54 protein-coding genes and 3 tRNA genes (2 of these 57 running past the window's edge) are annotated in these 57,671 nt (G+C 49.4%); 35 read left to right on the top strand and 22 right to left on the bottom strand.

The annotated features are described in order from the left end of the window. Positions 1–777: the 5' portion of an HAAAP family serine/threonine permease gene (locus AB3Y96_RS10710; RefSeq protein WP_072307207.1), read on the bottom strand. Its footprint begins 507 nt before the window's first position; the window shows 777 of its 1,284 coding nt (coding positions 1–777); its start codon is at positions 775–777; its stop codon lies off the left edge, out of view. A gap of 812 nt (positions 778–1,589) precedes the next feature. Further along, the gene (locus AB3Y96_RS10705; RefSeq protein ID WP_072307205.1) at positions 1,590–2,240 is read right to left on the bottom strand and encodes a transglycosylase SLT domain-containing protein; all 651 of its coding nucleotides are present in this window, start codon (positions 2,238–2,240) and stop codon (positions 1,590–1,592) included. 169 nt (positions 2,241–2,409) lie between these two features. Between AB3Y96_RS10705 and ghoS the strand changes: the two genes are divergently transcribed. After that, entirely contained in the window at positions 2,410–2,730 is a 321-nt protein-coding gene (gene ghoS / locus AB3Y96_RS10700; RefSeq protein WP_072307204.1) for a type V toxin-antitoxin system endoribonuclease antitoxin GhoS, read from the top strand. 301 nt (positions 2,731–3,031) lie between these two features. Further along, complete coding sequence (locus tag AB3Y96_RS10695; protein WP_072307203.1) at positions 3,032–3,904, top strand: fructosamine kinase family protein; 873 nt, start codon at positions 3,032–3,034, stop codon at positions 3,902–3,904. Positions 3,905–3,976: 72 nt separating this feature from the next. On the opposite strand, the gene AB3Y96_RS10690 is transcribed toward AB3Y96_RS10695, so the two are convergent. Beyond that, a complete protein-coding gene (locus tag AB3Y96_RS10690) occupies positions 3,977–4,522 on the bottom strand; it encodes a YniB family protein (protein WP_046459579.1) in 546 nt (181 codons plus the stop codon). A 317-nt stretch (positions 4,523–4,839) separates the two neighbouring features. Here AB3Y96_RS10690 and hxpB point away from each other — a divergent pair, with 317 nt between their 5' ends. The 3 genes from hxpB (at position 4,840) to AB3Y96_RS10675 (ending at position 7,830) form a co-directional block, all read left to right on the top strand. Continuing rightward, complete coding sequence (gene hxpB / locus AB3Y96_RS10685) at positions 4,840–5,502, top strand: hexitol phosphatase HxpB (RefSeq protein ID WP_367299143.1); 663 nt, start codon at positions 4,840–4,842, stop codon at positions 5,500–5,502. A gap of 149 nt (positions 5,503–5,651) precedes the next feature. After that, positions 5,652–6,194 (top strand): metal-dependent hydrolase, encoded by a 543-nt coding sequence (locus AB3Y96_RS10680; RefSeq protein WP_046459581.1) that lies wholly within the window; start codon positions 5,652–5,654, stop codon positions 6,192–6,194. Positions 6,195–6,438: 244 nt separating this feature from the next. Beyond that, entirely contained in the window at positions 6,439–7,830 is a 1,392-nt protein-coding gene (locus AB3Y96_RS10675) for an L-cystine transporter (protein WP_072307201.1), read from the top strand. Between the two features lie 81 nt (positions 7,831–7,911). On the opposite strand, the gene kdgR is transcribed toward AB3Y96_RS10675, so the two are convergent. Then, positions 7,912–8,700 carry a DNA-binding transcriptional regulator KdgR gene (kdgR, locus tag AB3Y96_RS10670; RefSeq protein ID WP_367299142.1) on the bottom strand — a complete coding sequence of 263 codons (789 nt, stop codon included), beginning with the start codon at positions 8,698–8,700 and terminating at the stop codon, positions 7,912–7,914. Between the two features lie 222 nt (positions 8,701–8,922). Between kdgR and AB3Y96_RS10665 the strand changes: the two genes are divergently transcribed. Beyond that, positions 8,923–10,299 (top strand): MFS transporter, encoded by a 1,377-nt coding sequence (locus AB3Y96_RS10665; RefSeq protein WP_072307199.1) that lies wholly within the window; start codon positions 8,923–8,925, stop codon positions 10,297–10,299. Between the two features lie 297 nt (positions 10,300–10,596). On the opposite strand, the gene AB3Y96_RS10660 is transcribed toward AB3Y96_RS10665, so the two are convergent. Further along, complete coding sequence (locus AB3Y96_RS10660; RefSeq protein ID WP_367299141.1) at positions 10,597–10,986, bottom strand: hypothetical protein; 390 nt, start codon at positions 10,984–10,986, stop codon at positions 10,597–10,599. A gap of 303 nt (positions 10,987–11,289) precedes the next feature. Between AB3Y96_RS10660 and AB3Y96_RS10655 the strand changes: the two genes are divergently transcribed. Beyond that, positions 11,290–12,969 (top strand): YadA-like family protein, encoded by a 1,680-nt coding sequence (locus AB3Y96_RS10655; protein ID WP_367299140.1) that lies wholly within the window; start codon positions 11,290–11,292, stop codon positions 12,967–12,969. Between the two features lie 163 nt (positions 12,970–13,132). Next, positions 13,133–13,549, top strand: a complete 417-nt coding sequence (locus AB3Y96_RS10650; protein ID WP_072307196.1) for a hypothetical protein — start codon at positions 13,133–13,135, stop codon at positions 13,547–13,549. Positions 13,550–13,601: 52 nt separating this feature from the next. Here AB3Y96_RS10650 and AB3Y96_RS10645 read toward each other — a convergent pair whose 3' ends face one another. Continuing rightward, complete coding sequence (locus AB3Y96_RS10645) at positions 13,602–14,252, bottom strand: riboflavin synthase subunit alpha (RefSeq protein ID WP_072307251.1); 651 nt, start codon at positions 14,250–14,252, stop codon at positions 13,602–13,604. Positions 14,253–14,551: 299 nt separating this feature from the next. Between AB3Y96_RS10645 and AB3Y96_RS10640 the strand changes: the two genes are divergently transcribed. The 6 genes from AB3Y96_RS10640 (at position 14,552) to AB3Y96_RS10615 (ending at position 18,869) form a co-directional block, all read left to right on the top strand. Beyond that, complete coding sequence (locus AB3Y96_RS10640; RefSeq protein WP_072307195.1) at positions 14,552–15,922, top strand: MATE family efflux transporter; 1,371 nt, start codon at positions 14,552–14,554, stop codon at positions 15,920–15,922. 179 nt (positions 15,923–16,101) lie between these two features. Next, positions 16,102–16,178 (top strand) — tRNA-Val (locus AB3Y96_RS10635). A gap of 20 nt (positions 16,179–16,198) precedes the next feature. Next, a tRNA-Val gene (locus AB3Y96_RS10630) sits at positions 16,199–16,275 on the top strand. 20 nt (positions 16,276–16,295) lie between these two features. After that, a tRNA-Val gene (locus AB3Y96_RS10625) sits at positions 16,296–16,372 on the top strand. Positions 16,373–16,917: 545 nt separating this feature from the next. Further along, the gene (gene pykF, locus AB3Y96_RS10620; RefSeq protein ID WP_025801234.1) at positions 16,918–18,330 is read left to right on the top strand and encodes a pyruvate kinase PykF; all 1,413 of its coding nucleotides are present in this window, start codon (positions 16,918–16,920) and stop codon (positions 18,328–18,330) included. 302 nt (positions 18,331–18,632) lie between these two features. Continuing rightward, positions 18,633–18,869 carry a major outer membrane lipoprotein gene (locus AB3Y96_RS10615; RefSeq protein ID WP_025801233.1) on the top strand — a complete coding sequence of 79 codons (237 nt, stop codon included), beginning with the start codon at positions 18,633–18,635 and terminating at the stop codon, positions 18,867–18,869. A 213-nt stretch (positions 18,870–19,082) separates the two neighbouring features. Here the strand turns inward: AB3Y96_RS10615 and AB3Y96_RS10610 are convergent, their stop codons facing one another. Then, positions 19,083–20,084: a L,D-transpeptidase family protein gene (locus AB3Y96_RS10610; protein WP_367299139.1), complete on the bottom strand. Its 1,002-nt coding sequence runs from the start codon at positions 20,082–20,084 to the stop codon at positions 19,083–19,085. A 381-nt stretch (positions 20,085–20,465) separates the two neighbouring features. On the opposite strand from AB3Y96_RS10610, the gene AB3Y96_RS10605 reads away from it, so the two are divergent. Then, positions 20,466–21,908: a transporter substrate-binding domain-containing protein gene (locus AB3Y96_RS10605; protein ID WP_367299138.1), complete on the top strand. Its 1,443-nt coding sequence runs from the start codon at positions 20,466–20,468 to the stop codon at positions 21,906–21,908. On the opposite strand, the gene AB3Y96_RS10600 is transcribed toward AB3Y96_RS10605, so the two are convergent. Continuing rightward, positions 21,898–23,514: an ABC transporter substrate-binding protein gene (locus tag AB3Y96_RS10600; protein WP_072307597.1), complete on the bottom strand. Its 1,617-nt coding sequence runs from the start codon at positions 23,512–23,514 to the stop codon at positions 21,898–21,900. The genes AB3Y96_RS10605 and AB3Y96_RS10600 overlap by 11 nt on opposite strands. Before the next feature lie 261 nt (positions 23,515–23,775). Here AB3Y96_RS10600 and mpaA point away from each other — a divergent pair, with 261 nt between their 5' ends. Next, positions 23,776–24,495, top strand: coding sequence for a murein tripeptide amidase MpaA (gene mpaA / locus AB3Y96_RS10595; protein WP_367299137.1), 720 nt, complete (start codon positions 23,776–23,778; stop codon positions 24,493–24,495). An 8-nt stretch (positions 24,496–24,503) separates the two neighbouring features. Here the strand turns inward: mpaA and ycjG are convergent, their stop codons facing one another. Then, complete coding sequence (ycjG, locus tag AB3Y96_RS10590; RefSeq protein ID WP_367299136.1) at positions 24,504–25,481, bottom strand: L-Ala-D/L-Glu epimerase; 978 nt, start codon at positions 25,479–25,481, stop codon at positions 24,504–24,506. 288 nt (positions 25,482–25,769) lie between these two features. On the opposite strand from ycjG, the gene tpx reads away from it, so the two are divergent. Next, positions 25,770–26,273: a thiol peroxidase gene (tpx, locus tag AB3Y96_RS10585; RefSeq protein ID WP_072307594.1), complete on the top strand. Its 504-nt coding sequence runs from the start codon at positions 25,770–25,772 to the stop codon at positions 26,271–26,273. Between the two features lie 70 nt (positions 26,274–26,343). Here the strand turns inward: tpx and tyrR are convergent, their stop codons facing one another. After that, entirely contained in the window at positions 26,344–27,930 is a 1,587-nt protein-coding gene (gene tyrR, locus AB3Y96_RS10580; RefSeq protein WP_072307593.1) for a transcriptional regulator TyrR, read from the bottom strand. A 347-nt stretch (positions 27,931–28,277) separates the two neighbouring features. Here tyrR and AB3Y96_RS10575 point away from each other — a divergent pair, with 347 nt between their 5' ends. Both AB3Y96_RS10575 and sseA read left to right on the top strand, forming a co-directional pair. Beyond that, positions 28,278–28,820 (top strand): N-acetyltransferase, encoded by a 543-nt coding sequence (locus tag AB3Y96_RS10575; protein ID WP_072307592.1) that lies wholly within the window; start codon positions 28,278–28,280, stop codon positions 28,818–28,820. A gap of 60 nt (positions 28,821–28,880) precedes the next feature. Continuing rightward, complete coding sequence (sseA, locus tag AB3Y96_RS10570; RefSeq protein ID WP_367299135.1) at positions 28,881–29,723, top strand: 3-mercaptopyruvate sulfurtransferase; 843 nt, start codon at positions 28,881–28,883, stop codon at positions 29,721–29,723. Between the two features lie 27 nt (positions 29,724–29,750). Here the strand turns inward: sseA and AB3Y96_RS10565 are convergent, their stop codons facing one another. The 9 genes from AB3Y96_RS10565 to pspA form a co-directional block, all read right to left on the bottom strand. Beyond that, entirely contained in the window at positions 29,751–30,461 is a 711-nt protein-coding gene (locus AB3Y96_RS10565; protein ID WP_367299134.1) for a DUF3142 domain-containing protein, read from the bottom strand. Continuing rightward, positions 30,458–31,540, bottom strand: coding sequence for a hypothetical protein (locus AB3Y96_RS10560; RefSeq protein WP_367299133.1), 1,083 nt, complete (start codon positions 31,538–31,540; stop codon positions 30,458–30,460). The genes AB3Y96_RS10565 and AB3Y96_RS10560 overlap by 4 nt, the downstream gene beginning before the upstream one ends. 48 nt (positions 31,541–31,588) lie before the next feature. Continuing rightward, positions 31,589–32,572 (bottom strand): hypothetical protein, encoded by a 984-nt coding sequence (locus tag AB3Y96_RS10555; protein ID WP_367299132.1) that lies wholly within the window; start codon positions 32,570–32,572, stop codon positions 31,589–31,591. A gap of 218 nt (positions 32,573–32,790) precedes the next feature. Then, entirely contained in the window at positions 32,791–33,861 is a 1,071-nt protein-coding gene (locus tag AB3Y96_RS10550; RefSeq protein WP_072307588.1) for a YcjF family protein, read from the bottom strand. After that, complete coding sequence (locus AB3Y96_RS10545) at positions 33,858–35,255, bottom strand: YcjX family protein (RefSeq protein WP_367299131.1); 1,398 nt, start codon at positions 35,253–35,255, stop codon at positions 33,858–33,860. Before AB3Y96_RS10545 ends, AB3Y96_RS10550 begins: the two co-directional genes overlap by 4 nt. A gap of 21 nt (positions 35,256–35,276) precedes the next feature. Beyond that, positions 35,277–35,528, bottom strand: coding sequence for a phage shock protein PspD (locus AB3Y96_RS10540; RefSeq protein ID WP_040045045.1), 252 nt, complete (start codon positions 35,526–35,528; stop codon positions 35,277–35,279). Positions 35,529–35,558: 30 nt separating this feature from the next. Then, the gene (pspC, locus tag AB3Y96_RS10535) at positions 35,559–35,918 is read right to left on the bottom strand and encodes an envelope stress response membrane protein PspC (protein WP_025801220.1); all 360 of its coding nucleotides are present in this window, start codon (positions 35,916–35,918) and stop codon (positions 35,559–35,561) included. Further along, positions 35,919–36,146: an envelope stress response membrane protein PspB gene (gene pspB, locus AB3Y96_RS10530; protein WP_025801219.1), complete on the bottom strand. Its 228-nt coding sequence runs from the start codon at positions 36,144–36,146 to the stop codon at positions 35,919–35,921. It abuts the gene before it with no gap. A 110-nt stretch (positions 36,147–36,256) separates the two neighbouring features. Then, on the bottom strand, positions 36,257–36,922 hold the full coding sequence (pspA, locus tag AB3Y96_RS10525) for a phage shock protein PspA (protein WP_072307586.1): 666 nt from the start codon (positions 36,920–36,922) through the stop codon (positions 36,257–36,259). A 228-nt stretch (positions 36,923–37,150) separates the two neighbouring features. Here pspA and pspF point away from each other — a divergent pair, with 228 nt between their 5' ends. The 9 genes from pspF to AB3Y96_RS10480 all read left to right on the top strand — a co-directional run bounded on the left by pspF (position 37,151) and on the right by AB3Y96_RS10480 (position 48,380). Then, positions 37,151–38,158 carry a phage shock protein operon transcriptional activator gene (gene pspF / locus AB3Y96_RS10520; protein ID WP_072307585.1) on the top strand — a complete coding sequence of 336 codons (1,008 nt, stop codon included), beginning with the start codon at positions 37,151–37,153 and terminating at the stop codon, positions 38,156–38,158. A gap of 417 nt (positions 38,159–38,575) precedes the next feature. Next, positions 38,576–40,297, top strand: coding sequence for an ABC transporter substrate-binding protein SapA (sapA, locus tag AB3Y96_RS10515; protein WP_367299130.1), 1,722 nt, complete (start codon positions 38,576–38,578; stop codon positions 40,295–40,297). Continuing rightward, the gene (gene sapB, locus AB3Y96_RS10510; RefSeq protein WP_072307583.1) at positions 40,294–41,259 is read left to right on the top strand and encodes a putrescine export ABC transporter permease SapB; all 966 of its coding nucleotides are present in this window, start codon (positions 40,294–40,296) and stop codon (positions 41,257–41,259) included. Before sapA ends, sapB begins: the two co-directional genes overlap by 4 nt. Beyond that, positions 41,246–42,136, top strand: coding sequence for a putrescine export ABC transporter permease SapC (gene sapC / locus AB3Y96_RS10505; RefSeq protein WP_367299129.1), 891 nt, complete (start codon positions 41,246–41,248; stop codon positions 42,134–42,136). The genes sapB and sapC overlap by 14 nt, the downstream gene beginning before the upstream one ends. 8 nt (positions 42,137–42,144) lie before the next feature. Beyond that, positions 42,145–43,140 carry a putrescine export ABC transporter ATP-binding protein SapD gene (sapD, locus tag AB3Y96_RS10500; RefSeq protein WP_072307581.1) on the top strand — a complete coding sequence of 332 codons (996 nt, stop codon included), beginning with the start codon at positions 42,145–42,147 and terminating at the stop codon, positions 43,138–43,140. Then, the gene (gene sapF, locus AB3Y96_RS10495) at positions 43,137–43,949 is read left to right on the top strand and encodes a putrescine export ABC transporter ATP-binding protein SapF (protein WP_072307580.1); all 813 of its coding nucleotides are present in this window, start codon (positions 43,137–43,139) and stop codon (positions 43,947–43,949) included. The genes sapD and sapF overlap by 4 nt, the downstream gene beginning before the upstream one ends. Before the next feature lie 260 nt (positions 43,950–44,209). Beyond that, positions 44,210–44,998 (top strand): enoyl-ACP reductase FabI, encoded by a 789-nt coding sequence (gene fabI / locus AB3Y96_RS10490; RefSeq protein ID WP_025801211.1) that lies wholly within the window; start codon positions 44,210–44,212, stop codon positions 44,996–44,998. Between the two features lie 189 nt (positions 44,999–45,187). Then, entirely contained in the window at positions 45,188–46,300 is a 1,113-nt protein-coding gene (locus AB3Y96_RS10485) for a peroxidase (protein ID WP_367299128.1), read from the top strand. Between the two features lie 139 nt (positions 46,301–46,439). Then, complete coding sequence (locus AB3Y96_RS10480; protein ID WP_367299127.1) at positions 46,440–48,380, top strand: exoribonuclease II; 1,941 nt, start codon at positions 46,440–46,442, stop codon at positions 48,378–48,380. A 95-nt stretch (positions 48,381–48,475) separates the two neighbouring features. Here the strand turns inward: AB3Y96_RS10480 and dkgB are convergent, their stop codons facing one another. Further along, positions 48,476–49,276, bottom strand: coding sequence for a 2,5-didehydrogluconate reductase DkgB (dkgB, locus tag AB3Y96_RS10475; protein ID WP_367300307.1), 801 nt, complete (start codon positions 49,274–49,276; stop codon positions 48,476–48,478). Positions 49,277–49,606: 330 nt separating this feature from the next. Between dkgB and AB3Y96_RS10470 the strand changes: the two genes are divergently transcribed. Together AB3Y96_RS10470 and AB3Y96_RS10465 are read left to right on the top strand one after the other, a co-directional pair. Beyond that, positions 49,607–50,194, top strand: coding sequence for an NAD(P)H-dependent oxidoreductase (locus AB3Y96_RS10470; RefSeq protein WP_072307576.1), 588 nt, complete (start codon positions 49,607–49,609; stop codon positions 50,192–50,194). Positions 50,195–50,203: 9 nt separating this feature from the next. Beyond that, complete coding sequence (locus tag AB3Y96_RS10465; protein ID WP_072307575.1) at positions 50,204–50,518, top strand: putative quinol monooxygenase; 315 nt, start codon at positions 50,204–50,206, stop codon at positions 50,516–50,518. A gap of 72 nt (positions 50,519–50,590) precedes the next feature. Here the strand turns inward: AB3Y96_RS10465 and pepT are convergent, their stop codons facing one another. Further along, positions 50,591–51,823, bottom strand: a complete 1,233-nt coding sequence (gene pepT / locus AB3Y96_RS10460; protein ID WP_072307574.1) for a peptidase T — start codon at positions 51,821–51,823, stop codon at positions 50,591–50,593. Between the two features lie 595 nt (positions 51,824–52,418). On the opposite strand from pepT, the gene potA reads away from it, so the two are divergent. The 4 genes from potA (at position 52,419) to cadB (ending at position 56,842) form a co-directional block, all read left to right on the top strand. Next, positions 52,419–53,558 (top strand): spermidine/putrescine ABC transporter ATP-binding protein PotA, encoded by a 1,140-nt coding sequence (gene potA, locus AB3Y96_RS10455; protein WP_072307573.1) that lies wholly within the window; start codon positions 52,419–52,421, stop codon positions 53,556–53,558. After that, positions 53,542–54,402, top strand: a complete 861-nt coding sequence (gene potB / locus AB3Y96_RS10450) for a spermidine/putrescine ABC transporter permease PotB (protein WP_040045056.1) — start codon at positions 53,542–53,544, stop codon at positions 54,400–54,402. The genes potA and potB overlap by 17 nt, the downstream gene beginning before the upstream one ends. Then, positions 54,399–55,178 (top strand): spermidine/putrescine ABC transporter permease PotC, encoded by a 780-nt coding sequence (potC, locus tag AB3Y96_RS10445; RefSeq protein ID WP_061554670.1) that lies wholly within the window; start codon positions 54,399–54,401, stop codon positions 55,176–55,178. The genes potB and potC overlap by 4 nt, the downstream gene beginning before the upstream one ends. A gap of 314 nt (positions 55,179–55,492) precedes the next feature. Then, positions 55,493–56,842, top strand: coding sequence for a cadaverine/lysine antiporter (gene cadB, locus AB3Y96_RS10440; RefSeq protein WP_367299126.1), 1,350 nt, complete (start codon positions 55,493–55,495; stop codon positions 56,840–56,842). A 4-nt stretch (positions 56,843–56,846) separates the two neighbouring features. On the opposite strand, the gene AB3Y96_RS10435 is transcribed toward cadB, so the two are convergent. Next, positions 56,847–57,020 (bottom strand): hypothetical protein, encoded by a 174-nt coding sequence (locus AB3Y96_RS10435; RefSeq protein WP_168780331.1) that lies wholly within the window; start codon positions 57,018–57,020, stop codon positions 56,847–56,849. 45 nt (positions 57,021–57,065) lie between these two features. On the opposite strand from AB3Y96_RS10435, the gene potD reads away from it, so the two are divergent. Further along, positions 57,066–57,671, top strand: partial view of a spermidine/putrescine ABC transporter substrate-binding protein PotD gene (gene potD, locus AB3Y96_RS10430; protein ID WP_040045059.1) — the 5' portion only. 459 nt of this gene lie beyond the right edge of the window; only the first 606 of its 1,065 coding nucleotides appear in the window; it begins with the start codon at positions 57,066–57,068; its stop codon lies beyond the right edge, outside the window.

Here is a 57,671-nt window from a genome sequence, read left to right as displayed (position 1 = left end):
ACAAATCATCATGTAGCTATAGCGCATGATACGCGCACAGCGACGCTCGGCCCCCTCGCCGTACAGTCCCTTTTGGGTGGAAGAGAACGAAGAGATGATCGGTGCATGGCTAAATGAGAACACCATCACCGGAACCGCCAGCCAGAGTGAACGCCATAATTGAGGGTCGCTCACCGACGTTTGCTGCAGGCCGGTGAAAAATGCAGATACGTGCCAATACGGGATCAGATAGAGAGAGATACCCAGCAGGAACACAATCAATGGGAAGACTAAAATCCCCATTGCCGCGACAATCGTCTCTTTACCGGTGCGCAGGATCAAACTCAGCGCCGCTACTACGCCTAAGCTCAACCAGATCCTCGGCGGCGGCGTAACGTGGAACTGGTTTATCAAGAAGCTTTCCAACGCATTGGTAATGGAGATGCTGTACACCAAAACTATCGGGAAAAAGGCCAGTAAATACAGCACCATGATGGCCTTACCCGCCAAAATGCCGAAATGCTCTTCAACCACGTCGGTGATATCACCGTCACGGCTTGAACCTGATAATACAAAGCGGCTAAGTGCGCGATGCGGCAAATAGGTTAATGGATAAGCCAAAATCGCCATCAAAATCAAGACTAACGGGCCGTTCAAGCCGGCGTTGATAGGCAAAAATAGCGTACCCGCACCAACCGCCGTGGCATAAAGCCCAAACATCCAGACTGTGTCTGTTTTATTCCACTTGGACGGGCGTTCTGTCGCTACCCGACCAGCATCAGGGGAAATAATACTCATTAATTCACTTACCTTCTTTGTGAAACGTGGGCCAACGCAGACATCCTGTTCTGCCCAAATGTGTCCTGCACTTTTGTAGATCGCTGTTATGAGCTGGCCTAAGGCCATATCGCGCAGGAAGCACAGAGTTCAATTCCGCAGGCGACACTCATTAGTTCTAAGAACGTTTAAAAACAATGAGTTATCAAAAAAGCAAAACGATTGCGGAATAAGTGCGGAGAGAAGGATAAAGAATTTTGATAAAAAAGTCACAAAAGTTGAATTTTACAGCACAAAAAACCGCAAAAATTGCGGCTAGACCATCCCAACGTTGGGTCATGAAAGCCGCCAACGCAGCTACGGTTTCAAAATATGAACGCCCTCAAAGCCCATTAGAATCTCAGCAAGGCGTCAAATGAGCGAGTCCCAATGAGCTGACATTAGTCAGTGATTATTCTGGCGAGCGAATGCAGCCAACACAGCGGTGGTTTCAATATGAACGCCCTCAAAGCCATTGGAATCTCAGCAAGGCGGCAAATGCGTGAGTCCCAATGAGCTGATATTAGTCAGTGATTATTCTGGCGAGCGAATGCAGCCAACACCGCTGTGGTTTCAATATGAAAGCCCTCAAAGCCATTGGAATCACAGCAAGGCGGCAAATGCGTGAGTCCCAATGAGCTGACATTAGTCAGTGATTTGGGCGAACAAATGCAGCCAACACAGCTGTGGTTTCAATGGCGCAGAGGGAAGAGGGAGATGACTGTGGTTAACCTACAGCCTTATAAGGGCTAACCACAGTCAGGACATGGCCTGATGTACTGCTTGAATGCGTTTTATTGCACCATCGCGAGATACGCGGTGTTTACCTTCCACAGATAACGCGGAGCCTGCGCTGCCGGATGTCGTTTTTGGATATGCTGATAAAAAGCTTCCGGTGACATGCTGTTGATTTTGTCGATCGCGACCTTACGGTTTGGCGAGAACGTCCTCAACATGGCCCCTGCTCCGTTGGCATACGATACGATCATCGCATAGCGCATGGTCTTAGGGTTTGATATTCCGGCTAACTGCTGATTCTGCAAGATATTGAGATAGGCAGTGCCTAAATCAATATTAACCGCAGGATCTTTTAACTCACGCGACGTTGGTTGCCCGCCTCGTCCCTTCTTGCGGTAAGCATCCTTACCTGCCGTTGAAGCTTTTAACTGCATCAGCCCGATGGCATTAGATGTACTGACTGCGTGAGGATTCCCTCCTGACTCAACCTGAATAATGGCCTTTATTAAGGTTTCATCAATGCCATAACTGTTTGAGGCCGTTCGGATATAGGTTCCAAACTCTCCATCAGGTGGCGTTCGTGCATCTAGAAAACTACCGCGAGCATTGTTGTTGACGTTTAACTTTACTGTTTGAGGCGGTGTTTGCTCTTTCGCACACCCAGCCAAAAGCAATACCGCCAACATGCAACTGATTCGTTTCTTCACCGTTGCGAGATCCTCTGCGTATGTTGGTCCGTGGTGGATGTTGCCAGAAAAAAAAGGTCTTTGGCTAGTTGATTTTTACGATTTGTTGCTCAATTCACCCTTTTACACACATTTTTCGTCTATTTATAGGCTATGATTATTCAGTTAAATGCACCAATTGAGGTACTCCATGAGTCAATCTGCTATTGCTTGCTATGTAGTGACCTTCAGTTATCCGCAGGCCGATCTTGCGGAAACCGCCAAGCTCAACAACCAACTCATGTTGGAGGGGTTTGCGACTACCGTCGCGGATTCTGACGGTATTCCCCATGAACTGGGACCCAATAGCTACGCCATCACAAGCCTACAGGATAAGACCGACGTTGAGCGCCTTGCTCAGGCGTTAGGAAAAGTAGCATTGGGCCAAGAACCCGAAGTGGAAGCCGTTTTGCGCGATGAATATTTCACCCAGCTTTGGGCGACAAGGAATCCATCTAAAGGGCAGCATTAGCTGCCTATTTTATTTCAGATCAAGTAATTAACAGAAATTAGCTGATTGCCCTTTTTTGTACTTTACGTTCATTAGCACAGCGGTTACGGTCAAAATAGCATCACATAACTATGTTCACCTATATATATGCCCTAGAACATTCGCGCTCATGAATGATTTCAAGGGAAATATAATGCCAGTTCCATTCACGAACGCTATCCAAAATAGTTCGAGTTGCATTGCGGTGGTATCAGGTTCGGAGTAATGAACACAACCAGCAAAGACGCCATTTGAAATATGACGGGTATATAGGGGGTACACCATGTGGCAAGCTGTAAGTCAGTTATTATGCGGACACTTTGACCGAGCCTTTACTATCCGCGAAAAACGTGAACTCCCTGGCGGCGAAGTCCATCAGGCTTGGTGTGTTAGCGATGGCGAACATCAGGTCTTTATCAAATGTGACACCCCCGACTTCCTACAAGATTTTAAGGCTGAAGCGGATCAGTTAGCCTGCTTGGCGCGTAGCCATACGGTAAAAACACCGCAGGTTTATGGCGTTGGTGCCACGCGCGAGGCCAGCTTTTTACTACTGGAGTATTTGCCGGTGCGTCCACTTGATGCCCACAATGCCTATCTATTCGGTCAGCAACTCGCGCGTTTACATCAGTGGAGCGAACAGCCTCAATTTGGTTTCGATTACGACAATCACCTTTCCACTTCCCCACAGCCGAATACTTGGCAGCGCCGCTGGGCCAAATTCTTTTCTGAACAACGTATCGGCTGGCAATTGCAGCTCGCTGCGGAAAAAGGCATTCATTTCGGCGATATCGACAGCATCGTAACCGCCGTTGAGCAGCGTTTACACAACCACCAGCCGCAGCCTTCACTGCTGCACGGCGATCTCTGGCCGGCGAATATGGGGCTCAGTGCGCAAGGGCCGGTGATTTTCGACCCTGCTTGCTACTGGGGCGACCGCGAATGTGATTTAGCCATGCTGCCGCTATTTTCGTTGCTGCCCGCCCAAATTTATGACGGTTACCAAAGCGTTTGGCCGCTGCCGACATCATTTATTGAGCGTCAGCCCGTTTATCAGCTCTATCATCAGTTGAATATGTGCAACCTGTTCGCAGGGCCACATTTGGAGACCGCTATTCAAGCGATTGACCGTTTGATGGAGAAAGATGTGGCGTAGATTTTCTGCTTCCCTGTAAAAAAGCTCACCGTAAAGTGAGCTTTTTTATTAGCCTACCCGCGTTGTCGTGAGTTACACCAACCCGAGCAGCTTCAAAATAAAGTACCCGATCACCGCCACGATAATTGGCAGAATATACAGTGGGAAAAACTGCAGGAAAATGGTATGGCGCGGCAACACAATGCGTTTTTCTAACGCTTCACGCGAATGCCCTTCAGCCCCTTTCATCTGTTCTAAAATCAGCTGGTCTTCAATACCTTCGCGAATATGACGCACCTGCCGTGACATGCGAGCCCCCGAGGCTTGCAGTGCCATTCCCACAAAGATCAGCCAGTAGATGATCCAAAACATGATATTACCGCCGGTAAATCCCTGCCCTAATACCGGCTGCGGTGAATTGAACCAGAACACATCCAGAAAATGGGTATTAAACTTCACCATATCAATCATCACGTGCACGAAGTCCAGCATGACGGCATTAAGCCCTTCTTGCTTTTGGCTATGCTGATAAAGAAAGTTAAGTATCGACACCGTGGTTGAAAGCAGCGCTGGAATAAAAACTATCCACCCGAATATCCGTTTTGCCACCGCAACCCAACCAGCTTGTTGGTAGGTCATGCCATCCCCTTAATTTGAAATACCCGTCATATTTCAAGCTGCCTCTTTGTGGGCCGCGCTCATTTGCCGACACACTGCAACTCGAATTACGTTGGCTAGATGCGTAATTATCGCCTTGAATAACGGCAGTCTACGTGGCTGTTTCCGTTATCGCAATCTCAACTGATTGAATTGATTGGTCAGGTTTGCTGATACTTTAGGTTCGTCTAGTATAACTGGCTTAACCAAAAGCGGCGTGAATGTTAGAGTACCCGCAGCAAATAAAGTTATGACGCTGAACATAGGTTCAGGCGGTCTTAAACCACCTAGATGAGGGAATGCCTGTGAGTCGCATTGAAGCCGTAATTTTCGATATGGATGGGTTACTGATAGATTCTGAACCACTATGGACTCAAGGAGAACACGATGTATTTTCCTCCTTAGGCATCGACGTTGATGCAGCGAATGTTCCTGAAACCCTAGGCCTACGCATCGATTTAGTCGTAAAACTTTGGTATCAGCGCACGCCATGGCAAGGCGCAAGCCAAGAAGAAGTGACTGAGCGCATTATTCGCCGCGTCATTGATCTGGTGCGTGAGACCAAACCGTTGCTGCCCGGCGTTGAACACGCGTTAAAACTGTGTCGTCAGCAGGGAATGAAAATCGGTTTAGCCTCGGCGTCACCGCTTTATATGCTTAACGAAGTGCTGGACATGTTTAGCATCAGCCAGTATTTCGACGCCGTGGTTTCGGCAGAAGCATTACCGTATAGCAAACCGCACCCTGAAGTTTATCTTAACGCCGCTCAGCAACTTGGCGTAGATCCCCTCAACTGCGTGACGCTCGAAGATTCGTTTAACGGCATGATCGCCACCAAAGCTGCTCGTATGCGCTCTATTGTGGTACCCGCGCCGGAGAATATTAACGATCCTCGCTGGGCATTAGCCGATGTGAAGTTAAACAATCTCAACGAACTCACTGCGGCGAATATTCAGCCTTAATCAACGTTAAAACCAAGCGGAGCCTGCTTTAGGCTCCGTTTTATGTATATTTATACAGCAAACAGTCATCTGTTACGCTGTCACCTCTTGCTTCCTGCGAAAACTCCGATATGCTGGATAAATTACCAGTACCCTCGGCGAGTTTTATCATGACGGCGGAAGGCCATCTTATTTTTTCTGTCGCTTGTGCCATTTTCGCTAAAAAAGCGGAATTGACGCCTGCGCTCGCCCATGGAGACTGGTGGCATATCATTCCCGGTGCCTTGCTCACCTGCTTGTGGCCAGATATCGATCATCCAAAATCAGTTCTTGGGCAACGCCTTAAATGGTTGTCGTCACCTATCGCGCGCATGTTTGGTCATCGCGGCTTTACGCATAGCCTGCTTGCGGTCATCGGCGGCGTTTTTCTACTGAACTGTGAAATGCCGAGCTACATGGGGATCCCCGTTGACGCCATGCACGCAATGGTGATCGGATATCTCAGCCATCTGCTTGCCGATATGCTCACCCCCGCCGGTGTGCCTTTGCTATGGCCCATTCGCTGGCGTTTCCGGCTACCGATACTCAATTCTCAGAAAGGCAATCAGTTAGAGCGGATCTTATGCATGTCTCTGGTGGGCTATGCACTATATTGGGGCGGTGATTTAATGCCTTTTTACGATTTACTCAGATATGTAAGTCATAAATTATGACGGAAATCACACTGCACTGGTTACAAACCCTTCGTTTTGACTGTTTAGCACACAAACTCGATGCAAAAATTATAATAAATTCATTTTGGATATAAGCATCACATGTAGGGTGCTGTTAGCATATATAGCATTGATTAAGACAATCACGTTTCAGCGTAGGTTAGCACGTGGCCCAACGAGGCTGCGGCGTCCTTAGGGCACGCCGGAACGTATAAAAACATATATTAGAAATTTGGAGATTGGGATGAACCTACCGCTCGTGATTAACGTGCTGGTGTTTGTGGCGCTTTTATTGCTGCTGGCACAGACGCGTCGTACTAAATGGAGCCTCGCTAAAAAAGTTTTAGTCGGCTTATTTATGGGTGTCCTATTTGGTTTAGGGCTACAGCTGGTTTACGGTTCAGACAACCCCGTACTCAAAGACTCTATTAGCTGGTTCAACATTGTCGGTAACGGCTACGTACAACTGCTGCAAATGATTGTGATGCCGCTGGTGTTAGTTTCTATTTTGAGCGCCGTCGCTAAGCTACATAACGCTTCATCGCTGGGCAAAATCAGCTTCCTTTCTATCGGCACTCTGCTGTTCACCACGATGATCGCAGCATTAGTTGGGGTGTTGGTAACTAATCTATTTGGCTTAACGGCCGAAGGTTTGGTTCAGGGTGTACAAGAAACCGCGCGTCTGGCCGCGATCAATACCAACTATGCGGGTAAAGTTTCAGACCTAAGCGTTCCTCAGCTGGTACTGTCATTTATCCCTAAAAACCCGTTTGCCGACCTAACCGGTGCGAGCCCCACCTCTATTATCAGCGTAGTTATCTTTGCGGCGATCTTGGGAACGGCGGCGCTGCAGCTGCTAAAAGATGATGAAGTTAAAGGTAAACGCGTTCTTACCGCTATCGACACCCTGCAATCACTGGTGATGAAGCTGGTTCGACAGATTATGAAGCTGACACCATACGGCGTACTGGCGCTGATGACCAAAGTGGTTGCGGGTTCGAACATGCACGACATCATCAAACTCGGCAGCTTCGTGGTTGCGTCCTATCTTGGCTTGGCGATCATGTTTGTGGTACACGGCTTATTGCTGTCGTTTACCGGCATTAACCCACTGAAATTCTTCCGCAAAGTCTGGCCGGTTCTGACATTCGCCTTCACCAGCCGTTCTAGCGCTGCCAGTATTCCATTGAACGTGGAAGCACAAACCCGTCGCATTGGCGTACCTGAATCTATCGCCAGCTTCTCAGCGTCCTTTGGTGCCACTATTGGCCAAAACGGCTGTGCGGGGCTTTATCCTGCGATGTTAGCGGTGATGGTTGCGCCAACCGTAGGGATTAACCCACTCGATCCGCTGTGGATTGCGACGCTGGTGGGTATTGTCACCGTGAGTTCGGCAGGCGTTGCAGGCGTTGGCGGCGGAGCAACCTTCGCTGCGCTGATCGTGTTACCCGCGATGGGGTTACCCGTTACGCTCGTAGCGTTGCTTATCTCCGTTGAGCCCCTGATTGATATGGGCCGTACCGCGCTGAACGTGAATGGTTCTATGGCGGCCGGCACCATCACCAGCCAGATCCTGCGTCAAACCGATAAGAGCGTATTTGACTCTGAAGAAGAAGCCGAGCTGGCACATCAGTAATTAGCGAATATTATTTGCAAAAAAGGGAGCCATTGGCTCCCTTTGATATTTATCTATCGCAATAAATTAGAACGCGTTTATTTAGAACGGATAGTGGTGATAACCCAGCTGCTCAGAAATATTACGCGCTGCGGTATGCAGCATTTTAACGTATTCGTGTTTAGCATCTTCGGAGAAACGGATCGTTGGGAACGAAATACTCAGCCCCGCAATCACCACGCCAAAGCGATCAAAAACAGGCACAGCGATACAGCGCAGCCCTTCTTCCTGTTCTTCGATATCTTCACCAAAGCCTTGCTCTTTCACCGCGTCTAGCGCCGCCAGCAACGCTTCAGGGGTAAGGATCGTTTTATCGGTGCTACGCTTGAACTCAATCTGGCTGATGATTTCTTCTGCTTCGCTACGATCGCGCCAAGCCAGCAACACTTTACCAATGGCGGTCGTGTGCAGCGGATTGCGACGACCAATACGCGAATACATACGCAGGTTATACATTGAGTCAATTTTATGAATGTAGACGATCCCATCTTCATCCAAAGCGCCCAGGTGAATAGTTTCACGCGTCAAGCGCGAAAGCTCGCGCATTTCAATATCGGCGCTGCGGATCAAATCAACATTTTGCAAAGCATGCGCGCCCAGTTCGAACAGTTTAAGCGTCAGCGAATATTTCTCTGATTCACTCTCCTGCGAAACATAGCCAAGAGACTTCATGGTTTGCAGAAAACGGTAAACGGTGCTTTTCGACATCATGACGCGCTGTGACAGCTCAGTGATGCCTATTTCGCGCTCCTCGGTGAGCGCTTGTAAAATCCCAAACACTTTAAGTACAGAAGAGACCGAATCGGGTTGTTTATCTATATCTGTTGACATTGTATTTCTTTACCCTATCAGATGATTAAATCGAACCTATGTTTCATTATAAAAGGAACAGCTACTGAAATACAGCCTGTTAAACAGGTTAATCAGGTGGTTAACCGTTTCCGCACGCTAGATCCTTTGTTACAAACAAAGCTAAATGTGACGGTGGTCTCAAGTGATAATAAAAGTTATAGTTCCGCAACTGACTAATAAACTCTTAACGATTGTTGCTGAATGAAATCAACCATAAATGATGGCGTTCCACTGCCTCAACGATACGGCGCAATTTTAGCCATTGCACTGGGTATTACCGTCGCGGTCCTTGATGGCGCGATTGCTAACGTCGCCCTTCCCACTATTGCCCGCGATCTTAACGCCTCTGCCGCAACGTCGGTTTGGATTGTTAACGCCTACCAGCTAGCGATTACCATTTCTCTGCTCTCGCTGGCCTCCTTAGGCGATATCATCGGCTACCGCAAAATTTACCTCACCGGATTGTTGGTGTTCAGCGTAACGTCACTGGGTTGCGCCATGTCCGACTCACTCTGGACGCTCACCCTTGCTAGAGTGCTGCAAGGCTTCGGCGCGGCGGCGGTAATGAGCGTGAACGTCGCTTTGGTGCGTCTAATTTACCCTCAACGTTTTCTCGGCCGAGGAATGGGGATTAACGCATTAATCGTCGCGGTTTCGGCGGCGGCGGGGCCATCGGTCGCAGCAGCAATTCTCTCCGTGAGTAGTTGGCCGTGGCTATTTGCCGTTAACGTACCGATTGGCATTGCCGCCTTTATTTGCGGCATGAAATTTCTTCCAGAAAATCCGCCAAAAGTGGGTAAACCGAAGTTTGATGGCTACAGCGCGTTGCTTAACGCCCTCACTTTCGGCCTGCTGATTTCGGCCATTAGCGGATTTGCCCAGCGCCAGAATAACTTTTTATTGTTGGGCGAACTGGTCGTTATGTTGATTGTAGGTACACTTTTCGTGCGCCGTCAGCTCAATCAAGAGTTTCCGCTGTTGCCCGTCGATCTATTGCGTATTCCAATCTTTTCGCTGTCGGTAGGAACATCAATATGTTCCTTCAGCGCACAGATGCTAGCATTCGTTTCACTGCCCTTCTTCCTGCAAACGGTTCTCGGCAAAACGGAAGTGATGACCGGGCTCCTGCTAACGCCTTGGCCTATTGCCACCATGATAATGGCACCGATTGCCGGACGACTGCTTGAGCGCTTTAACGCGGGGCTACTGGGGAGTATTGGGCTGATGCTATTTGCTATTGGGTTGTTGTCGCTGGCGTTGCTTCCTTCCCATCCAACTAACATCGATATTATCTGGCGGATGGCGCTGTGCGGTGCGGGTTTTGGTATTTTTCAATCCCCCAACAATCACACCATGATCTCTTCCGCGCCGCGCCATCGCAGCGGCGGCGCCAGTGGAATGCTTGGCACTGCGCGTCTACTGGGACAAACCAGCGGAGCTGCTTTAGTGGCGCTGATGTTCAACCTGTTTGGCGATCTGGGTACGCATTCGTCGTTGCTACTGGGTGCCCTATTCGCGCTTTGTGCCGCGATTGTCAGTAGCCTACGCATTCGCCAACCAAAGCCAGCCGCTCAATAACATACTAAAGCTGTACCATGCCGTCATTGATAATGTTGCGCAATGACGGCATGTTTTTGACGGCATGTTTTGCCTAAAATCGCCTCGTTGGGATTTCCGCTCCAAACAGCCAGCCCGCTTTATTCCACCTAGCCAGCAGCCAGCCAAAAAACCTCAATAGATTGAAAAGTAAGAGCATATTCTCTTTAAACGTTGAACCATTCTTATGATAACGGTTTGATAAAATTTAAATAGAACGCTTAAGAACCAGCAGAATTTAGTAAAAAAAAGCGCCCACGAAAGGAGCGCTTGAGATGGCTATTCAGGTAGATGTTTTTCAAGATAGTCCAAAACTTTTGGCGTCACTTTGTGCTTGCAGAATTCGTAGCTTTTCCAGAAAGCAGGATCGCTGAGGTAAATCTCTGAAGGTGTGCGGAAATCTTGCAGAATCATAAACTCACAGAAAAGCTCAGGCGACCTCTTTTGCACAAACTCAAGCAACCTAATCAACGTTTCTGCCGCTGCAGGGATCTCTTTAACATCACCACTTAACCACTTATGACTTGTTGATCTATGAACCTGACACAGCAGCGTAAGTAAAGCTGGCTCAATCTCCATGCGTTCAAATGTTTCTCTAAACGCTTCACTCATTACATTCACCGCCTTTATAGAAATTTGATAATTATCAATTAAAGTTGATTTTACCACTTTCTGCACCCATCACAAAATTGTTGCTTTCTGCGACAAAATCAAATCTCACGATGATTCATATATTTACACCAATTTACAAAACAAAACTTAATTCGTAATGAAAATAAATAATCCACTAACGCACCTAATAGATACGTACATTCGTTTCTGTAAGAGCGGTTATTATCATGATAACGATTACAGTGTGATTTTAGTCACTAGACCAGAATAATAATTCACGCCTAAGATGTGCGTAAAGCGACACAAAGACGTTTCTGTAGACACAATAATTTAACATTACTTTTTTTAGAGATAACTTTGATGAAAACCACCTCCATAGCTTTTTTCGTTGCAACCGCACTGACAGCCTCACATGCAGCTAACGCGACAAATACCGACGTAAACAACTTTATAAAGTTAGCAACTGCCCAAGGCACCCCCTTCAACGCGGTGCGCGACGCTTACCAAAATCTTAACGCTCGTGACCGTTTGATCGTGGATGAAACACATAGCCGCGCGGGTATCTCTGATGGTATGTATAACGATTTCTCAACGGATGCACCTACCGCAATCACGCCAGCAGGTTGGAACAAAGAAGCGACGTTAAAACAGCTTCATCCATTGGTTTCAGTAGCCCCAGCAGCACCTGTAACACAGCCAACACAGGCGCAATTGAAAGCTCAGTTTGCCGCACTAAAGACAGCCAAATTAAAAGCCGATATTGAAGCTAAACGTGGTGAATCTAGAGCAGCCGCCAATGTCGTGCGCACAGCATCGCAACACATCGCGCCACTCATTACAGCAGATGAACAGACCGCACGTGATAACGGTCAAGACTTGGCAATCAATGACGCACACGCCACCGCAACACAGGCCATGTACAAAGCAAATTCTGCTTATAACTATGCCGACACAGTCCATCATGAAGCAATGGTGATAGGTGCAGACGTTGACACCAACACGGCCAACATTAAAACGAACACCAGTGAAATAGCGTCTGTAAAAACAACGCTTGATGACACAACAAAAACAGCCAATCTTGCAGAAACTAAGGCTACCACCGCGTTAGATGTTGCCTACATTGCAAATGGCAAGGCAGACCAGGCACAGACCGCTGCAACAATCGCCAATGACAAAGCAGACCACGCACAGGTGACCGCTAACACAGCTACCGATAAAGCAGACCATGCGCAGCAATCAGCCGATCATGCCAATGTCAACGCGAATCAAGCGCTGAAAAACACCTTCAATCTGTCAAGCCACATTGCAGCAAACGAGCAAGGTATTAAGGCCAACGCAGCAGCTATTGAACAGAATGGATCTAATTTAGAAACCGTTGCCGAGTATGCCAAAAGCAATCACGACCAAATCAACCAGGCTAAAGCGACTGTAACGGGTATTCAGAAGAAGGAAGCCATTCAGAACGGTTCACGCGTGCAGGGAATGATTGCAGCTAAGCACAACGCTGAACAGGCTGACACTCAGCAGCAGATTAAAAACATAGTTTCTTCTGTATCTGCTCAGCCCGATCACGCAACACAAATTACAGCTAACCGTGATGGTGTCGCTAAGAATGCTGCCGGTGTTCAGAAGCTAACCAAACAACAACGCATTGATTCTGTTTACTACGGTGAGCAAATTCAGAACTTGGCAACAAATACCCATTCAGCCATTCGTTCAACCCAATCGCGTGTAAGCGATAACACGGCGTCTATCAACAAGCTGAACAGCAATTTCAGCAGCTTGAAAAACTCGGTAGATGATAACCGCAAAGAGGCTAATGCAGGCATCGCTGGCGCAACGGCCATTGCATCAATGCCGCAGGTCAAGTCTGGTGACTCATTTATGGTCTCTGCAGGCGCTGGTACATTCAATAGCGAAAGCGCTGTTGCCGTCGGTGCTTCATTCAATGCAGGCGATCATACCGTGATAAAAGCAGGCGTTTCAGCAGATACTCAGTCAGATTTTGGCGCGGGTGTTGGCATCGGTTTTTCATACTAATTAACACAATGCCCACTGTAGTATGTAAACAGTGGGTATTTTCGCCGCCCCCTAACGCCCACTTGATGAAACTCATCTATATATATTCCTAGGTGAGCAAAAAAGCGGTGCAATGACGACGGTTAACATTAAGACTTATTCCCTGACAAGTAAGGTAAATAGAATGAAAATGCCAAGAGTAATCGTTGCAGGACTGATAATTGGCTCGCTTGCGGCCTGCTCATCTCAAGCCGATCGCATGGCGAAATGTGAGTCTCAGGGGATCAGCAAAGACGCCTGCTATATCGCCGAACAAAGCCGACAAAACGCAATTAACTCGGCGGCCGAGAAACAGGCACTAGAAAATGCGCAAGCACAGTATGGCCAAGCAACACATAAACCTGTGGTCAAAACCGGCTATGGCGTAACGGTCAAGCGTGGTGCTGATGGTATTGTCACCGTTGATGGTAAGCCTGCGGCATTAGATGAAAAAAATGCCGATGCGTCCGTCTATTCACAGGGAAATTATCAGGTGATTTTCTATACCAAAGGAAAGGTGGCGCTGATGGAAAACCGTCAGTTTAAAGGCTATTTGAAATAAGGATAAAAGCCGGATGAGGTGAAAACAGCATCCGGCTGCGCTTTTTACAATATTAAGCCACGGAGTCAACATTCATGGCCGCTTGCAATGTTGCGTCACGGCTGGCTAACACGCGCTCTACCGTATCAACCACGGCTTGAGTCTGCGGATCGATCTCAATATTGACTTTATCCCCCAGACGCTTCACGCCAAGCGTAGTGCGCTGCAGTGTTTCTGGGATCAAATGTACGCAAAAACGGCTCTTCGTTACCTCTCCGATAGTCAAACTAATACCGTCGATGCCGATAAAACCTTTATGCAATACGTACTTCATCAGCTCAGGATTTGGCATTTTGAACCAAATTTGGCGATTGTTCTCTGAAGTCAGGATTTTTACGATTTCAGCCGTACAGATGATATGGCCCGACATCAAATGCCCACCGATTTCATCATTAAACTTCGCTGCTCGCTCAAGATTCACCACGCTACCCACTGTCACATCGCCCAGATTGGTGATACGCAGCGTTTCTTTCATCAAATCAAAGCTAACAAGGTCACCTTCCACTTTCGTCACGGTCAGACAACAACCGTTATGAGCAACGGATGCGCCGAGCTCAAGTTCAGGCAATAACTCCTGCGGGAATTTGACTACATGAGTACGAAAATTTGATTTTTCATCAATGGACACGACGGGAGCGGTGCCCTGAACAATGCCGGTAAACATAAATGATGCCTCTGCAATAATGTCTTTTCGAAAACAATTATCTAGCAGTTTGCCGCAAACCATAGATAAATCCAAATCTAGCCGGCAAAAAACAGCATATGCCCCACTCATCAACTACACTTTTCATTCTCTTGTGCCGTATCTGCAGGTAGAATCATTCACTCACTGTTTATACTCATCACGTTTGACGCCGCATCGGTGATCGAATGCTGAGTATCGCGTTACCCTCTTTAGGACTTTCCGCGAAGAGGCGTTTACTTGTCTGTTTTCTCTCTCATTTAAAATAAAAAGGTGTATACGTGCAGAAGTATTGGATAGAAGCGCGTAGCTTATTAGCTCTGGCTATTCCCGTTATCATTGCGCAGGTTTCTCAAACGGCCATGGGTTTTGTTGACACCATCATGGCAGGCGGCGTTAGCGCCACAGATATGGCGGCGGTTGCCGTTGGGACCTCCATTTGGCTACCGGCTATTTTGTTTGGCCATGGTTTGCTGCTGGCTTTAACGCCGGTCATCGCCCAGCTAAACGGCGCGGGGCGTCGCGATAAAATTGAACATCAGGTGCGACAAGGTTTTTGGCTGGCGTTTGGCGTGTCGGTTTTAATTATCATAGTCCTTTATAATTCCAAACATATCATCGATATGATGCATAACATCGATCATGATTTGTCGAGCAAGGCCATCGGCTATCTGCACGCGATTATGTGGGGCGCGCCGGGTTATTTGTTCTTCCAGGTACTGCGTAATCAGTGCGAAGGCCTATCGAAAACTAAACCGGGAATGGTGATTGGTTTCATCGGCCTGTTGGTAAACATTCCGATTAACTACATTTTCATCTACGGGAAATTAGGTGCTCCAGCGCTGGGCGGCGTCGGCTGTGGCGTGGCTACAGGCAGCGTGTATTGGGTGATGTATTTCATCATGCGTTGGTATGTTCGTCGCTCATCCAGCCTACGTGATTTACGTCAAAAAGGCATGGAAGCACCACAGTGGGCCACGATCCATCGCCTAATTAATATCGGTATGCCGGTTGCTTTAGCGCTGTTTTTCGAAGTGACGCTGTTTGCCGTTGTCGCTTTACTGGTTTCACCGCTGGGTATTGTTTCCGTTGCGGGACACCAAATTGCGCTGAACTTCAGCTCGCTGATGTTTGTGTTGCCAATGTCACTCGGCGTGGCCGCGACTATTCGTGTGGGTTACCGCTTGGGCGAAGGCTCGGCAGAAAATGCGAGAGTCGCGGCGCGCACCAGTATTGCCGTAGGAATGACGATGGCGGCATGTACCGCTATTTTCACCGTAATTTTCCGCGAACCCATTGCCCTGCTCTACAACGATAACCCTGAAGTTATCACCATGGCATCGCACTTGATGCTGCTAGCGGCAATTTATCAGATTTCGGATTCGGTTCAGGTTATCGGCAGCGGTGTACTGCGTGGTTATAAAGATACCCGTTCGATTTTCTTTATTACCTTTACGGCGTACTGGATTTTAGGGCTACCAACCGGCTATGTGCTGGCGCTGACGGATTATATTGTTCCCGCCATGGGGCCAAGCGGCTTCTGGACGGGCTTTATCATCGGTCTCACATCGGCGGCTATAATGATGGCGCTGCGTATCCGCTGGCTACAAAATCAGCCCGCGGCGTGGATCTTGCAGCGCGCAGCGCGTTAATCAAGGCAATTCAACGGCATCCTAGATGCCGTTTTTTTCACCCAGATGCGCATATCATCAGCAATCGTGTGAATTTAAGAGGAATTTTTGGCAATCCCCCTTGCCAGCCGTGTCATGTGCCGTTAATATTCGTCCCCGTTGTCTGGCACGGCTAACGTGCTAACAAAGCAGTACAGGATGCGTCCGTAGCTCAGTTGGTTAGAGCACCACCTTGACATGGTGGGGGTCGGTGATTCGAGTTCACTCGGACGCACCATTCTTAAGAAATTCTTCGTTGCGTCCGTAGCTCAGTTGGTTAGAGCACCACCTTGACATGGTGGGGGTCGGTGATTCGAGTTCACTCGGACGCACCATTCTTAAGAGATTCTTCGATGCGTCCGTAGCTCAGTTGGTTAGAGCACCACCTTGACATGGTGGGGGTCGGTGATTCGAGTTCACTCGGACGCACCATTCAATCTCGATATCGCCTTCTTTCTAAAACCTTTCCTTACCCTATCTATTTCAAACTTTAGAACAATTCCTTATTACTCATTCATCCACATATTGCTGGCCTAAATGTTATTATCGCGGTGGTTTCATTTGTTGCGCAACAAACGCAATGGATTTATTACATTTGCGCAGCAATCGTCGATTTTTTAACTAATCACGTGTTGATTGAGGCAAATTCGTTGTCATTTCTAAGACTAAGACCGTATAATACGAAACGTCATTTCAATTGAATGGTTTCAGCCCTTGATCTGTCGCTACGCAAACTACAACTCATATATGCTTTCGCGCTTATCAATATTTAAACGCGGAGAACACTTTTCCGCATCCATCCCTCAGCTGTCATCTATTCTTAGTCATGTTTCTACATCCCGATTACCGACGTTCAAATTTTTAGGCAACGTTAACCTTTTAAGCAACATCGTTTTATCGGCTTCATCTCTTGCCCACGGCAATGCCTTGGACACTCTGTTTTTTCAATCCATCACAACTTGCAGAAATTAAACTTCATGAAAAAGACCAAAATTGTATGCACCATCGGTCCTAAGACCGAATCCGAAGAAATGCTAAACAACATGCTGACCGCAGGCATGAACGTTATGCGTCTTAACTTCTCCCACGGTGATTATGAAGAGCACGGACAGCGCATCAAAAATATCCGCGCTGTTATGGAAAAAACCGGCAAGAAAGCCGCGATCCTGCTGGACACTAAAGGTCCAGAAATCCGCACCATGAAACTGGAAGGCGGCAAAGACGCTGCGCTGACCGCTGGTCAGACTTTCACTTTCACCACCGACCAGAGCGTTATCGGCAACACCAGCCGCGTTGCGGTCACCTACCCTGGCTTCGCCGCTGACCTGAAAATCGGCAACACCGTGCTGGTTGACGATGGCTTGATCGGTATGGAAGTTATCGAAGTTTCAGAAACTGAAGTGGTATGTAAGGTTCTGAACGCAGGCGACCTGGGCGAAAACAAAGGCGTTAACCTGCCAGGCGTTTCTATCCAACTGCCAGCGCTGGCTGAAAAAGACAAACGTGACCTGGTATTCGGTTGCGAACAAGGCGTTGACTTCGTTGCGGCCTCTTTCATCCGTAAACGTTCTGACGTCATGGAAATCCGTGAGCACCTGAAAGCCCACGGTGGCGAAAACATTCAGATCATCTCTAAGATCGAAAACCAAGAAGGTCTGAACAACTTCGACGAAATTCTGGAAGCCTCTGACGGCATCATGGTTGCTCGTGGTGACCTGGGCGTTGAAATCCCAGTTGAAGAAGTTATTTTCGCTCAGAAAATGATGATCGAAAAATGTAACCGTGCACGTAAAGTTGTTATCACTGCAACTCAGATGCTCGATTCCATGATCAAAAACCCACGCCCAACCCGTGCAGAAGCAGGCGATGTAGCTAACGCCATTCTGGACGGTACTGACGCAGTGATGCTGTCTGGTGAAAGTGCTAAGGGTAAATACCCTCTTGAAGCCGTTAGCATCATGGCAACTATCTGTGAGCGTACTGACCGCGTAATGCAGAGCCGCATTGATACTCTGCACGACAGCCGTAAACTGCGCATCACCGAAGCTGTTTGCCGTGGCGCGGTAGAAACTGCTGAAAAACTGGATGCTCCACTGATCGTGGTAGCGACTGCCGGTGGTAAATCTGCGAAAGCCGTTCGTAAATACTTCCCAGATGCCATGATCCTAGCTCTGACTACTAACCCAGTCACCGCTCGCCAGCTGATCCTGAGCAAAGGCGTTGTTCCTATGCTGGTTAAAGAGATCGCTTCTACTGACGATTTCTACCGTATTGGTAAAGAAGTTGCGGTTGAAAGTGGACTGGCTCAGAAAGGCGATATCGTCGTTATGGTTTCTGGCGCACTGGTTTCCAGCGGCACAACCAACACGGCATCTGTGCACGTTCTGTAATAGCATTTATTCTCAATATATCAAGCGCCGGTTTCCGGCGCTTTTTTTTTACATTTGTACAGCATTTTTTCCTCTTGAATTCGTATTATTATTATAATTAATTTTCAAATCAAATAAGATGAATCCAATAGAAATGACCTGTTTTCTCTCCTTTTTTTAACCTTTTGGCAAAAGAAGGCGTTTCTTTGAGCGAACGATCAAAATAAAGCGATTAAGTACGAAAAATTTATTCTCTTTAGAAAATAGTTTGTGTAATACTTGTAACGCTACATGGAGATTAACTCAATCTAGAGGGTTTTATAATGAATCGTACTAAACTGGTACTGGGCGCAGTAATCCTGGCTTCTACTATGCTGGCTGGTTGTTCAAGCAATGCTAAAATCGACCAACTGTCTACTGATGTTCAGACTCTGAACACCAAAGTTGATCAGCTGAGCAACGACGTTAACGCAATGCGCGCTGACGTGCAGACTGCTAAAGACGACGCAGCACGCGCTAACCAGCGTCTGGACAACATGGCTACTAAATACAAGAAATAATATTTCTTGAGTCATGTAATAAAGGCGCACTTCGGTGCGCCTTTTTTTATCTCTCGATTCCACACCCTCTCGCCCTCCTCTTTTTCTACTTGCGCATAGCCCGTTTTTTAAAGCCCGACACGTGCATGCCCACATCACAGCAATAAAAAAAGGACACCTTGCGGTATCCCTGTTAAACGGCGTAAGACTACGCTCAACGCTCGCTGATAGTTTTTACTCTGCTACGCTAGTCGACGTCGCCTTAGCTTGCGTAATCTTCACAGCGTTCGTCTCAGGCTCTGATTTCACTTCCTGACCGTGGTTCACAATCACCGGCATACCTGACCGGCGCTTCACTGCGTCGTCAAACACCAACCGATCGGTTAGTTGGCTATCAGCAAACTTCTTCGCGGCAGGCTTTAGCGCAATATGCATCGTTTGCGGATCGTCTTTCTCAGTGCGTGATAGCGGCTGGTGCACTTCTACATAGCGCTTGCCATCAGGCTCCACCGACACTTTCACTGGCGCATTCACGATCTGCACGCGCGTTCCTTTCGGAACGGTTTTGAATAATGCTTCAATATCATCAGGACGCAGGCGAATACAACCGGAGCTGACGCGCATTCCAATGCCGAAATTAGCGTTAGTGCCGTGAATCAAATAGACCCCACCTTGCGCGGATAGACGCAGGGCAAACAGCCCCATCGGGTTTTCTGGGCCAGCAGGTACCACCGCAGGCAGCGTGACGCCCTCAGCTTTATAATGCTTGCGAATGTTCGCCGTTGGCGTCCACGTTGGGTTAGCAATCGGCTGAGAAACGCTGGTCACCATTTCTGGCGTATTTCGCCCCAGCTGACCAATACCAATCGGATAGACCACGACCTTGTTCTGTCCTTTCGGATAGTAGAACAAACGCATTTCAGCCAAATTGATGACAATCCCCTCGCGCGGCGCGTCCGGTAGCAGCATCTGAGTCGGAATAGTCAGAACCGTACCCGGTTTCGGCAAATAAGGATCGACACCCGGATTGGCTTCCAGCATCCCTAGCAACCCGATTTGGAAGCGCGCGGCAACATCCTCTAGAGGTTTGCCATTATTCTGTACGGTAAACGTGGTGTTTTCGCCAATCAAACGGCTGTCTGGCGGCGGCAAAGGATATTCGGTTGCATTGGCGACAGACGTCCCTGCCATCCATACCGAAAGCAACATAGTTACAAGAGGTAGTGCACGCTTCATGCTTGATTCCCAGTCTTATCAGCTACCCTTCAGGCCGAAGGATAATCAATTAATTGTACAAGGCTGTAGAACTGCCCGTTTTATAAACACCCGTTATACTAACAGCCAGAGAGGAAAAGGCAATTTAAATGCCAGTAAATCAATGCGTTACTAAAATATTTTTGCTATACATTTCAGTTTGTTAACGGTTTCGCTGCTAATATGCACAAAAAATTAACCTTCGTGAATCAGATTGATCTGTTGTTCGGCGCATATTAACGATGTGGACTGCACAAAAAAACCGCAGCTGAACTACCAGCAACTATAATTAATCAAATTGTGCGACTTCTCGCCCATCCCTCTTCCAGCCCCCGATTCGGGTGGAAATATTTAGGTGGAAATATGGTGCGCTGCCTATTTTTACTCATTGCTCTCCTCTCCATTGGCACCGCGAGCCACGCAGCGCCGAGTAAAACCCTTTCGCTTCCTACCACCATCAATTCTGCCTATGGTGATTTTGATGCCATGCAACAGCGTAGGATCGTTCGTGTTTTAATCCCCTACAGCAAAACCTTCTATTTTTTAGATAACCAAGGCACTCCGCGTGGGCTGATGGTTGAGCTGATGCAACAGTTTGATAAAACACTTAATCACGGCATTAAGCCTGATAAAAAGATCCACATCGTTCTCATCCCCACCTCACGCGATAGGCTTATTCCTGATTTATTGGCGGGGAAAGGCGACTTGATCGCCGCAAACCTTACGGTTACACCAGAGCGTCAGCAGCTGGTTGATTTCACGATCCCGTTAGCCAGCGGCGTGCACGAAGTTGTGGTGGCCAATAAACTTCAACCCGCGCTAACAACGCGAGATGACTTAGCGGGCAAAAGCGTTTTTATCAATCCATCCACCAGCTATGTACAGAGCATTGCGCAGCTTAATCAACACCTCGCTAGCAACCAACTGGCGCCGGTTGAAGTCATTAATGCCCCAGGTAATCTCGAGCCTGAAGATATTTTAGAAATGGTAAATGCGAATTTGGCAGGTTATACCGTTGTCGATCGCTATCTCGCCTTGCTATGGCAGAAAATCTATCCCAATTTGGTGACCTACGACCAATTCGCATTGCGAAGCGACGGCAATATTGCCTTAGCCGTGCGGAAAAATTCTCCGCAGCTGCTCGCCGTCCTTAACCCATTTTGTAAAGCGCACAAATTAGGCACGTCGTTTGGTAACCAGCAGGTTTATAAATATTTGCGCAGCGTTAAGTGGGTAAAAAGCGCGACATCAGAAAACGAGATCGCAAAATTTAATCAGCTCACCACCATTTTCCAAAAGTACGGACAGGAGTACAGCGTAGACTGGCTACTGATGGTGTCTCAGGGATATCAAGAGTCGCAGCTAGACCAACGTAAACGGAGCCATAGCGGCGCCATTGGCATTATGCAGATACTCCCAAGCACGGGAAAAGATCTTAAAGTCGGCGATATTTCACAGGCAGAACCGAATGTGAATGCAGGAATTAAATATATCCGTTTTATGCAAGACCGTTATTTTGCCGATCAGCCCATGGATGAGCTCAATAAAATGCTCTTCACCTTTGCAGCCTACAATGCAGGCCCTGCGAAAATAGAGAGACTGAGAAAACAGGCCAAGCTGATGGGGCTTGATCCTAACCGTTGGTTTAATAACGTAGAGCGCGTGGCGCAATTAAAAATAGGGAATGAAACGGTGCAGTACGTCAGTAATATTTTCAAATATTACGTTGCTTACACGCTAATCAAGCAGCAGCAACAGAAGAAAGAGCAGGCTATTTCGCCTGCTCCCAATAAACCTAGTGCTTAATGATGTACATCGTCTGGCTGTAGGCCACATCTTCAGGGTTAGTAATCGGATACCCCTTCACCCAAGGCTTAATTAAGCGGCCATTGGTATATTGGTAGATGGGCGCAATCGGCGCTTGGTCGGCCAGAATCTGTTCAGCCTGCGCGTAGTCGGCGTTACGTTTACCTGCGTCAGTTTCTTCACTGGCCTGTTTTAGCAGCTTGTCGTATCCGGGACTGTTAAATTTGGCGATATTTCCGCTATGGCTCGATGTTAACAGCGTCAAGAACGTCGATGCTTCATTGTAGTCACCCACCCAAGACGCGCGAACCACATCAAATTTGCCGGTGTTTCGGCTATCAATATAGGTTTTCCACTCTTGATTAGTCAGTTTTACCTGTGCACCCAACGCCTTTTTCCACATTGAAGCCACCGCAATCGCAATTTTTTGGTGGTTCTCAGAGGTGTTGTACAACAAGGTGAGTTTTAACGGCTTATTCGGCCCATAGCCCGCTTCTTTCAGCCACGCTTTAGCCTGTTTATTGCGTTCGGCCTGCGTCATTTTCTGGATAGCCAGCGGTATAGGCTCGAATCCTGCGGTCACATCCGGCGTTAGGTGATAGGCAGGCTTCTCGCCGGTACCCAAAACTTTCTCAGCAATGATCTGTCTGTCGATGGCGTACGAAAGCGCTCTGCGCACGCGAGCATCATTGAGCGGTGCTTTTTGGGTATTAAACGCGTAGTAATAGGTGCCTAGCTGGTCCGGCGTATAGACCTGTTCAGGAATATCCTTCATTAATTTGTGGTACATATTTTTAGGGAAGGATTCCGTGATATCAATATCCCCTGCCAGATAGCGCTTGGTTGCCGCCGACTCTTGGTTAATAGGGATAAATGTCACCTTAGTTAAAACGGTATTTTTACGATCCCAATAATACGGATTAGGCTTTAACACGATTTTTTCGTTAACGACTCGCTCCTGCATGGCATATGCGCCATTGCCCACCAAATTCTCTGGCTTAGTCCAATCGTTACCGTATCTTTCAATCGTTTTCTGAGGTACGGGGAACAGGCTAAAATTAGCCAGCAGGTTTACAAAGAACGGCACCGGCTTGTTCAGCTGTACCACCAGCGTATGCGAATCTGGCGCAGCAACACCTAACTTTTGTACCGGCACTTGACCGCTAATAATGCCTTCAGCGTTGGCGATCCCCGCCATTTGAGCAAACCAAGCAAACGGCGACAGCGTTTTAGGATTGACTAAACGCTGCCAGCTATAAACAAAATCATAGGCCGTTACCGGCTCACCGTTCGACCACCTGGCGTTCTCCCGCAGTTTAAACACATAGCGTTTGTTATCGGTTGTTTTCCAGCTCTGGGCCACACCCGGCGTCGGTTTACCGTCTGCGCCCTGATTAACCAACCCTTCAAACAGATCTCTCGCCACCTGCGCCTCAGGTAATCCCACCACTTTTGCCGGATCTAACGAAGCAGGTTCATCTTTAATATGACGAACAATCTCTTGTTTTTCAGCCAATACGGCTCCCGCAGGAACCTGCGCGGCCTGCGCAGAAACGAACCCCGAAGCAATCAATGCGGATAATGCAGTAATACGAAAAAGATGCATAAATGGAACCCTATATATCCAAAATCATTGGCACGGCCGGCGGCATTCCCTAATCCCAGACACCTTCATTCCTCACGCTCGTTTATTTTTGTCGTTGCGAACGTTTTCTGAGGTCAAAAAGTATGCCTTAATAAGAAGGTTAACAGACGGAAATTATTCAGACTTAGCCCCAAATAATTGGAGTGCATCCAAGCAGATGGCGAGCACAGATGCAGCTTCAAGTATGACAACGTTATTCTACTATTACGGGAAACCTGTTGCATGGGAAATGGTGTAAAACAGATCCGCCCTCGTTCCGAACGCGGCCAAATTAGCGCGACGGCGGTCACTTATGGACACTCGCTGCTCGGTGCGCCGCTTCTTTATTTCCCCGCCGTTCAGCCCGATCGTGATACCGGGCTGATTATTGCCGGCACTCACGGTGACGAAACAACCGCGGTCATCGCCCTGTCCTGCGCGTTGCGCAGTCTGCAGCCGATGCAACAACGCCACCATGTCATTTTGGCAGTCAATCCTGACGGCTGTCAGCTAGGACTACGAGCAAATTCTGCGGGCGTCGATCTCAATCGTAATTTTCCCGCGGCTAACTGGCTATCCGGTCATAGCGTATATCGCTGGAACAGCGCCAGCAGCGAACGTGATGTTAAATTATCCACCGGCGACGCGGCGGGTTCTGAACCTGAAACGCAGGCGCTTTGCCAGCTCATTCGCCGTTTAAAACCGGCGTGGGTGGTTTCGCTACATGAGCCTTTGGCCTGCGTGGAAGATCCGCACCAAACGCTGCTCGGACAGCAACTTTCCGCCGATTTTGAACTGCCCTTAGTGAGCAACGTAGGGTATGAAACGCCGGGCTCATTTGGTAGCTGGTGTGCCGACCTCAGCCTGCCCTGCATCACGCTAGAGCTACCCGCGATTTCTGCCGATCTCGCCAGCGAAAAATACCTTCCGGCACTGCTGGCGCTGATCGACTACGATTTATAATCCGTGTTTTACGCTGGCACGTTAAGCTGAATGCCACCACAGCTGAAATTCAGCGCAGGGCTGGCATCCTGCGCCAGCCACGTAGGGCCATCAAGATCAACAAATTTGGCCGCTGGCGCTAACGGCAAAGCCGCACGAATAGCGCGAGAGGTGCAAATCATGCAGCCCAACATAATCGCCATGCCCTCTTTCTGCGCCAATGACCGCAGCGCTATTGCCTCAGTCAGACCACCGGTTTTATCCAGTTTGATATTTATCATGTCATAGCGACCTTTTAGCGCAGCAAAATCATCACGGGTATGACAGCTTTCATCAGCGCAAATCGGTAAGGGATGAATGAAATGAGCTAGCGCCTCGTCTTGGTTCGCCGGTAAAGGCTGCTCCAGCATCACCACCCCAACATCGGCCAGCAACTGGCAGCGCGCCGCTAATCCTTCGGCCTGCCAAGACTCATTGGCATCAACAATTAACATCATCTCGGGCACAGCGGCGCGGATCGCCATCAATCGCTCAGTAATAAGATGATCGTCGAGCTTAATTTTCAGCAGCGTAGCGCCTTTCTGATACAAAGAAAGCGCGGTGGAGGCCATCTGCTCCGGCGATCCAATCGACACGGTTTGCGCCATCACAATACGTTCTGGCTGTGTGACATTACATTGCTCCCACAGCGTGGTGTTAGTCTGCTTACACACCAAATCCCATAACGCACAGTCAACCGCGTTACGCGCTGCGCCTGCGGGTAATCGCGCTAATAACTCACGGCGATCAAGGCCATTCTCAATGGCTGATTTCACCGAGGCAAGCTGCGCCAGCACAGAGTCCACGCTTTCGTCATAGCGCGCATAGGGCGTACATTCACCGACGCCAACCACGCCATCGTGTTCAATTTCCACGACGACGACGTAAGCTTCGGTTCGGCTGCCCCGAGCGATCACAAAAGGCGTATGCAAAGGCCAGACTTCTGAATAAAAACGCATTGTTTTCATACTTATTCCTTAGCGCTAATAAAAGGCAGGATGCAGATAGCTGAAGTATTAGCCAATATCATCATAATGTTATACCCAAAATAATTCATGTTGCATTGAGGCAGCAAGTGAGCGCATCCCGATGAGCTTACTTATGTAAGTGATTCGGGTGTGCGAATGCAGCTAACAAAAATGCAGCATGAAGTATGAAGGGTATATGCAGATATTTAAAATTGTTCGTATATTCAAGGTTATCGTGTTAGCGTAAACTCTAGTTCGTGTTAACTAACTGTAATAGGAAATACCATAATGACGCAGACAGTTCATTTTCAAGGCAACCCAGTGCACGTAGCAGGCCAAATCCCTCAGGCTGGCGATAAAGCCAAACCCTTCAAACTGGTAGCTAAAGATCTTTCCGATGTTGATCTGGCAAGTCTGGCTGGTAAACGTAAAATCCTGAATATCTTCCCAAGCATTGATACCGGCGTTTGCGCAGCATCAGTGCGAAAATTCAACCAGCTGGCAAGCCAGACTGATAACGCCGTTGTGTTGTGCATTTCGGCCGACCTTCCTTTCGCTCAGTCTCGCTTCTGCGGCGCTGAAGGCCTGAACAACGTCATCACACTGTCTACCCTGCGTGGCGGCGATTTCAAGCATGACTACGGCGTAGCCATTACCGATGGTCCATTGGCTGGTTTAACCGCACGTGCCGTGGTCGTTTTAGATGGCAATGACAACGTGGTCTATAGCCAACTGGTAAACGAAATCACCGAAGAGCCAAACTACGATGCGGCATTAGCTTCGCTGAAGTAAAATTGTTGCGATATTGATTGTTGTAACGATAGAAACAAAAACGCGGTGCTATTTCAGCACCGCGTTTTTTTTAGTTCTCTTCTGCGTCTGGGTGTGTTTCCACATGACGCCGGCTGCTAAGGCCATACTCGCGTAGTTTATTGGCAATCGCGGTATGCGATACGCCCAAGCGTTTTGCCAGTTTTCGCGTGCTTGGATAGTTGCGATACAAACGGGTCAGCACTGAACGCTCGAAGCGCTTGCAAATATCATCCAGTGAACCATCCAGAACTTCATCGCCTAGCGCCATTTCAGCTTCAAACTCAGGCAGAACAACGTCCTGTGGACGCAACTCATAGCCTTCAAGCTGGGTTAACGCGCGGTAGATCGCATTCTTTAGTTGACGAACGTTACCCGGCCAGCCGTATTGACTGAGGAACGCGTTCAGCTCAGGCGCCAAACGCGGTCTTGGCATCCCCTGCTCATCAGCAAAGCGCGATACAAACAGCTCGGTCAGCGGCATGATGTCCTGCGTACGTTCACGCAGCGGCGGCAGATTTAGCGTCAAGACGTTAAGGCGATAATAAAGATCTTCACGGAACAATCCACGTTGCACCAGATCGATCAGGTTTTTCTGGGTCGCACAGATAACGCGAACGTCTACGCTCACTTCGTGTTCTTCACCCACGCGGCGGAACGTCCCGTCGTTGAGGAAACGCAGTAGTTTGGTTTGCATGCGCGGCGACATTTCGCCAATTTCATCCAGCAACACCGAACCGCCGTTGGCTTGTTCAAAGAAACCTTTTTTGCCTTCCAGCGCATTCGGATAGGCGCCCGCGGCGTGGCCAAACAGTTCGCTTTCAGCAACGTCATCCGGTAACGCTGCACAGTTCAGCGCAAGGAATGGCTGCTTACCGCGTGGGCTACGCAGATGGCAGGCGCGAGCCAGCACATCTTTGCCGGTACCGGTATCACCCACAATCAGCAAAGGCGCGTCTAGCATCGCGAGCTTACGCGCTTGATCTAACACCTGACGCATTTTCGGGCTAACGCCGATAATGTGCTCGAATTCGCTATCGTCATTCACCGCGAGGTTTTGCAACTGACGTCCAATGCGAACCGCCGATTTCAACACCACCACCGCCCCTACCGGCGCAGACATTTCGCCCTGCTCTTCACCCAGATAGATTGGCGTGATATCCATCAGGTAATCCTGACCGCGAATAACCACTTTTTCGGCATGCGGAGCAACGGTTTCATTCTCCAGCCAGCGCAAAAAGTTGTAGCCGCCAATCAGTCCACCCGCGGTTTGATTACAGATCTTATCTTCCGTGGTACCAAACAGCATTAACGCCGCTTGGTTTGCCAGCTCAACTTTCCCCTTCATATCAATAGAGAAAACCGGCTCTGGCAGTGATTCTAGCAGCGCCCACATCGCACGATGTTCACGCTCTGACGGCATGTATGGCACGGTGCGTACGTCGGTAACACCGCTGATGCGGCGAATCTCTGCCATCAACTGACGGAAGACTTCGAAGTCAAGTTCATTAAAATTCAAATAGATACGACCGATGGTATCGATCTCAATCCCACGTAAATCAATATTACGCGCTGCCAGCAGATCCAGCAGTTCTCGGGTTAAGCCGATTCGGTCTTCACAAAAAACTTCCAGGCGCATCAGTTTTGACCTTAATCTGCATATTACGGTGTGTAAAACATACGTGTAGATACACGAGAGAAAACCAATTGCCCTACATCACGCTCGTTATTATGGCGATTGTACGACAACTGAAACAGTAACTGTCAGTATAAGTTGACAGATCTTTCTATTGTTATCCAGCCAGTCATTTCTGATTTACAACTTAGCTAACTATAAACTAGCGCAATGACACCTCAACAATTGTTACTACAAGCTATATAATTATCTTCTAGGTAGGCATCATGCCTATATCATCATGTCTAGACAGCAGAATCTTATCACCTATTCATCACACATTTTAGATATAAATAGGGGAAGTGCAGCATATGATCATCCGACAGGCCGTCCCTACAGACTATGATAGCATTTTGGAAATTCAGCGACTGAACACGCCTGAAAATCTGGATGCCGAAAACCTCCAACAGGGATATATCGTTTCACAAATGAGCCGAGCGCAGCTTGAAGCCATCAACAGCAAACTGGGCATTTTAGTTGCCGTTGAAGGCAAAACCGTCGCTGGATTCGTCTGTATGACCGCGACCTGCGCCAAACCTCACCCTCCAGTGATTGATGCGTTGCTTGAACAGGCAGAAACCCATTCGCTCAATCAACGTCCAATGACCGAACTCAGCCCTTTTCTGTATGGTCCCGTGTGCATCTCGCGTCGTTTTCGCGGCGCTGGCGTGCTTTCTCAGCTCTTCGCCGCGGTAAAATCGCATATGCATGGAAAATACGACGCGGGTTTAGCCTTTATCGCCGACGATAATCCACACTCGCTGGTTGCCCACATTCAAGGACTTGGCATGAGCGATGTCACACGCTTCCGCTTCGATGGAAAAGATTACCACCTTGTAGCGTTTGAGGTATAAATAACGGCTTAGATATTGTTTCAATGAGATTTTCTTAGATTAAATGGATGATTATTTCCCATGACAAACACCTTTTTCGTTACGGCCGACTGGCTTTCAGCACATTTGAACGACGATGATATTCAACTCATCGACGCACGTATGCCTCTCGCCGGACAAGAAAATCTGCGCGATATCCATGCTGAATTTATCGCTTCACATCTACCCGGTGCGCTGTTTTTTGATATTGATGCCCTCTCCGATCACGCTAGCCCATTGCCTCATACGATGCCGTCGGCCGAAAAATTCTCTGCTGATATGCAAGCGTTGGGAATAAATCGGGAGAAACATCTGGTGGTATATGATGAGGGAAACCTGTTCTCTGCCCCGCGTGCGTGGTGGATGCTGCGCACTTTCGGTGTCCAAAAAGTCTCGATATTGGCCGGTGGCTTTCATCAATGGAAAGCACAGGGCCGCGAGCTAGAAAGCGGCGTGCCAACGCCTAAACCTGCGTCCTTCAGCGCTCAGCTCGACCCACGCGTGATTAAAAACGCCAACGACGTTTTGCTGGCAACCCAAACTCAAAGTGCTCAAATCGTTGATGCACGTGCGGCTGCGCGGTTTAGAGGGGAAGTCGCCGAGCCAAGAGCGGGATTACGCCAAGGCCACATCCCCGGCAGCCATAACGTACCGTGGGGCGATTTAGTCAAAGACGGGGCATTAAAACCAAACGAAGAATTGAAAACGATTTTTGCCGCGGCGGGCGTGAGTTTTGAACAGCCGATTATTGTTAGCTGTGGTTCTGGCGTCACTGCAGCGGTGGTGGTTCTGGCTCTGACCACGTTACAGGTCAACGGCGTGGCACTTTATGATGGTTCGTGGAGCGAATGGGGAGCAAGAGAAGAGCTCCCTATCAGTCGTTGATACCGCTATGTACAACATCGATTTTTATTATTGCCCATTTAATAAAAATACAACCTCCCCCAGATAATGGTGGGACGTTGCTAAATAGCGCTGCCAATGCAGATCCCACACACCGTTTTGTGCCAGCCCGATTTTAAAGGGAATTTTAAGCCTTAGTAGCGCCGGCAGGTATTCTTGATAGCGCGTAACCGTATGCCGTCCTTGGTAAGTCTGAATCACAATTTCATCAACAGGAAGTTGGTTAAGCTGTTCGATACTGCCAGTTTTAGCCCAATCTAATAGCCCTGTGACGCTCAGCTTACAATTCGGCGGCAGTTTGTTTTTCAGCTTTCGCAAAAAAACAGAATATTGATCAAGACGATAGCTGTTGGCATCAAAATCAATTTGCATACCCACCACATGACTTCCCGTTTTAACCCAATTCTGGCGCAGTTTTAATAACGCATTCAGCATCGAATCAGGGATATCCAGCGTTGACACCCGCACCGTAATCCAGAGCTCAGGCACTTTAACCGCTGAATAAGGCAAACCCCGCTTATGTAGCACGGGTTTACCCTGCCGAAGCATAATCTCAGCCTGATGTAGGTACAAAATTTGCGCCTGTTTTAGCACCGGCTGAGGTTGCACGGCTGACCATAACCAAAATGCATGATAACGCTTGGCGTCCACCCGCCCCTCATCAGCATGTACGCTCAGACTCAGGATCAGCCCTATTATTCCCCAGCGCCAGAGACTCACCAATAAAACCGCAAGCGGTTCGCCCACTCACTGCCGGGATAATCATTTTTGAGCAGAAGAAACCATCTTTGGCGGGTATTTTTATCAATATCTTGCCCGTCGCAATCGTTATAGCCTGACGGGGCGTAGCACATCACCGCGCGGTAAAGCGCATAGCTTTTATCTTCAGGGGGCGCATCAGGCATACCAATCACGCGTTGGTAATTCATTAAGCGACTGACCGAACGATCGGCATATTGAGAATCAACCTTGGTTAAATCAGCGACGATACTGATGCTGTAGCCATCAGGCATCACGAGGTTGGAAGTACGAAAATATTCGCCTAAACAGTTTAAGGCTCGAGCATCTTTTGGGCGCTGCGCCAAGGTTGACACAACGTCATCAAGCGCATGACAGACATATCCCTCTTCCGCATTGCGGCCATCCCAAGTGAAATCGCTAAGCGCGACATCTTTCATATCATCACGCACGGGCTGCTTAAACAGTTCGGTACGGGGCTTATCTTGTAAATATCCTTGATAGTCACCGTTTAGTAATTCCTTCGCCAACAACGTATGCAGGGCGATAATCTGCTCTTCCGCACTTTGCCCTGTTTCAACCTGTTTACGCAGTAATTCTTGGCTCGCCAGCACCTTCAACACGCTTGAACGATAGGCGAGATTTACCACCGGGCTGCTAGCCGCAAAAATATCTTCAATTTTTCCCTGATGAGTCAGACTATTGGCCAATTGATATTGCAAAAACGCCTGCTGTAACCCTGCATGATCGATAGTCAGCAAATGCCGCCAATAGGTTTCAGCATCAGACCATTGCCCTAATCCTTGCATCGCAAGGCCCCGTAGCACCTGTTGGCTGAACAACAATGTATCATTTAGCGCATCTTTGTCTTCGGGTGCTGCAGCACTGAGTACGCCGGCATAATCATGCTTCAGGTAGAATGCCCATGCCGTTTGCAAATACTGCCAAGCAGGCAGCATATTTGCTTTCTCAAAGAGTGCCTTATAACTTGCCAATTCTTCTGCAGTCACCGGCGTCGCCGTTGTTTCTGTTTGGTAATGTTCACGCAGCCGTTTTAACACCTGAGTAAACGTTATTTGTGGGCTGTTAGGTTCACCAATAAACGGTGGCTAGAGGTATTGATTCCCCAGCAATCGCGTATCCAGTTCATTGATCACCGACTGTAGCGCTTCTGGCGTTGGAGCCTGAGCAATGGATTTTTCTCCCGCCACAGCCAACGCATTGTAATCCCCAATATACCAATTGATTCGGCGATACAGCCCTTGAACAGATTGAACATAGAGTCCCGCGGGGAAGCTACTCAGGTATTCATCCCCTCTCTGTAGAGCCAGCGCGGCAGCCGCTTTATCGCTTTTCGCGCTATCAAACATCCCCATGTCATCTACCGCATCAGCGACAATCTGATTAAGCGCGATACGAAATAGCATATACTGCGCGGTTTCAGCCACCCATGATTGCGAGCTTTGCTTCAACGCGATAAATTTTGCTTCTGCATCAGAGAAATTACCGCGATAAAAGGCATCAATGCCCGCCAGATAATCACGAAATGCCTGGGCGTGCGAATCTGCGGGGAATGGTTGATCCGCCTGCTGTTTCTCTTCTTCGGCGTCATGCAACAAACGAATGCGTTCGTTGGCCAAAGCGCGGCGCTGCTCATCAGTCAGGGACGTATCCGCCAATAATTGGCTAAAAAAACGCTGTAACGTTGCAGGGTTGTTGGACACCCAGCGGCCGCCATCCATATTGGTGTAGCTCGGCTCTAGTGATACCCCCTCCAGATTAATACTCATTTTACGCGCGTCCGCCATCAGCGCCTGCACGTCGACAGGAATAACAATGCTTCCTGTTTCGTCAAAACCATCAGTCGTTTTAAGGCGGGTAATATAAAAAGGCGTTTCACGGTAGCTGCGTTCATCGGTGGTAATTTGCCGGAAAGGCGAAGCAAAATGATGTTGTTCAGAGGCCAACATGAGCAAATTACTGCGAGTGTCATTCGCGGGGGCATAAAATGGGTAGCTGGCCATGCTGCATCCTTCAGCCCACCATTCACACTCATCGACATCCATTGAGGCTAATGCCTGCTGGCCGCACACCAAATATCCATTTATTCTGCTTCACCTTGCATCCTTATATTTGTCTCATATGAAAACGGCTATCCGCTGAGCGCTTATTAGATAAGATTCAACCGATATAATATACGTAAGCGTGTATCCAAACCATTTAGGCAGGCTGAAATTAGGATATTGGAATGAGGGTTTGCATTATTCGGGGAAAAGAGAGTGGAGGGACATTTTAGCCCCTCCATTTTAATTTAGCCTACTGAAGGCCGATCGCCCTTCTTCGGCGCAACGCGCTTCAACTGAGAAATCAATTCCTTACGGAAATCACCCAAACGCGGTTTGTCATTTTCCAGCCACGGCAGAGGACGACATAGCTCCATCGCTTTAATCCCCAAACGCGCGGTCAGTAACCCGGCACCAATGCCTTGCGCGGCACGTGCTGAAAGACGAGCAGCCAGATCTTGCGAGATCCAATCCATGCCCACCTCACGCACCAGCTCGGAAGCACCGGCAAAGGCAATATTGAGCAGCACCAAGCGGAATAAGCGGATGCGACTGAAATAGCCTAATTCAATGCCGTACAGCGCCGCAATTCGGTTAATCAGGCGGATATTTCGCCACGCGATAAATGCCATATCCACCAGCGCCAACGGGCTCACAGCGATCATAAGGGTCGATTCCGCGGCGTAGCGGCTGATTTCACGCCGAGCCTGAACGTCCAGCACCGGTTGCACCAGTTTGCAATACAGTTCGACCACTTCTCGATCGTTATGCGTTTCATGCAGCGACGCCTGCCAGCGCTGTACCGCCGGATGGCTCTGGTCTAAATTCGCCTGCTGCATCAGTTTTTCACAAAACGCCTTACCCTGCCCGATGCCGTGGCTATGCAATAAATCGCGCGCAACGTCACGCTCTTGCGCTCGTTCGCGTAAACGATACAGACGCCGCCATTCCGTAATTAATGAACCAACGCCCGCTAATACGATCAGGCCACCGGCAACGGTTCCGCCCAGCGCAATCCAATCCTGCTGTACCCATGCCTGATGAAACCACTGCACACCTTGGGCTATCACGCTCACGCCAAACAGGGCTAAACCAGCCCCCACCATGCGCCGCCATAGGCTACGCTTTGGTTTCAGCGCCGCATTGATAATGCCTTCTGCGCGCCCTTCGTCCTGCTCTTCCGTCAGTACTTCTGGCTCGGCTGGGAGGAAATTTTCAGCGTCCTGTGGCGCAAACTGTTGGCTGGCTTTCAGCACCATTTCCGGCTCGGTCGCCAGCGGTTGGTCGAAATCAATTCTTGGTTTTATCGGTTCGCTCATCGCAGCTTATCTCCCAATAAAAACTCCATCACGCTGTCCATGCGGATATGCGGTAATGGGCTGTCCACGTTCATACTTTGTGGGCGGAAATCTTCAAAATGGAACCCTTGCTTCTGCCAAAACTCGTTGCTGGGCAAACGCGCGGGCACTTCGCCGGGAAACACGGTCAGTGGCTTCTCATCGGCAAGGCGATATCCCTTCAACGCGGGAATTTTCTGCCCTTGATGCTCAACTAAACCGCTCTGTGTGGCCTGCACCGAGGCGATACCGGCGCAGTCCATGCTAATCCCTTCGAACGCCGCATTTTGCCATGCGTCCTGCACCAGCTGTTGGAGCAAAGACACCAGATTGGCATGCTGATCGGCGGTCACGTGGTCGGCTTTGGTGGCCGCAAACATTAAGCGATCGATGCACGGCGAAAAAAGTCGGCGATACAGCGTACGTTTGCCGTAATGGAAACTCTGCATCAGCTGAGTTAACGCCAAACGCATTTCATTAAACGCCTGCGGTCCGCTATTCAGCGGCTGTAAACAATCCACCAGCACAATTTGGCGATCGAAACGGACAAAGTGCTCTTTGTAGAAACCCTTCACCACTTCGTTGCAATAATAGCTGTAGCGTGAGCGCAACATGCCGATGTTGGAATGCTTATCGGCCTGAGCCAGTTTAGATTCCCCCATACTTTCGACCTGCGGCCAAGGGAAAAACTGCAGCGCGGGCGCACCGGCTAAGTCGCCGGGCAACACAAAACGCCCCGGCTGAATAAAGTGTTGCCCTTCCTCTTTGCAGCGCAGTAAATAATCGGTATAAGCCTGTGAAATTGCCGCTAACTGTTTTTCATCTGCCGGCGCCAGCGGATCGCATTGTTCACATAGCGCTAACCATTCAGCGGCCCACTCTTTACGCTGCCCCTGCAATAAGCCATTCATCTGACGCGACCAGCTCAGATAGTCTTGCTCTAGCATCGGCAAATCGAGCAGCCATTCGCCGGGATAATCGACAATTTCCAGATACAGCGTCGAAGTATCCTTAAAATGGCGCAGCAGTGAATCATTACTGCGAAACTTCAGCGCCAAACGGATCTCACTCACGCCACGCGTCGGCGTTGGCCACGTTGGCGGCGTACCGTAGAGCTGAGAAAGCCCTTCATCATAGGTAAAGCGAGCCACGCCAAGATCGCGTTGCGGTACACGTTTTGCGCCGAGTAACCGTTCTTCACGCACGGCAGAAAACAGCGGTAAACGAGCGCCGCTGTGAATATGTAGAAGTTGGTTGACCAGAGAAGTGATAAATGCGGTTTTTCCGCTCCGGCTTAACCCGGTCACCGCCAAACGTAAATGGCAATCGACACCTCGGTTAACCAGAGACACTAATTCATTTTGTAGCCTTTTCATTCCTCTCCTTACACGAAGCCGTTATGGCTTTTCAGCTCCGTGGCGATAACGAGACGTTGCCTGACGAACTGCGCGCTGTAATAAGGGCTCTAAGCCCCATATTAACAGCCAGCGCAATGGCCGCCACGTTACATAACGTAATACACCGGCGGCAATACCGGCTGGAGCAAAAGTCAGCCCCAAAAGCAAACCGTTCTTAATCAGGCCAGGCAGATGACGCCGAGCCTTGCGGCCACCTGCACGCAGCATATCAGCAGGTTTAAATTGACTCATCGTTTTCTCCCCAGCGTGTCATTAATAAAACTATAAATTCTGGAAACGCTTATTGACGCCAAACGTTTCCGAGGTCACATAACGTTCTAAACGACGCAGGCGCTGCTCGCATTCATTAAGTTCCGTGGTAACCACCTGCATTTGCTGACGCGGTGACGGTTGATGATCGCCGCTAAGCTCCGCAACTTGGGCGGTAGGCAGCGTCATTGATAGCACCACGTACAATATGGCGGTGATGATAAACAGGCCGCAGAAAATCGACAGCACCGCCATCACGCGCACCAGAGCAACAGGAACGCCCATATATTCGGCCAGCCCTGCGCAAACGCCTTTCACCACGCCACGCTCAGGAATGCGATACAGTTTTTTACCGCTCATCGGCGTTGTCATTTAAGCGTCCCTCCAGTTTGGATGCTCCGCATCCAGAATGGATTCCAATGCGCTAATACGCTGACGCATGCGCTGTGCTTCTTCATTCAACTGCGCTAAGCGCTGCACTTCTTGCGTTTGCAAGACGCTATCATTTTGCTGGCGATTGCTGTAATGCAGCCACAGCCAAACAGGTAATACAAACAGCACAAAAATAGTCAGAGGGATGGCAAGAAAAAGGTAGCCCATCGTGAATTCCTTATTATTAGTTTACAGCCGTTAGCAACAGTCTATTCCCTTCTCCGGCGTTATGGATGTATTCCATACCATAACGCCGGTCATTTGATTTTAAATCGCGCTTATTCAGAACGATTCATTTTGGCTTTTAACGCCGCCAGCTGTTGACCGATTTCATCATCGGCTTTCAGATCGGCAAACTCTTGGTCGAGCGATTTCTTTTTGCCCAAGCCCATGGTTTCAGCTTCGGCTTCCATATGATCGATACGGCGTTCAAACTGCTCAAAACGCGCCATCGCCTCATCTAGTTTACCGCTGTCTAACTGACGACGAACTTCACGAGAAGAGGCCGCAGCCTGCTGGCGTAGCGCCAATGCCTGCTGGCGAGCGCGTGTTTCAGTCAGTTTGCTTTCCAGCTCGGTGATTTCACGCTTCATGCGATCCAACGTTTCTTCCACGTTGCTCACCTCATGGCGCAGCGTGGTCAGCAAATCACTCACGCGCTGTTTTTCAATTAACGCCGCACGCGCCAGATCTTCTTTATCTTTACGCAGCGCCAGCTCGGCTTTGTCCTGCCACTCGTTGAGCTGAGTTTCACCCTGCTCGATACGGCGCATCAGCTGTTTTTTCTCGGCTAAAGCGCGGGCGGAAGTGGAACGCACTTCGACCAAAGTATCTTCCATTTCCTGAATCATCAGGCGAACCAGCTTCTGTGGATCCTCTGCTTTATCCAACAGAGTATTGATGTTGGCGTTTACGATGTCGGCGAAACGAGAAAAAATACCCATTGTTAATACCCTCACTCTTGCGTTGCGGCGTGCGTTTGGTTCGGCACATCCGTTGTTAAAATGGTTTGCTGTCTCGCAAATACATAATCAACTATCGTGCCAACTTTTAAATTAAAACTAATAAATTGATTTATAAGGAAATAATAAAAATCATTGCCATTAATGGGTAAATCGTGATGTGATGAAATTAGCCAACAGATAGCGAAATTCACTAAATGGGATCCTGCGATGTCAGATAATATTGAAAATATGCTCGGCCAAGCCAACAGCTTTCTTGAAGTGCTGGAGCAGACTTCGCAGCTGGCGAAGTTGAATAAGCCGGTATTAATTATTGGCGAACGCGGGACAGGCAAAGAGCTGATCGCTCATCGTCTGCACTATTTGTCTAACCGTTGGCAGGGGCCATTCGTGTCGCTAAACTGCGCCGCGCTCAATGACAACTTGTTAGATTCCGAACTTTTTGGCCATGAGGCCGGCGCGTTTACCGGTGCTCAGAAGCGCCATTTAGGCCGCTTCGAACGTGCCGACGGCGGTACGCTTTTTCTTGATGAGCTGGCTACCGCGCCAATGTTAATTCAGGAAAAACTGTTGCGCGTGATTGAATATGGTCATTTAGAACGCGTAGGCGGCAGCCAGCCCTTGCAGGTCGATGTGCGTTTAGTGTGCGCGACCAATGCCGATTTACCGGCCATGGCTGAAGCGGGTACCTTCCGCGCTGATTTACTGGATCGTTTGGCTTTTGACGTTATTCAACTGCCGCCGTTAAGAGAGCGTCGCAGCGACATCATGTTATTGGCTGAGCATTTTGCTATGCAGATGTGTGGTGAACTGGGGCTCGCGTTCTTTCCCGGCTTTAGCGATGCCGCACGACAAACGCTGTTGGACTATGGCTGGCCCGGCAATATCCGTGAATTAAAAAACGTCGTGGAGCGTTCGGTCTATCGTCATGGTGATTCACCCGAGCTGTTAGACGCGATTGTGATTAATCCTTTTAAACATCACACAGCCAGCTTGCCCTCTTCGGCCAGCACGCCTGCGGCCCTACAAGGGGATGCTCAAACGGTGCAGCCGTCTTTACCCATCGATCTTAAAGATTGGCTGGCAGAACGCGAAAAACAGATCATTATTCAGGCGCTACAAGAAAGCCGACACAATCAGCGTCAGGCCGCAGAGTTGTTAAATCTGACCTATCACCAACTGCGTGGGATCATGAAGAAGTTGGGGATTCAGGGATAAGGTTAGCAACGAGGTTTCGGTAAATTACAGATAAAAAAAAGCCAGCACCCGGCTGGCTATAAAGTAGATCTGGAAGCAATGTGAGCAATGTCGTGCTCTTAAGAGAATTGATTGCCCTGAGGAGGCATTCTCTAAAGAACGAGATGGATGATAATGGTTATCACTACCATGTGTAAAGTGGTTTGTTGCGAATTTTTCTTATTTGTATTTGCAGCGTGCGCCAGCTCACATCTTCGTGGCCGCTTTATTACGCAATATTTAGCACAAAACCCCGCTGTTCCGTGATTTCTGACTTATGCTTACCATTAGATTGGTTAAGCAAAAGGCAAATAACCCCTTCATCTCACTGGAATGATTGGGCTGCCAGCCAATGTACGTTACACTAAACACTTTGCTCAACAACCTCTTGAAGCGTTTATGCGTGGTCTAAAAACCCTGATGCTGGCATTAAGTTGCCTGTCTGCCGTTGCGACAGCAGCCGAAATTGCCCCTGTGACCAAAACCAAACCGCTGCCGGATATCCGCCAGAGCGGCTTCATTTATTGCGTCAGCGGGATCCTGAATACCTTCAATCCACAGATGGCAAGCAGCGGTCTTACGGTCGATACCCTCGCCGCGCAGCTTTACGATCGTCTGTTAGATGTTGACCCCTATACCTACCGCCTCATTCCTGAATTAGCCCAGAGCTGGGAAGTGTTAGACGGTGGCGCGACCTATGTGCTGCATCTGCGTAAAGACGTTCCGTTCCAAACCACAGACTGGTTTAAACCAACGCGTAAGATGAACGCCGATGATGTGGTGTTTAGTTTTAACCGCATGTTTGATCCTAACCATCCGTATCATGAAGTGAACGGCGGGCATTATCCCTATTTCGAGAGTTTGCAGTTTAGCGACGCAGTGCAAAGCATACGCAAATTGGATAGCTCAACGGTAGAAATTCGGCTTAAACAGCCGGATGCCTCTTTCTTATGGCACCTTGCCACGCATTACGCGCCAATACTCTCGTCCGAGTACGCGGATAACTTAGCGAAAAAAGGCAAACAGGAAGATATTGACCGCCTGCCCGTGGGCACGGGGCCGTTTATGCTCAATGAGTACCACGCGGGGCAATATATTCGCTTGGATCGCAACGATGCGTTTTGGAAAGGTAAACCGCGGATGCCACAGGTTATTATTGACCTCGGCGCCGGCGGTACGGGGCGTTTATCCAAATTGCTGACCGGCGAGTGCGACGTACTGGCTTACCCTGCGGCCAGCCAGTTGAGTATTCTGCGCGACGATCCGCGTTTGCGTTTAACGCTGCGCCCTGGAATGAACGTCGCCTACTTGGCGTTCAACACCCGCAAGCCGCCGTTGGATAATCTAGACGTGCGCCGTGCCATTGCTTATTCCATCAATAACCAGCGCCTGATGCAGTCTATCTACTACGGCACGGCGGAAACCGCGGCTTCGCTGCTGCCTCGTGCCTCTTGGGCGTATGACAGCGAAGCAAAGATTACCGAATACAATCCAGAGAAATCACGCGAACTGTTGAAACAGGCCGGCGTTACCAATCTGCATTTACAGCTGTGGGTGCCAACGGCGTCTCAGGCTTACAACCCGAGCCCGCTAAAAACCGCCGAGCTGATTCAGGCTGATATGGCGCAGGTGGGAATTAAGGTCAGCATTATTCCGGTGGAAGGTCGATTCCAAGAGGCTCGCCTTAGCGACATGAGCCACGATATGACGCTCTCCGGCTGGGCAACCGACAGTAATGACCCAGACAGTTTCTTCCGTCCGTTGTTGAGCTGTGCAGCAATTCAGTCACAGACTAACTTGGCGCACTGGTGCGATCCCTCTTTTGACTCATTGCTGCATAAAGCCCTGCTGTCTCAGCAACTGTCACAGCGCATTGACGATTATCAGGACGCGCAAAAGATCTTAGAAGAACAGCTGCCGATCTTGCCTCTGGCCTCATCGTTGCGCCTACAGGCGTATCGCTATGACATTAAAGGATTGGTCTTGAGCCCGTTTGGTAACGCCTCATTTGCCGGTGTTTATCGTGAAAAACAGCCAGAACCGGCTGCCACCAACGATCCTGATGCGGGACCACCGACGCCAGCCTCAGAACCCCCTGTCGTCGTGGAGGATAAACCATGATTATCTTCACCTTGCGTCGCCTTTTACTGCTGCTGGTGACGCTGTTTTTCCTGTCGCTAGTAGGGTTTAGCCTGCTCTATTTCACGCCACATGCGCCGTTAGGCGGCGCTTCGCTGTTCGACGCCTACCGTTTCTATGTGCATAGCCTACTGCAAGGCGACTTCGGCGTTTCCAGCATTAACGGGCAGTTGATTATCGAACAACTGAAGGAAGTTTTCCCGGCCACCATGGAGCTGTGCATTCTGGCCTTCGTCTTTGCGCTGGTAGTGGGTATTCCGCTGGGCATTATTGCCGGTTTACTGCGCGGCAAATGGCAGGATGGTGCGATTAGTGCACTGGCGCTGTTTGGCTATTCAATGCCGGTATTTTGGCTGGCAATCCTGCTGATGCTGTTCTTCTCGTTGCATCTCGGCTGGCTGCCGGTTTCAGGCCGCTACGATCTGCTCTACCCAATGAAAAACGTGACCGGTTTTGCGCTGATTGACGCTTGGCTGTCAGATTCTCCATATCGTGATGCCATGCTGATGAGCGTTGCCCGTCATATGATCCTGCCGGTAACGGCGCTGGCGCTGGTGCCGATGACCGAAGTTATCCGCCTAATGCGTATCAGCACCGATAACGTCGTCAGCCAGAATTACATTAAAGCCGCCGCCACCCGCGGTTTGTCGCGTTTCACCATTATTCGCCGTCATGTGTTGCACAATGCGCTGCCGCCGATTATTCCACGGTTGGGACTGCAATTTTCGACCATGCTGACGCTGGCGATGATTACCGAAGTGGTGTTCAGCTGGCCGGGACTCGGCCGCTGGTTGATTAACGCCATCCGCCAACAAGACTTTGCCGCAATCTCAGCCGGTGTCATGCTGGTGGGCACGTTGGTTTTAGTCGTCAACGTGCTGTCTGATATTGTGGGTGCGCTGACAAATCCGTTGAAACATAAGGAATGGTATGCACTTCGATAACGTATACCGCGAAAAACGCGTACCGAGCCCGCTGCGTCAGACATGGCTACATTTCCATGCCGATACCCTCGCCATGATTGGTCTGTATGGCATGCTGCTGCTGATCGCCCTGTGCTTTTTTGGCACCATGCTGGCTCCCTATGCGTTGGATCAGCAGTTCCTTGGTTATCAACTGCTGCCGCCGTCGTGGTCGCGCTACGGTAACGTTTCATTCTTCCTTGGCACCGACGATCTCGGCCGCGATATTCTTAGCCGCCTATTAAGCGGCGTCGCGCCTACGTTTGGTTCCGCGCTGGTCGTCACCATCGCCGCCAGCTTTTTTGGCGTCATTATCGGTATTCTAGCGGGCGTTACCCACGGCCTGCGTTCCGCTATTTTGAACCATATTCTGGATACGTTGCTGTCTATCCCTTCTCTGCTGTTAGCTATTGTGGTTGTCGCCTTTTTAGGGCCGCGCCTTGAGCACGCCATGCTGGCCGTGTGGTTAGCGCTTTTGCCACATATGGTGCGAGAAGTTTATACCTCGGTTCACGAAGAGCTTGAGAAAGAATATGTGGTTGCCGCCCGTTTAGACGGCGCATCAACGTGGTTTATCCTGTGGGATTCCGTGTTGCCCAATATCGCTGGCGTGCTGGTAGGTGAATTTACCCGTGCCCTTTCCATGGCGATATTAGATATTGCCGCGTTAGGCTTTCTCGATCTGGGGGCTCAACTGCCGTCGCCGGAATGGGGAGCCATGCTAGGCGATTCCTTGGAGCTGGTTTATGTCGCGCCGTGGACGGTGATGTTGCCAGGGGCTGCCATTATGGTCAGCGTGCTGCTGGTGAATTTGTTAGGCGACGGAATGCGCCGCGCGATTAACGCCGGTGTGGAATAGGAAACAAAATGCCGTTACTTGATATTCGTAACCTCACCATTGAATTCATGACCGCCGAAGGGCCGGTCAAAGCCGTCGATCGGGTCAGCCTCACGCTCACCGAAGGCGAAGTGCGCGGATTGGTTGGTGAATCTGGCTCAGGCAAAAGTTTAATCGCCAAAGCGATCTGCGGCGTCACCAAAGATAACTGGAAGGTAACCGCCGACCGTTTCCGCTTTGACGACATTGACCTGCTGCGCTTAACGCCGCGTCAACGGCGTCGGTTGGTGGGCCATAACGTGTCGATGATTTTTCAGGAGCCGCAGTCCTGTCTAGATCCTTCTGAGAGTATTGGTAAACAGGTGATTCAGGCGATCCCCGGTTGGACCTATAAAGGCCGCTGGTGGCAGCGTTTTCGCTGGCGTAAACGCCGCGCCATTGAACTGCTGCACCGCGTCGGGATTAAAGACCACAAAGACATCATGCGTAGCTTCCCGTATGAGCTGACGGAAGGTGAATGCCAGAAGGTCATGATTGCCATCGCCTTGGCTAACCAACCGCGTCTGCTGATTGCCGATGAACCGACCAATGCGATGGAGCCAACCACGCAGGCACAGATATTCCGTTTGCTGTCGCGCATGAATCAAAACAATAACACGACGATTTTGTTAATTAGCCATGACCTGCAAATGATGAGTAAATGGGCTGACCGCATTAACGTGATGTACTGCGGACAAACGGTTGAAAGCGCAGCCTGCGAAGATATTTTAGTTGCGCCGCATCATCCCTACACGCAGGCGCTGATCCGCGCGATGCCTGACTTTGGCCGCGCATTGCCCCATAAAAGCCGCTTAAACACGCTGCCGGGCGCGATCCCTTCGTTAGAACATTTACCTATTGGTTGTCGCTTAGGACCTCGTTGTCCGTATGCGCAGAAAAAATGCATTGAGACACCGCCTCTGCGCAGCGTAAAAACGCATAAGTTTGCCTGTCATTTCCCGCTTAACATGGAGGAGACGCAATGAGTACGCTGTTGGAGGTGCACAATCTACAAAAAACCTTCCGCTACCGCACCGGCTTGTTTCGTCGCCAAAATCTTGAAGCGGTTAAACCCGTTAGCTTTACCCTGCGCGAAGGGCAAACGCTGGCGATTATTGGCGAAAACGGCTCGGGGAAATCAACGCTGGCAAAAATGCTGTCAGGCATGATTGAACCCACTGCGGGCGATATCGTCATTGATGACAAGCAGCTGCAGTACGGCGATTTTCGCTACCGCAGCCAGCGGATCCGCATGATTTTTCAGGACCCGTCTACGTCACTCAATCCGCGCCAGCGTATCGGCCAGATCCTTGACGTTCCCCTGCGGTTAAATACCGAACTCGATGCACCACAACGTGAACAGCGTATCAATGAAACGCTGCGCCAAGTCGGCTTGCGTTCCGATCACGCCTATTACTATCCGCATATGTTAGCGTCCGGACAAATTCAACGGATCGCCTTGGCTCGCGCCTTGATATTGCAGCCACAGGTGATCGTAGCGGATGAAGCGTTAGCGTCGCTGGATATGTCGATGCGTTCACAGATTATAAATTTGATGTTGGAACTGCAGCAAAAACACGGTATCGCTTATATCTATGTTACCCAGCATTTGGGCATGATGAAGCATATTAGCGATCAGGTCATGGTGATGCATCATGGCGAAGTTGTGGAGCGCGGTAGCACGTCAGAAGTCTTGGCGGCTCCACTGCATGAGCAAACTAAACGCCTCATTAATAGTCATTTTGGTGAAGCGTTAACGGCCGATGCATGGCGCCGTGACGGTGGCGTTTTCTAAAAAGCGATTTTATCGCCAATTACGGACTAAAATTCAGCCACTGCTCCGAGCAGAGCATCAAAAGCATTCCACAGTGAATCAAGCGTGATAGAATCGCTCGGTTTTGTTTTATTAACACAAGTGCTGGAAGAATTAACAATTCCTGTTTCTGTATAAAAATGTGAATTGGTTTTCCTCCGCCTCTATCAGTTTATGCCCTGCTCCTCCAATATTATTGGTATCGCAGTACGGCATAAACTAAGACTACAAGGACTATTTGTATGGGTTTTCTAACCGGTAAGCGCATTCTGATCACTGGCGTAGCCAGCAAACTCTCCATTGCCTACGGTATTGCACAGGCTATGCACCGTGAAGGCGCCGAGCTGGCTTTCACCTACCAGAACGACAAACTGAAATCTCGCGTAGAAGAATTCGCCGCTCAGTTGGGTTCTAATCTGGTTCTGGCTTGTGACGTAGCAGAAGACGAAAGCATCGATGCGATGTTTACCGAGCTGGCAAAATCTTGGCCGAAATTCGACGGTTTTGTTCACTCCATTGGCTTCGCTCCAGGCGACCAGTTGGACGGTGACTACGTGAATGCGGTTACCCGTGACGGTTTCAAAATCGCACACGACATCAGCTCTTACAGCTTCGTTGCGATGGCAAAAGCATGCCGTACTATGCTGAACCCAGGCTCAGGTCTGCTGACTCTGTCCTACTTGGGCGCAGAACGTGCAATCCCTAACTACAACGTTATGGGTCTGGCGAAAGCGTCTCTGGAAGCTAACGTTCGCTATATGGCTAACGCGATGGGCCCTGAAGGTATCCGTGTTAACGGTATCTCTGCGGGTCCAATTCGTACGCTGGCGGCGTCTGGTATCAAAAACTTCCGTAAAATGCTGGCACACTGCGAAGCGGTTACCCCAATTCGCCGTACCGTTACCATTGAAGACGTCGGTAACTCAGCCGCATTCTTGTGCTCACCGCTGGCAGGCGGTATTTCTGGTGAAATCCTGCACGTCGATGGCGGCTTCAACATTGCAGCCATGAACGAACTGGAACTGGATTAATTTCCGTCGTTTATTCTGCTGAAAAATCCCTGGCTTCGGCTGGGGATTTTTTTATCTCTGCGCGGTTATTCCTTTTCAGCCTAGGCTATTCCTTAACAATATTTCATCTCTAGGCCGCATTCGGCAAGGATAGTACCCTGTTTCATAAAGGGTTCCCCCTTTTCTTGCCCGACGCCTGAAGGATATCCGATGGAGCGACCAAACTCGCCGCTGACGATTTTTAGCTCACGCCATAACGCACCGACCTCTGAGGCGGATAATCACCAGCATTTGGCTCAGGGCCGCTTTCCGTTATTCAATGAACGAACTGAACGTGATACCTATTTCCGACAGGTTGGCGATGCCTATCGTGAGCTGTTAGGTTCAGAGCCTGAAGTCTCGCGCGAGTACTCTCTCTCACGCTATGATCGCTTAAGCATTGCGCTCACCGTGGCACAAGTTTCTCAGGTGACGCCTTTGTGCTCTTTTTATGCCAAGCAGTTGGCACCGCTGCATTGCCCGCATAACACCCGTGAAAGCAATCAGCGCTTAGCTCAAATTACCGAGCACGCTCGGTTACTCGCATGGGACCCCACGCGCAGTACGAAACAAACCTTGCGCGCGCTGCGTGCGGTAAAATTGTCCTATCCCGATATAGTGACACTGTCACAGATTGTGGGCTTTGTGGTATTGCAATCTCGCCTTATTGCCGGGACAGCGGCTCTTTCCGGCTGCCCATTACCATCTGAGCCAAGAATATTTCCCACCCTTGAATTGGCTCCGCTAACGGAAGCGACATCGGCGGCATGGCGTCCTTGGCTACCACTCGGTGCCGATGCCACGCTGGCACCGGTGGCAATATGCGGGGCGCCATCGGGGCTCGCCATCGTCTTAATGCTGATTAAGATGCATGACGGGGAAGGTGTTGATATCACTAGTGAAATTTTTAGCGAAGGCTATAACTGTAGCGATCTACTGCGTCAACCGCTGCGCGAACTGGCCTTTTTAGTCAGCGCCCGACTTCTCGGCTGTCATCGCAGTAGCCAGCACCACGCCCGTCGCTTCTTGCTGCTGAGTAAACATCGCCAGCAGGCGGATGCGGTACTCGCCAATCCCGTTACCGCGCTTTCTCAATGCAGTCGTCGAGAACAGGCTATCATTCAGGCCAGTCTGACACTCACGCAAACCCCCTGCTTGTTCTCGCCCGATCACATTGCGTCTTTAACTCAGTCGGGGCTGTCTGCCGCAGAAATTCTTGAGCTTATCATTGCGCTAGCAACCGGCGCGTGGAGCCAGCGGCTACTCGTTTCGCTGGGGGAATGAGCAGATTTCCACCATTTGCCGATCATTTCATCCACAGTCGCATCATGGGCTTGCTCACAGGCACTGATTCGCGTAAAAATGTGAACCGCTCTTGAGGTCATTCACTTCATCCACCTGCCGGAATCTACGTTTCAATACTATGTTTCAGGATAACCCGCTGCTCGCGCAGCTAAAACAGCAACTGCACTCCCAGACACCACGCGTTGAAGGCGTCGTTAAAGGGACCGACAAAGGTTTTGGCTTCTTGGAAGTTGACGCCCAGAAAAGCTATTTCATCCCGCCGCCATACATGAAAAAAGTCATGCATGGTGACCGCGTTCTGGCTGCTGTTCACACTGAGAAAGATCGTGAAGTCGTTGAGCCGGAAGAGCTGGTTGAGCCTTTCCTGACAAGATTCGTTGGCCGCGTGCAGAAAAAAGATGGTGATAACCGCCTTTCCATTATCCCCGACCATCCATTGCTGAAAGATGCAATCCCATGCAGAGCCGACAACAACGTCACGCATGAGTTTAAGCAAGGCGATTGGGCCGTTGCCGAGATGAACCGGCATCCGCTGAAAGGCGACCGCACTTTCTTTGCCAATATCACCACGTTTATTACCGATGCGGATGATGATTTCGCGCCGTGGTGGGTCACGCTTTCCCGTCATGGTTTGGATCGCACGGCACCAGAATGGTCTGGTAGTGAAATGCATGAAGAAGGCTTGGAGCGTGAAGATCTCACCTCTCTGCCATTCGTCACCATTGACAGCGCCAGCACGGAAGATATGGATGATGCGTTGTATGTGCAGGAGAACGAAGACGGTTCTCTGGCCTTAACCATCGCCATTGCCGATCCAACGGCCTACGTTGAACAAGATTCCGAGCTGGATAAAATCGCTCAGGTGCGTGCTTTCACGACTTATTTGCCTGGTTTCAACATTCCGATGTTGCCACGCGATTTGTCTGACGATCTGTGTTCACTGCGCCCTAACGAGCGCCGCCCTGCGCTGCTATGCCGCGTCACAATACAGAAAGACGGCGCTATTTCTGACGATATTCGCTTCTTTGCTGGCTGGATTGAATCTAAAGCCAAACTGGTTTACGACGAAGTTTCAGATTATCTGGAAGGCGTTGGCAGTTGGAAACCGGAAAATGCCCAAATCGAACAGCAGGTTCGCCTGTTGCATCGTTTAGCGGATTCCCGTTCTGATTGGCGTCAGCAGCACGCGTTGGTATTTAAAGATCGCCCAGATTATCGCTTTGTTTTAGGCGAAAAAGGCAGCGTGGTTGATATCATTGCCGAACATCGCCGTGTGGCCAACCGCATCGTGGAAGAGTGCATGATTACCGCTAACGTCTGCGCCGCCATCATGCTGCGCGAACGTTTAGGCTTTGGTGTTTACAACATCCATTCTGGTTTCGATCCGGCGCTGGTTGAACAGGCCGTGAGCATTCTGCAAGCCAACGATGTATCTGCCAACGCAGAAGCATTATTAACCTTGCAGGGCTTCTGCGAACTGCGTCGTCATTTGGATTCGTTGCCAACCACGTTCCTTGATAGCCGCGTGCGCCGTTTCCAGACCTTTGCTGAAATCAGCACCGAGCCAGGCCCGCACTTTGGTTTAGGCTTAGAAGCTTACGCAACATGGACTTCGCCGATCCGTAAATATGGCGATATGGTGAATCATCGTTTGCTGAAAGCGCTGATTGCGAATAAACCCGCCGAACGTCCTGATGACGCTATTACCGTGCAGATGGCAGAACGCCGCCGCCTGAATCGTATGGCAGAACGCGACGTGGGTGATTGGTTATATGCTCGCTTCCTGAAAGATAAAGCGGATCCAGCGATTCACTTTAACGCTGAAATCGTTGATATTTCGCGGGGCGGCATGCGCGTGCGTTTGGTTGATAACGGTGCGATGGCGTTTATTCCATCTTCCTTTATTCACGCCGTGCGTGATGAACTGGTATGCAGCCAAGAAACCGGCTCCATACAGATCAAAGGCGAAACCGTTTATCAAACGGGCGATGCCCTGCAGGTTTATCTGGTTGAAGTGCGCCTAGAAACGCGCAGTATTATTGCCAAGCCTGTCGTTTAATCTGAAGCATTGAGGCACATGTGGCGCTTGCCCCATGTGCCTCAATTGTTTAAACACTCGGCATTAGATCAACAGACGTTTTTCACCGATAAAAATCAATCCCAATCTGGCGCAAACTCAGGGCTGACTAAACGCTCATTGCGTTCAAGTTCTGCAATCTGCTTCATTTCCGCATCGCTTAAAACTATCGTCAACGCATTTAGATTGCTTGCCAAATTCTCACGCTGGGTGGACGAAGGGATCACCGTGTAACCCTTTTGCAACGACCACGCCAGAGCCACCTGCGCGGCGCTCACACCATGCGCCTGCGCAATCTGATTAATGACAGTGTCAGTTAGCACTTTGCCATAGGCGAGAGGCATATAGGCGGTCACTGGAATACCCTGAGACGCAGCAAACGTGGCCACTTGTTCATTTTGCAGGAACGGGTGGATCTCAATTTGCTGGCTGGCAATATTCTGCGCGCCAACGGCATCGATGGACTGCTTCATTTGTTCGATAGTAAAATTCGAAATCCCTATCGCTTTGGTTAAACCCATTTTCTGAGCCTGATACAACGCCTGCATACTGTCAGCAATGGTTGGCGATGCATCACGCGTTGGCCAGTGGATCAGGGTTAAATCGACCTGCGCCAAACGCAGTTTTTTCAAGCTTTCTTTCAGGCTTTCAATCAGCTTTTCAGGCGCAAGATTTTCTAGCCAAATTTTCGTGGTGACAAACAGTTCATCACGCGGTACGCCGCTCTCTTCGATAGCTTGTCCAACCTCAGCCTCATTGCCATAGATCTGCGCGGTATCGATATGACGATAACCCAGCTCTAACCCATTGCGCACAGAATCAATCACGACCTGCTCTTTCAGGCGAAACGTTCCCAGCCCCAGTTTTGGCATCAACATTTTAGCGTTGCTCATTTTCTATCCTTTTGATTTTGTAAGGTAACAGAGTGATGTTGGGCATAAGCGTTGCCCTGTTGCTGAGAGTGAGTATGTGAGGAAGTTTTTTTGTTATAAATAGCGTTAATTGCAAATGTATTGTGATCAACAATCACAAATGCCCAGACTAATCCTATTCCACCTTCAATTATTGACTCAAACGCAAAGGTGTTGTGATTCAGATCGCCTATTTTATGAAAATAAATAGTGTGATAATTGCCTCAGTTGCTAATGACATTATCGAATCACAACACGGCGCCACGCCCTATTCTGCGCCGCATGAGGAGCTTAATTATGAGTAAGATTTTCCTGATCAACGGTATGAAAGCGTTTGGCCATTCTAAGGGTCAACTGAATACCACTCTGCATGACGTCGCTAAAGAGACATTGGCTGCGATGGGCCACGAACTGCGTGAAACCACGATTGACCACGGTTACGAAATCGAACAAGAAATTCAAAACTATCTGTGGGCCGACGTGGTTATTTACCAGATGCCGGGCTGGTGGATGGGCGAGCCGTGGATCGTTAAAAAATATATCGACGAAGTCTTCACCGAAGGTCATGGCCGTCTGTACGCCAGCGATGGTCGTACCCGTTCAGACGCGAGCAAAAAATATGGTTCTGGCGGCTTGATTCAGGGTAAGCAGCACATGTTGTCTCTGACTTGGAATGCGCCGCAGGAAGCTTTCGACGATCCAGACCAGTTCTTCCACGGTCAGGGCGTTGACGGCCTATACATGCATTTCCATAAAGCCAACGAATTCTTGGGTATGACTCGTCTGCCAACTTTCCTGTGCACTGACGTGATCAAGAATCCAAATGTGGAGCACAACATTGCATGCTACCGCGACCATTTGGCAACCGTGTTTGCTAACAAATAAGAGATTGCGATGATTACTGTTATTGCCGAAATCAAAGTTCGTGCGGGACATTTAGACGCTATCGTTAAGCGCTTTCAGGCTTTGCAGGCAGAAGTGCTGGCGGAGGAAGGTTGCTATCAGTACACGCCGCTCACGGATGCCCTGCCCGCTATCGAGCGTCAGAGTTTAGCCGCTGACACACTTTTCATGGTTGAACGTTGGGAATCTCACGCGCATTTGGATGCCCATCTTAAAACGGTACACATGGTTCGCCACCATGAAGAAACGCAGGATCAGGTAGAATCTGTCACCCTGCGCATCTTGACCGATCATTCTGTTTGCTAACAGTTTTTATTGCCACTGTGTCTATGACTTTAGCCGCTGATATTTCAGCGGCTTTTTTGTGCGGCTAAGCGCTTAGCCTTTGGCTTTCAACGCGGTTAGCTCGGCGATACGCATAATCACCGATACCGCTTTTTCCATGCCTTCTAGTGTGATGAATTCATGTTTGCCGTGGAAATTATAGCCCCCGGTGAACAGATTCGGGCAAGGTAGACCACGGAAAGAGAGCTGCGCGCCATCTGTACCACCGCGAATCGGGCACATAATCGGCTCAATGCCAACGTCGTGCATTGCCTGCTTTGCTAATTCAATGATATGTGGGTGTTTGGCCACTTCATCACGCATGTTGTAGTAGCTGTCATCTAACGTCACTTCGATATAGCAGTCACGGTGCAACCCTTTACCTACTTTCTTCGCGATATCCATGATGTTTTTCTTGCGTGCTTCAAAGCCTTCACGGCTGAAGTCGCGCACGATGTAATGCATTTCGGCTTTCTCAACCGTACCTTTCATCGATGCAAGATGATAAAAACCTTCATAGCCTTCTGTGTGTTCAGGCGTTTGCTCTGGCGGTAATTCATTGTGAATACGCGCCGCGAGTGACAGCGCGTTAACCATCACGCCTTTCGCCGTTCCTGGATGCACGTTGTTACCCACGATCTTAATCGTCACCGATGCCGCATTGAAGTTTTCACATTCCAACTCGCCCACGCCACCACCATCGACGGTATAGGCCCATTCAGCGTCAAAGGCTTCAACGTCAAAGAATTGAGCCCCCTTGCCGACTTCTTCATCAGGCGTAAACGCGATGCGAATATCGCCGTGCGGAATGTTGTTATGCTTGAGGCGCAGCATGGCGGTCACGATCTCGGCGATACCGGCTTTGTCGTCGGCCCCCAGCAGCGTTTTGCCATCGGTGGTAATCAGCGTTTGGCCTAACAGCTGGTGTAATACGGGGAACATCACCGGAGAGAGAACTTCATCACCAATGCCCAAGGCGATATCACCACCGCGATAGTTTTCAACGATCTGCGGGTTCACATTTTTACCGCTGGCGTCGGGTGCGGTATCCAAATGCGAGATAAAACCGATGGTCGGCGCTTTCCAACTAACATTAGACGGCAGCGTTGCCATCACACAGCCATGATCGCTTAACGTAACTTGCTCGAAACCGAGCTCAACCAATTCTGCCTGTAGCGCTCGCGCCAACTTCATCTGGCCATCGGTGCTAGGAACCTGACGTACACCTGCTTTGGACTGTGTGTCGAAAGAAACATAATTAAAAAAGCGATCGAGTAAGTTATTCATAAAAGTGTCTCGCAATGATTCGTTATTCGTCGCAGTCCACATCATTCCCATAATCGATGGTTAAGAATGAAGGACAAGTGCCGCATTAGATAAATAACCCTGAAATTTTATGCTGGGTTTAAACAATCGACTAATGGGCTAGCCTGACAACGTCAAGTGGGGGCTTTGCAAGGGTATCTCTTCATAATCATGTGATCTGTCTCTTATTATGAAAAATCCCCTAGGCCCTCGCCATAGGTTTTACATTATGCGTAGGGCACAAAACGGAAATATTGCGTCAGGTCATTTTTAGCTAAAGTTAAAGAAAGTAAGGAAAGTAATACCGGATAAAAATAGCCGTTTCGCAGGATTTCTGCCCCATTTGGGGTAAATTAGTGCATCATGGTGCGTCTAAGGCGGGAAAATCAGGTTTTCTTGGCAGGCTGGCTTTTAATTAAGGTTCACACAGTCTATTATTCGCGCCTTAATTTTTGAGTGGCGCCGCTGGTTTTGAGCTACCTGACTCATTGATTTGCTTTGAGTCTTCTGCTTCTACAGTCTTTTTTTTCAGCGGCGGTTCTATCTGCAACACGTAACGGGATAGAGTAGCAAATAAATGACTGAGATATCTTCTCTGGGTTCTAACGCAGCATTACAGCCTGTTGTTCGTCTGACAGGTATCCGTAAGTCTTTTGATGATAAAGACATCATCACCGATCTTGACCTTACTATTAATCATGGCGAGTTCTTAACCATTCTCGGCCCCTCTGGCTGCGGGAAAACCACCGTTTTGCGTCTTATTGCCGGTTTGGAAGACGTTGATGATGGGCGCGTGATTTTGGACGGTGATGATATTACTCACGTCCCGGCTGAGAATCGTTGCGTAAATACGGTATTCCAAAGCTATGCGCTGTTTCCGCACATGACCGTGCTCGACAACGTCGCTTTTGGGTTGCGCATGCAGAAACGCCCTGAAGCAGAAATTATTCCTCGCGCTCATGAAGCGCTGCGCATGGTGCAGTTAGAGGAGTTCGCCCAGCGTCGTCCTCATCAACTGTCTGGTGGGCAGCAGCAGCGCGTGGCGATTGCGCGTGCGGTGGTAAATAAACCCAAGGTGCTTTTGCTGGATGAATCGCTGTCTGCGCTTGATTATAAGCTACGTAAACAGATGCAAAATGAGCTTAAAGCCTTGCAGCGTAAGCTGGGTATTACCTTTATTTTCGTCACCCATGACCAAGAAGAAGCGCTGACCATGTCAGACCGCATCGTGGTGATGCGTGATGGCAAGATTGAGCAAGACGGTACGCCGCGCGAAATCTACGAAGAACCCAAGAATCTGTTTGTCGCCAGCTTTATTGGCGAGATCAATATTTTTGACGCAGAGGTTCTGCACCGCGTCGATGAATATCGCGTGCGTGCTAACGTTGAAGGCCGTGAATGCAATATTTACGTCAATGCTGAAATGGACGTACAGCCAGGCGATAAGCTGAACGTGCTGCTGCGCCCTGAAGATGTCCGGGTTGAAGAAATCCACGATGCCGGACAGGTTGATGGCATCATCGGATACGTGCGCGAACGTAACTATAAAGGCATGACCTTGGAATCTACCGTTGAATTAGAAAACGGCAAGATGGTGCTGGTGAGCGAATTCTTTAACGAAGATGACCCCGACGTCGATCATTCGTTGGATCAGAAAATGGCCGTGACTTGGGTCGAAAGCTGGGAGGTGGTGCTGGCTAATGAAGAAGTCGCGTAAGTATTTTCAAAACGTGGTGATCACAACCGTGGTCGCTTGGCTGGTGCTGTTTGTTTTTATGCCGAATCTGATGATTATCGGCACCAGCTTCCTAACTCGTGATGACACCCATCTGATAAAGATGGTGTTTTCCTTCGATAACTACACTCGCTTATTTGATCCATTGTATGCCGAAGTGCTGCTGCACTCGCTGAATATGGCCATCATCGCCACGCTGTGTTGTTTGGTGATCGGGTATCCTTTTGCCTTTATTCTGGCGCGGCTCCCGGAAAAAGTTCGCCCTCTTCTGCTGTTTTTACTGATTGTGCCTTTCTGGACCAACTCGCTGATCCGTATTTACGGCCTGAAATTATTCCTCAGTACCCGAGGCTATTTAAACGAGGTTCTGCTGTGGATTGGGATTATTGATAAACCGCTGCGCATTATGTATACGCCTGAGGCTGTGATCCTTGGGCTGATTTATATTCTGCTGCCGTTTATGGTCATGCCGCTGTATTCCAGCATCGAGAAGCTGGATAAATCGGTTTTAGAGGCCGCGCGTGATTTAGGCGCAAATAAGTTCCAGACGTTTATACGCATTATTATTCCTCTTACCATGCCCGGAATTGTCGCAGGTTCGTTGCTGGTCATGCTGCCTTCTTTGGGGCTGTTTTACGTTTCCGACCTGCTGGGCGGCGCGAAAAACCTGCTGATCGGCAACGTGATCAAAAGCCAGTTCCTGAATATCCGCGACTGGCCATTCGGCGCGGCCACCAGCATCTGTTTAACGCTGGTCATGGGGATCTTGCTGTATATCTATTACCGCGTTGGGAAACTGATGAATAAAAAGGTGGAACTGGAATGATCGGACGCCTGCTGCGCGGTGGATTTATGTCCATCGTCTACGCCTATTTATATATTCCTATTATTATTCTGATCGCTAACTCATTTAATAGTTCGCGGTTTGGCATCAACTGGAAAGGCTTCACCTTTGATTGGTACAGCACGTTGATGAACAATGATAGCCTGCTGCAAGCGGCTGGGCATTCCATCACCATGGCCGTCCTTTCTGCCACTTTTGCCACGCTCATTGGCTCGTTAACGGCGGTGGCACTTTTCCGTTACCGATTCCGTGGCAAGCCGTTTGTTAGCGGGATGCTTTTCGTGGTGATGATGTCGCCCGATATCGTGATGGCAATTTCGCTGTTAGTCCTGTTTATGCTGCTGGGCGTCTCTTTGGGCTTTTGGTCGTTGCTGTTCTCACATATCACCTTCTGCTTGCCCTTTGTGGTTGTCACCGTGTATTCGCGCTTAAAAGGTTTCGACGTGCGAATGCTTGAAGCCGCAAAGGATTTGGGCGCGGGTGAAGTGACAATTCTGCGAAAAATTCTCCTGCCGTTGGCGATGCCGGCGGTGGCTGCGGGTTGGCTGTTGAGCTTTACCCTATCCATGGATGACGTGGTGGTTTCATCATTCGTGACGGGGCCAAGCTATGAAATTTTACCGCTGAAAATCTACTCGATGGTGAAAGTCGGCGTTTCACCAGAGGTAAACGCATTGGCCACTATACTGTTGGTGCTTTCGTTAGTCTTGGTTCTGGGCAGCCAGCTTATTTTGCGTGATAGAACGGCAAATAAGTAGAGTGAAAAACGATGCCGGTCGCTATTTGGCCGGCAGTAAACTTTGCTTAACCATTGAAATATTCGCTAAAAAACCGCCCCTCAATAAAAACTTCACACAGCAGATCGCTTTATTGCCCCCAAGATCTATATTTATTGTGTATTCCTACAGCAATTACTATACAAGACTGTTTTAGCTCAAAGCATTGTCGTTAACGCTGGGGCAAGTGTGATCCACGTCGCAATTTGTCATATAATTCATCCAGGATTTCTTTCGATAAAACGACAGCATGCCGTGACGGAACACAGCTAATGCTTGATGTTAACGGGGCTAACATGGCGTCTTCTAAAAAAATCGGGCTCATCGCCTGTACCGGTATCGTCGCGGGAAACATGATGGGGAGCGGTATAGCGCTCCTGCCTGCGAACCTCGCCAAAATTGGTTCTATTGCACTCTTCGGCTGGATCATTACTTTAATCGGCGCCATGTCATTGGCGTATGTTTTTGCTCGTTTGACGACCCGCGACCCGCAGGTCGGTGGGCCAATCGCCTATGCGGGTCGATTAGGCCCTGCATTCGGTTTTCAAACCGCCGTTCTTTACTACCACGCCAACTGGATTGGTAACCTAGCCGACTGTTTGGCCGGTGTGGCTTATCTCTCGATCTTTTTCCCCGCGCTCAATCACCCGATCCCCGCAGGGATCGCGAGCATTGTGATTATCTGGATCATGGCGCTGGTGAATATGATGGGTGGTAACTGGGTCAGTCGCTTAACCACGCTGGGGCTAATTCTGGTTTTAGTTCCCGTCATTGGCACCGCAGTTGCCGGCTGGCATTGGTTTGATCCTGCGCTTTATCAGGCAAACTGGAACACCTCGACGCATACCGACAGCAAAGCCGTTATGCACAGCATTTTGATTTGTCTATGGGCGTTCGTCGGCATCGAATCGGCGGCAGTTAGCTCAGGTTTAGTTAAAAACCCACAGCGTACCGTGCCTATCGCCACCATGCTGGGCACCGCGCTGGCGGGCATCGTTTATATCTTAGCCACCCAGGTGATGAGCGGAATGTTCCCTGCTGAAGTGATGGCGAAAACCGGTGCACCGTTTGCCGCCAGTACCTCATTGATGGTCGGTAGTTGGGCCGCTCCGGTGGTGTCTGCTTTCACTGCGTTTGCCTGCCTCGCGGCATTAGGTTCTTGGATGATGTTGGTCGGTCAGGCTGGCGTACGCGCCGCTCGTGACGGTAACTTCCCTAAAATTTACGGCGAGGTCGATAGCCACGGCGTACCGCGCAAAGGGATTATTTTGTCAGCCATAAAAATGACGCTGTTGATGGCGTTCATGACCTTTATGAGCTCGAAAGGCAGTAACTCATCCGATATTTTTGGGGAGCTCATCGGGATCGCGGTTCTGCTTACCATGCTGCCGTATTTCTACTCCTGCGTAGCGTTGATTCGTATGGAAGGCGCTTCGCTGAGAAATATCGTGAGCGTAATGGCCGCAACGTTAGGCTGTATCTTCTGCTTTATCGCTTTGTCAGGCGCTGACAACCTCAAGCTGACCGCCACCTTTATCATCAGCTTAAGCATTTTGATGTTCTATGCCCGCAAACAAGGGGAACATGAAAAAGCCTATGCGGTTCAACTCAAGAAAAATCCACCGCCTGACGATAACTTAGGCTAAGCATTTATTTGGCTCGATTAGCTGCGCCGCCACTGTTTTTTTGATTGGCGGCGCGAATGTCTTTCTCCTCCCGCTTTACCTTTACCCCTACTCCCACGGCTCCTATAATGACCGCCCTGATGGCGCGACTCCCATAAAAACGTTTTGTTCTTGTTGAAGTGTTCCATTCAGGATTCATAGAGATTTTCTCTTTATTTCGACCTTCACTATAGGGATACGCTGAATGAAAAAGTGGTCACCTCTGGTAGCCGCAGGTTTGTTGGCTTTGGGAGTTAATGCCGCAATCGCTGCCGATGCGCCGAAAACGGAAAATGACAATAACACTGTCTATTTCTATAACTGGACTGAATATGTGCCGCCGGGACTGCTTGAGCAGTTCACCAAGGAAACCGGCATTAAGGTGATTTATTCCACCTACGAGTCCAACGAAACTATGTATGCCAAGCTGAAAACCTATAAAAGCGGCGCATATGACTTAGTTGTACCTTCCACTTACTTTGTTTCCAAAATGAGTAAAGAAGGTATGCTGCAAAAGATCGACAAATCTAAGCTGACCAATTTCCATAACTTAGATCCAAATCTGTTGCACAAGCCTTTCGATCCAGAGAACGACTATTCTATTCCGTATATCTGGGGCGCGACGGCGATCGGCGTTAATTCCGATGCCATTGATCCAAAAAGCGTGACCAGCTGGGCCGATCTGTGGAAACCAGAATATAAAGGCAGCCTGCTGTTGACCGATGATGCCCGCGAAGTTTTCCAAATGGCCCTGCTTAAGCTCGGGTATTCGGGCAACACCACCGATCCCAAACAAATTGAAGCCGCTTAT

The sequence above is a fragment of the Hafnia alvei genome (genome assembly GCF_964063325.1).
Taxonomy (GTDB): Bacteria; Pseudomonadota; Gammaproteobacteria; order Enterobacterales; family Enterobacteriaceae; genus Hafnia; species Hafnia alvei_B.
This window is presented reverse-complemented; position numbering and strand designations above follow the sequence as displayed.

Excerpts from the sequence above, each read along its gene's own strand:
- pspB (WP_025801219.1), bottom strand. The coding sequence starts at position 36,146 with ATGGGCTACCTTTTTCTTGCCATCCCTCTGACTATTTTTGTGCTGTTT.
- cadB (WP_367299126.1), top strand. The coding sequence starts at position 55,493 with ATGGCGTCTTCTAAAAAAATCGGGCTCATCGCCTGTACCGGTATCGTC.
- AB3Y96_RS10665 (WP_072307199.1), top strand. The coding sequence starts at position 8,923 with ATGAAATCAACCATAAATGATGGCGTTCCACTGCCTCAACGATACGGC.
- tyrR (WP_072307593.1), bottom strand. The coding sequence starts at position 27,930 with ATGCGCCTGGAAGTTTTTTGTGAAGACCGAATCGGCTTAACCCGAGAA.
- AB3Y96_RS10695 (WP_072307203.1), top strand. The coding sequence starts at position 3,032 with ATGTGGCAAGCTGTAAGTCAGTTATTATGCGGACACTTTGACCGAGCC.
- AB3Y96_RS10655 (WP_367299140.1), top strand. The coding sequence starts at position 11,290 with ATGAAAACCACCTCCATAGCTTTTTTCGTTGCAACCGCACTGACAGCC.
- pspF (WP_072307585.1), top strand. The coding sequence starts at position 37,151 with ATGTCAGATAATATTGAAAATATGCTCGGCCAAGCCAACAGCTTTCTT.
- AB3Y96_RS10675 (WP_072307201.1), top strand. The coding sequence starts at position 6,439 with ATGAACCTACCGCTCGTGATTAACGTGCTGGTGTTTGTGGCGCTTTTA.
- AB3Y96_RS10465 (WP_072307575.1), top strand. The coding sequence starts at position 50,204 with ATGATTACTGTTATTGCCGAAATCAAAGTTCGTGCGGGACATTTAGAC.
- AB3Y96_RS10540 (WP_040045045.1), bottom strand. The coding sequence starts at position 35,528 with ATGAGTCAATTTAAACCTGCTGATATGCTGCGTGCAGGTGGCCGCAAG.
- sapC (WP_367299129.1), top strand. The coding sequence starts at position 41,246 with ATGCACTTCGATAACGTATACCGCGAAAAACGCGTACCGAGCCCGCTG.
- AB3Y96_RS10690 (WP_046459579.1), bottom strand. The coding sequence starts at position 4,522 with ATGACCTACCAACAAGCTGGTTGGGTTGCGGTGGCAAAACGGATATTC.
- AB3Y96_RS10470 (WP_072307576.1), top strand. The coding sequence starts at position 49,607 with ATGAGTAAGATTTTCCTGATCAACGGTATGAAAGCGTTTGGCCATTCT.
- fabI (WP_025801211.1), top strand. The coding sequence starts at position 44,210 with ATGGGTTTTCTAACCGGTAAGCGCATTCTGATCACTGGCGTAGCCAGC.
- ycjG (WP_367299136.1), bottom strand. The coding sequence starts at position 25,481 with ATGAAAACAATGCGTTTTTATTCAGAAGTCTGGCCTTTGCATACGCCT.
- AB3Y96_RS10575 (WP_072307592.1), top strand. The coding sequence starts at position 28,278 with ATGATCATCCGACAGGCCGTCCCTACAGACTATGATAGCATTTTGGAA.
- potB (WP_040045056.1), top strand. The coding sequence starts at position 53,542 with ATGAAGAAGTCGCGTAAGTATTTTCAAAACGTGGTGATCACAACCGTG.
- AB3Y96_RS10435 (WP_168780331.1), bottom strand. The coding sequence starts at position 57,020 with ATGAATCCTGAATGGAACACTTCAACAAGAACAAAACGTTTTTATGGG.
- AB3Y96_RS10650 (WP_072307196.1), top strand. The coding sequence starts at position 13,133 with ATGAAAATGCCAAGAGTAATCGTTGCAGGACTGATAATTGGCTCGCTT.
- potA (WP_072307573.1), top strand. The coding sequence starts at position 52,419 with ATGACTGAGATATCTTCTCTGGGTTCTAACGCAGCATTACAGCCTGTT.
- AB3Y96_RS10645 (WP_072307251.1), bottom strand. The coding sequence starts at position 14,252 with ATGTTTACCGGCATTGTTCAGGGCACCGCTCCCGTCGTGTCCATTGAT.
- AB3Y96_RS10610 (WP_367299139.1), bottom strand. The coding sequence starts at position 20,084 with ATGAAGCGTGCACTACCTCTTGTAACTATGTTGCTTTCGGTATGGATG.
- pepT (WP_072307574.1), bottom strand. The coding sequence starts at position 51,823 with ATGAATAACTTACTCGATCGCTTTTTTAATTATGTTTCTTTCGACACA.
- tpx (WP_072307594.1), top strand. The coding sequence starts at position 25,770 with ATGACGCAGACAGTTCATTTTCAAGGCAACCCAGTGCACGTAGCAGGC.
- ghoS (WP_072307204.1), top strand. The coding sequence starts at position 2,410 with ATGAGTCAATCTGCTATTGCTTGCTATGTAGTGACCTTCAGTTATCCG.
- AB3Y96_RS10615 (WP_025801233.1), top strand. The coding sequence starts at position 18,633 with ATGAATCGTACTAAACTGGTACTGGGCGCAGTAATCCTGGCTTCTACT.
- sapD (WP_072307581.1), top strand. The coding sequence starts at position 42,145 with ATGCCGTTACTTGATATTCGTAACCTCACCATTGAATTCATGACCGCC.
- sapA (WP_367299130.1), top strand. The coding sequence starts at position 38,576 with ATGCGTGGTCTAAAAACCCTGATGCTGGCATTAAGTTGCCTGTCTGCC.
- hxpB (WP_367299143.1), top strand. The coding sequence starts at position 4,840 with ATGCCTGTGAGTCGCATTGAAGCCGTAATTTTCGATATGGATGGGTTA.
- pspA (WP_072307586.1), bottom strand. The coding sequence starts at position 36,922 with ATGGGTATTTTTTCTCGTTTCGCCGACATCGTAAACGCCAACATCAAT.
- AB3Y96_RS10605 (WP_367299138.1), top strand. The coding sequence starts at position 20,466 with ATGGTGCGCTGCCTATTTTTACTCATTGCTCTCCTCTCCATTGGCACC.
- potC (WP_061554670.1), top strand. The coding sequence starts at position 54,399 with ATGATCGGACGCCTGCTGCGCGGTGGATTTATGTCCATCGTCTACGCC.
- pykF (WP_025801234.1), top strand. The coding sequence starts at position 16,918 with ATGAAAAAGACCAAAATTGTATGCACCATCGGTCCTAAGACCGAATCC.
- AB3Y96_RS10480 (WP_367299127.1), top strand. The coding sequence starts at position 46,440 with ATGTTTCAGGATAACCCGCTGCTCGCGCAGCTAAAACAGCAACTGCAC.
- sseA (WP_367299135.1), top strand. The coding sequence starts at position 28,881 with ATGACAAACACCTTTTTCGTTACGGCCGACTGGCTTTCAGCACATTTG.
- kdgR (WP_367299142.1), bottom strand. The coding sequence starts at position 8,700 with ATGTCAACAGATATAGATAAACAACCCGATTCGGTCTCTTCTGTACTT.
- AB3Y96_RS10550 (WP_072307588.1), bottom strand. The coding sequence starts at position 33,861 with ATGAGCGAACCGATAAAACCAAGAATTGATTTCGACCAACCGCTGGCG.
- AB3Y96_RS10600 (WP_072307597.1), bottom strand. The coding sequence starts at position 23,514 with ATGCATCTTTTTCGTATTACTGCATTATCCGCATTGATTGCTTCGGGG.
- AB3Y96_RS10545 (WP_367299131.1), bottom strand. The coding sequence starts at position 35,255 with ATGAAAAGGCTACAAAATGAATTAGTGTCTCTGGTTAACCGAGGTGTC.
- pspC (WP_025801220.1), bottom strand. The coding sequence starts at position 35,918 with ATGACAACGCCGATGAGCGGTAAAAAACTGTATCGCATTCCTGAGCGT.
- AB3Y96_RS10485 (WP_367299128.1), top strand. The coding sequence starts at position 45,188 with ATGGAGCGACCAAACTCGCCGCTGACGATTTTTAGCTCACGCCATAAC.
- mpaA (WP_367299137.1), top strand. The coding sequence starts at position 23,776 with ATGGGAAATGGTGTAAAACAGATCCGCCCTCGTTCCGAACGCGGCCAA.
- dkgB (WP_367300307.1), bottom strand. The coding sequence starts at position 49,276 with ATGTTGATGCCAAAACTGGGGCTGGGAACGTTTCGCCTGAAAGAGCAG.
- AB3Y96_RS10680 (WP_046459581.1), top strand. The coding sequence starts at position 5,652 with ATGACGGCGGAAGGCCATCTTATTTTTTCTGTCGCTTGTGCCATTTTC.
- sapF (WP_072307580.1), top strand. The coding sequence starts at position 43,137 with ATGAGTACGCTGTTGGAGGTGCACAATCTACAAAAAACCTTCCGCTAC.
- sapB (WP_072307583.1), top strand. The coding sequence starts at position 40,294 with ATGATTATCTTCACCTTGCGTCGCCTTTTACTGCTGCTGGTGACGCTG.